The organism is Cedecea sp. P7760 (assembly GCF_013386425.1).
Lineage (GTDB): Bacteria > Pseudomonadota > Gammaproteobacteria > Enterobacterales > Enterobacteriaceae > Cedecea > Cedecea selenatireducens.
The window spans coordinates 118739-166315 of record NZ_JACARU010000024.1; the positions used below are offsets into that span (position 1 = coordinate 118739).

The window sequence follows — 47577 nt, forward strand, 5'->3', positions numbered from 1 at the left end:
AGTCCGGGTTCTTAGGGGAGCGACGGTGGCTCTCCTAAGACGTTCACCGGTGCGGTTACAGCATATGAAACTGTACTTGAGGTGAACGGAACCTTAGTCGCCCCTGCATAATCATGGGTATTTGTGTTTACGACATGGTTTTCTGTGGGAGAAGGTGAAACCCAGCACTCTAAAGCCTCACCAGGCCACTCGCCGCTGCTTTCTGCGCGGCATCGCTAATAGGCTGATAATCCTCACGCTGCGTCGCGGTAAAATCCTCAATCAGCAGCGCCTCTCGCACGGCTTGCCACTCAGGTTCGCTAACCAGCCGCTGCAACGCGCCACGCAACTGCTCCAGCTCCACGGCAGAGGTTTGCGCCGAGGTGATCATTGGCAAACCCGGAGCCAGCGCGGTTGTGCCGATAGAAACCAGGCCTGCTACGCGTTCCGGCTCATGGCGAGCAACCAGGGCCAGGGTCACTGCATCAATGGCGGCAATATCGCTGGTGCCGGCCTGAACTTCGGCCAGCGACTGGCGGTGGCTGCCGCTAAACGCGATGTCCGAGAAGAACTTACCGTCTCTCTGCAGCGGTGCGACGAGGCTGCGCAGGCCATGATAGCCGGACTGGGAATCGTCGCTGTTGCAGACGACCCGCTTGCCACGAAAATCTGCCAGCGTTTTTCCTGCGTCAGATGCCCGGACAATCAGCTGGCTGCTGTAGTTAAATCCTTCGCAGCCTGCGGCCTGATAATGAAATGTACCGACGACCTGTACATTGGGCAGCAGGGCGCGCAGCGGATAACCACAGGTTTGGCTGAGCAGCAGTTGGGGATCCTGCCAGTGGCTCAGGCGGTCTTCGGGCTCGCTATAAAGCAGGCCGTCGCCGTCCAGTCCTTCTTCACTCAGCAGCTGTCGCAGCGCGGCTAACAGCGCTTCGGTATCGGGATGGTGCACGTCGTACATCGGCAGAGAGATAAGCTTACTCATGGGCTTTCTCCTGCTGCACGCTGTCCTGCGCCAGGCGGCCGTCCGGGAAGAACGGGTTAATCTCTACCTGAATCGGCTTAATCAGGTGTTCACGCATCAGCTCGCCGTAGCCGTTCACAAAGAAGCCCTGGTTGCGCTTCAGGTACTCTTCTTTGTAGGCGCGGTAAACCGTTGGCAGCCCGTACCAGGGGATACCGGGTAAATCGTGGTGCACGGAGTGATAGTTAAGGTTTAAAAACAGCAGGCGCCAGAACATCCCCGCTTCGTTAATTACGGTACGCGCTTCAGGATCTTCCGCCGCGCGATGTTCAAAGAAAGAACGAACTTTTGTCATCGCCAGCATCGGCCAGGTCACCACCAGAAGGTAATAAACCACCGAGAAATCATGTTTTACCAGCCAGCCAAGAACCGGGATAAGCAGCAGCAGATGCACCGTCCACATGACCATCGCCGGGCGGTTGCCGCTGCGGAAAGAGTCCCAGATATTGACCACCGTCCAGCGCATCGTCAGCACCGGCGTTAGCATTAGCCTGCCGGGGAAGGTGTTACGCAGGCGCACCAGCAGGCGCTGAACGCCGCTAAAATGCTGCCAGCGGCGACGGGTAAAGTAGTAACTTTCCGGGTCCGTTTCCGGCACGGTCAGGTCTTCATCCTGGTGATGTTTAAGATGCAGGTCACGATAGGTGCCGTACGGATACCAGATAGAAAACGGCATCAGCCCGAACAGCTGATTAAGGCGAGGGAAGCGGGTCGGATGGCCGTGCAGCAGCTCATGCTGCAGCGACATGTACCAGGTGGCAAACCAGATAAGCAGCAGCGTGGCCGGGAACAGGCCAATCGTTTTCCACCAGGCAACGGTGGCAAACCATCCGCCATAAATAGTGATAATCAGCAGCCAGGTTGGCAGCTCCGTGCGCCAAAGCCAGGAACGCCGCAGTTTGCTGACAAATTCCCGCTGTTCTTCATGCAAATAGACTGAGGATTTTCCACTCATTTAACCAATCACTGCCCGCAATTAACCGTTGAATTGAGCAGAGAGTAAATCCTCGCCGCTAAACCCCATAGGAATATAAATTGCTATACTTAGAACAGAAAATGCTTTAAGACAAGGCGCTGATAAGCGGGGAAATAAGGGATGGTGAGAAGGAACAAAAAGGGCGATTTTCTACCGCCCTGAGCGCGTTACATTGATTCAAGTCCTACCCGCTGGCCGTAGGAGAGTTCAAGCGTGTTGCCGTCCGGATCGGCAAAGAAAACGAAGTATCCGACCGGGTCGCCCAGCTGTTCTGGCTCTCTGCGCAGCACTCCTTCGGCTCTTGCCATGTCCGTTTTTAAATCGATTTCTTCTTTCGTCGCGCAGGCCACGCCCAGGTGACCAAAGCTTCCCAGCGGCGTGTCGGTGTGGTTATCTGCCTGCACCAGAACCAGCGCAAAAGGTCGGGTACGATCGCTTAGCCAGGCGACCTTGCGCGCATCAGGCAGGTTGGGTTCGCGGTGGTGAATCACCTTCATGGCGGTGTAGCGGAGGTAGAAATCAACGCTTTTATCCAGGTCCTTCACCATAAATGCGACGTGGGTAAAGCCAACATCAATGTGTTCCATAGTTCGCCTAATCAGCTATTTTTGATGGCGCGACTTTACAACCTAAAGTTAACTTAAGGTCAAGGTGAGGACGCTTATGAACCGGGGCTTGAGCATTTTTGAACAAGTCTTAACGGGCAGCCCGATCGCTGAAAAGAAGGCAAAGCTCTGGAGAGGCGCACGGGCTAGCGGTTAGCGCTGTCCACCTGCTGGCTGCTTTGTTGGGGTTCCGCTTTTTTATCCTGATGGTGATACCACGCGCCAATTGAGGAATAAATAAAGCGACCAAAAAAGAACAGAAAACTGATGAGCAGAATAATGCGGGTCATGCGATTATTAAAACGGTTTCGTCTCTGCATAGTCGTAACCTGTGTCACGCAAGGGTCCTTGAGATTAGCCCGGCAGCTGCGGGCGACGGGGGTATTTAGTCACACTGAACAACGCAGGTCAATTATTCATCATGTAAAAATGGGCCAGTTGAATGATTAGTGGGCATTCACTGCGTGGGATGAATTTATTGTGAACTAAGCTATAGCGGGCAAAGTCTGAATTTCACCATTAGCGGTGATTCAATTGATTGATATTGATCTGCATCAATTATTCTTGATTTTAGCTAACTAAAATTTGCCCTTCGCTCCGAAGTGAGATGGGCAATAACGAACCGGAAAGGATATCCGGAAGAAACCCGAAGAGGAACAGGGATTTTGGCGAAGATGTATGCAATTAGCTAGCTGGTATAAAAACTCAAAAAATAAGTGGTGGGCGTTGCCCCTGATTCTCCCCAGCCTGCTGCTGCCGCTGGTGGTCACCTTCAACGCGCAAACGGTACTGGACGGTGGGCGAGTTTTCCTGCTGTATATGTCGCTCCCGCTGCTCACCGCCAGCCTCTTGCTGTTTGGACGTGCTGCCTTTCCGGGCATCATTCTGGCTCTGCTGATTCGCTACCTGCCCTCAGAAGGCGGGTGGATTTCACTGCTGGCCGTTTTACACTTCATCGTACCGATCGCGATTAGCTGGGGCTGTTACCGCTACTTTGTGCCGCGGCGCAGTGCGGTCACCTTCGGCATGATTCAACTTACCGCCCAGCGCATGTTTTGGCTGGTGCTGGTGAATGCCGCGCTATTTCTGGTGTTCTATGAGCTGGCGTTATTCTTCGGCTGGTACGACCGCAGCTTTTCTATTCTTTCCACAACGCCGTGGAGCACCCGGACATTAATTAATTTCCAGGCCGTGCTGGTTGGGGGATTAACCGGGCTGCCGTTCTTTTATTTTATATTGCGGATGATTGTGCACCCGCGCTTTATCAAAAGCTTTTGGTCCCGAATGCGTGCCCAGCGGCAAAAAGGCGTTACGCAGACTGAAATGCTGCTGTGGGGAGCGGTCGTTGGTCTGCTTATTTGGCTGCTGCTGTACCCGATCAGCCAGAGCAAAACCATTTTCAATACCGATTATACGCTGACGCTTATCCTGCCCATTATGCTGTGGGGAGCGATGCGCTTTGGCTTCCTGTTTATTACCAACGTCTGGACCGTGGTGCTGATTATTCTGTGCAGTGGATTCCACAACTATTTACCGCCGGATATGGGCTTCCAGCTGCATCTGGCGATTGCCTCATCCTGCTATGCCGTCTTTTCTATCACCATTTATTTGATGGCGGCGGTGACCACCCGGCAGCGTTTTCTGCATTACAAGGCGAGGCGCGTCGCGTTTATCGACCCGATGATGCAGATGCCGAATCTACGCGCGTTATGTCGTGACCTTGGGAACGCTCCGTGGTCGGCGCTGGGGTTTGTTTCTATTCCCGAACTGGAGCTGCTTGGGCGTAATTATGGCGTCCTGCTGCGGATCCAATATAAACAGCAGCTGGCTGAGTATCTGCGCGGTCAGCTGTCGCCCGGCGAGAGGGTGTATAACCTTTCGGGACACGATCTTGCCCTGCGCCTTAACTATGAATCACATCAGGAAAAAATTGAGTCCCTGTACGAACACGCCAGGCGGTTCCGTTTTGTGTGGGACGGGATGCCGCTGCAACCGCAAATCGGCATCAGCTACTGTTTTGTGCGCCACCCGGTTTCCCATCTCTACTTATTGCTCGGTGAGTTAAGCACCATGGCCGGGGTTTCGCTCTCCACCCAGCAGCCCGAAAGCCTGCAGCAAAAGGGCTCAAACCACATTCAAAATGCGGTAAAACGCAAAGTTGAGATGATGAACCGCCTGCAAAGTGCGCTCGACGAAGACCGTTTTGTGCTGATGGCACAGCGTATCGAAGGGCTGCGGGGCGATGCCTATCATGAGGTGCTGCTGAGAATGCGCGGTGACAACGGCGAGCTGCTGTCGCCGGATCTCTTTTTGCCCGTTGCCCATGAGTTTGGCCTTTCATCCCGTATTGACCGCTGGGTGCTGAATGCCGCCCTGCGGTTTATGGATAAGCATCGCGACAGCCTGCCGGGGTGCAGGCTTGCCATTAACCTGACGCCCGCCTCGGTATGCCAGTCCCAGCTTCCGGAAGAGGTTCAGCATCTGCTGACGAAGTACCGCATTGAACCGTGGCAACTGGTCTTTGAGGTGACGGAAAGCCACTCGTTAACCAACCTTGAACAGGCCAACGTGACGCTGAAGATGCTGCAAAGAATGGGCTGCCGGATTGCCATCGACGATTTTGGTACCGGCTATGCCAGCTATGCGCGCCTGAAAGAGCTTAGCGCCGATATCCTGAAAATTGACGGCAGCTTTATCCGTAATATTTTGACCAGCAGCCTGGACTATCAGGTGGTGAGTTCGATATGCCAACTGGCACGAATGAAGAAGATGCAGGTCGTGGCGGAGTATGTTGAAACGCAGGAGCTGAAGGATGCCGTGCGGGCGATGGGCATGGACTATGTTCAGGGGTATTTGATTGGTCGCCCTCAGCCGCTGGAGAGCCTTGTAGAAGAACAAAGCCCCTCTACGCCGGAAGACGCAAAGGGGCTGGAGTAGGGCGTCAGGCGGAGAGCGCCGCTTCGGCCTCTTCCTCGATGGTCAGCTTCCAGCCGGTCATGCTTTCCCAATACTGCTGCTCGCGTTCCAGATCAAGCTGCACCAGCGTGTTCTGGCTGAACCAGTCGTGCGGGAAGCGCAGCGTCCAGTGATTATCGTCGGTTTCCAGCACCAGCGTCGGCGGCGTGGTGGTGGCCTGCCGCTGATTATTCAGCAGCGCAGCAAGACGGATAATCTGGATAAGCGGCAGGAACTGTTTCTTTTTAAACAGCGTAAAGCGCGGCAGATCGTCCAGCTTAATGGCCTTGCGGTGGTAGCGCACCAGGGAAGCCATCAGCATCTGCTGCTCCTGATTGAAGCCGGGCAGGTTGCTGTTTTGCAGAATATAGGCCGAGTGACGATGCATCCCGCTGTGGTTGATGCTGAGCCCAACTTCGTGCAGCATCGCGGCCCACTTCAGCAGCGCGGCCATCTGCAGGTTAGCCAGTTTGTGATTCTGCTTTTCCCACTGCTGATAAAGCAGCTCTACGGTTTCCAGCACCCGGCGAGCCTGATCGCTGTCGATATGGTACTGCTCCGCCAGGCTTTGCGCGGTGCGAATACGGATATCCTGATGGCGGAAACGGCCTTCCATTTCGTACAGCACGCCTTCGCGCAGCGCACCGTCTGAAAGACGCAGTTCACGAATGGCGAGCGCGTCAAAAACGCCGCACAGAATCGCGAGCCCCGGCACAAACACCGCTTTACGTTCTTCGGACAGGCCAGGCAGGCTCAGGGCGTCGAAGTTTTTAAACTTCAGCACTTCCTGCTGCAGCATTTCCAGGCGTTCCGGGGTGATAGTCCCGTCTTTCTCGCCCATCTCAATCAGTACTTCATGCGCCGCCTTGATGGAGCCAGAGGCGCCCAGCGCTACTTTCCAGCCCTGCAGGCGATACTGCCAGGCAAGCGTTTCCAGCTTCTGAATTGCCGCCATGCGGGCGCGCTTAAAGCTTTCCGGCGTGATGACCCCGCCGGGGAAGAAGTTTTGCGCAAAGCTGACGCAGCCCATACGGCGGCTTTCGACCAGCATTGGCTCAAAATCTTCACCGATAACCAGCTCGGTGGAGCCGCCGCCGATGTCAATTACCAGCTTGCGGCCTCTTTCCGGCTGAGTGTGTTCCACGCCCATAAAAATCAGGCGCGCTTCCTCGTTCCCGGGAATAATTTCAATCGGGTAGGGGATGACTTTTTCAGCGCGTTTCAGAAACTCGGCGGCGTTGGTGGCCTCGCGAAGCGAGTGGGTGCCCACAATGCACACGTTGTCCGCTGCAAATCCCTGCAGGCGTTCGGCAAACAGCGCCAGACAGGAGAGGCCACGCTCCATGGCCTCCTCGCTTAATTTGTTATCAGGGCCAAGGCCGTCCGCAAGATGCACGCGCTGCTTCAGGCGACCAATGATTTGCATGGCGCCATCCACCACACGGGCTATGACCATGTGGAAACTGTTAGAGCCGAGGTCGACCGCAGCGAACTCCTGCGGCCGTGGAGCATGGTTTGATATCGGCATAATTTTATCTTCGCCTGAGAGCGTTAGTCAGGTTGTTCCAGAGATTTAATATAATCGTAGATCGCCAATTGCGAACGCACTTTACGGCGATTGCCGCGCGGTACATAGCGATTACTCAGTTCTTTGTCGATGATACGCGCTTTCACCGTGTCGTTAAGCTGGATATCAATGATATCGAGCATGCGTTGCTTCAGGCGCGGATCGAGGACCGGCACGGCCACTTCAATTCTGTAGTCGATGTTACGGGTCATCCAGTCGGCAGAAGAGAGGAAGACTTTCTTATCGCCGCCGTTTTCAAAGATATACACCCGATCGTGCTCGAGGTAACGGTCAACGATGCTCAGCACGCGAATATTATCGCTGATCCCTTCGAGTTCTGGAATCAAAGAACACATCCCGCGCACCAGCAGGTTAACCTTCACGCCCACGCTGGACGCAGCATAAAGCCGGTCCACCAGGCCTTTGTCCACCAGGTTATTCAGCTTCAGCGTAATGCCCGCAGGCTGCCCGTTTTGAGCGTTCTTAATTTCGCGATCGACCAAATCATACAGCAGGCGGCGCGAGTTCTGTGGCGACACCAGCAGGTAGTCGAAGGTCACCGGCCGGTACGGGTTTTCAATAAAGTTAAACACGCGACGCACTTCGTTGGTGATGCGTGCATCGGCGGTTAATAGCGAGTAGTCCGTGTAGAGCCGGGCGGTTTTCTCGTTAAAGTTACCGGTCCCGATGTGCGCATAACGCACAATCTCTTCGCCTTCCATACGCGAGATAAGGAATAGCTTGGCGTGAATTTTCAGGCCCGGCGCGGAGAAGATAACGTGGACGCCCGCCTCGGTAAGGCGCTTCGCCCAGTGAATATTCGCTTCTTCGTCAAAACGTGCCTGCAGCTCTACCACCACGGTGACTTTCTTGCCGTTGTGGGCGGCGTGGATCATGGCGTCAATAATGCGCGAGTCTTTCGCCACGCGGTAGATATTGATTTTTATCGCCAGCACGCTTGGGTCGAACGAGGCCTGACGCAGCAGCTCAAGGACGTGTTCGAAGGTGTGATACGGGTAATAAAGCAGGACGTCACGCTCGCGGATGGCGTCGAAGCCGTTCCGGAACTTATCAAATCCTATATGACGCAGGCGCGGCAGCGGCTTATTCACCAGGTTAGCTTTTCCGACGTTCGGGAAGCCGATGAAGTCTTTAAAGTTGTGGTAGCGGCCGCCGGGAATGATCGAGTCGTAGTTGGAGATGGTCAGCTTGTTGCGCAGCATCTCCACCATCGCATCCGGCATATCGCGCTGATAAACAAAGCGCACCGGCTCGGCGGTCAGGCGCTGCTTCAGGCTGGAAGACATCAGCTCCAGCAGGCTGGACTCCATTTCGGTGACCAGATCGTACTCGGCGTCACGCGTCATCTTCATCGAATAGGCGTTCAGCGCGTCATAGTCGAAGAACCCTTTGAAAATATCGTCCAGGCAGTAACGCAGGATGTTATCCAGCAGGATCATCGGCTTACGGCGGCGCGGCGCTTCCGGCGGCAGGTTCACAAAACGCGGTACTTTATCAGACGGGATTTCCAGCAGCGCGTAACGAATGCTGTCGCCGCGAATAATTTCTACCGCCAGATAGGTGTAGTCATCTTTCAGGAACTGCACCAGGTCGGTATCGCGGTTGATCAAAATCGGCGTGATGTGCGGGCGAAGCTGATGCTTAAAGTAGCTGCGTAGCCAGCTTTGCTGGTTTTCGGAAAGCTGGCGTTCGTTGATCAGGAAGATTTGATTGCGCGCCATCTCCAGCAGCAGGTCGTTGTACAGGCCGTCGAACTCCTGATCGGCCTTTAGCACCCGGGCCTGGATCTTATTCAACAGGTGACGCTGGTTGGAGGGGGAACCCTGTTCCTCACTGATTAAAATGCGGCGTTTTAGCTCCGCAAAACGCACTTTATAGAATTCATCGAGGTTATTGGAATAGATGCCGAGAAAACGCATCCTTTCAATCAACGGGTTGAGCTTGTCCGCCGCTTCCTGCAGAACGCGTTCGTTAAAAGACAACCAGCTCAGTTCTTTTTCGATATACAGCTTATCCTGACCCATTAGTCCTCACACTCCGTTTTCGTGGACGTGGCAATGCCGTCACCGTCACGTCAGTTATTATGGCGAGCTTTAGCGGAGAATGTCCAACTATGCAGATGAAACTCTCTCATCTGACCATGACAACTTTATGAGAGACAGACACAAAAAAAGGGCCGAAGCCCTTTTTATCTCATATTACTCTGCAGCGTGGCCCTGTGGGGGCAGCTGCACGTCATCAAGCCAGGCGGCGTTGTGGCGCATTTTTAAACGTTCGTCGAGGAACCAGCTCACCACCAGCGGGTAAATAGCGTGTTCCTGATGCTGAACGCGGGCGGTGATTTCGTCCTCGTCATCCCCTTCAAACACCGGCACTTTGGCCTGCAGAATAACCGGGCCACCGTCCAGCTCGTCGGTGACAAAATGCACGGAAGTGCCGTGCTCTTCGTCGCCGTTCTCCAGCACCTGGCGATGCGTATGGAGGCCGGGGTATTTCGGCAGCAGGGAAGGGTGAATATTGAGTAAACGACCGCTGTAGCGGGCCACAAAAGCCGGGCTGAGAATACGCATGTAGCCGGCCAGCACCACAACGTCCGGCGCCCAGGCATCGATCTCCTGCATCAGCTGGCGGTCGAAGGCCTCACGGCTGGCGAATTCGCTTGCCGCCAGAGCATGGGCGGGGATACCGGCTTCGCGGGCTCGCTCAAGGCCGAACGCGTCGGCCTTATTGCTGAACACCGCGCTGATGGTGCCGTTAATCTTTTTTTGCTGGCAGGCATCAATGATTGCCTGCAGATTGCTTCCGTTGCCGGAAATCAGCACCACAATGTGTTTCATTACTCGATAACCACGCGCTCTTCGGAATCAGATGCCTTGATGATACCGATTTTCCACGCCTTTTCACCTTTGGCCTGCATCAGCTCAACGGCTTTATCCGCCTCTGCTGCCGGCAGGGCAATGACCATGCCCACGCCGCAGTTAAAGGTGCGGTACATTTCGTGGCGGCTGATGTTGCCGGCCTGCTGCAGCCAGTTGAATACCGCCGGCCACTGCCAGGAAGATTCGGTGATAACGGCCTGAGTATTGTCCGGCAGAACGCGCGGAATGTTTTCCCAGAAGCCGCCGCCGGTCAGGTGGGCGATGGCGTGAACGTCCACGCTTTCAATCAGCTCAAGGATGTTTTTCACATAAATACGGGTCGGTTCGAGCAGGTGATCCGCCAGCGGTTTACCTTCCAGATCCGTGGTCAGCGGGTCGGTGCCGCTCACTTCCAGCACTTTGCGTACCAGCGAATAGCCGTTGGAGTGCGGGCCGCTGGAACCCAGCGCAATCAGCACGTCGCCGTCGGCCACTTTGGAGCCGTCGATGATTTCAGACTTCTCAACCACGCCAACGCAGAACCCGGCCACGTCGTAGTCTTCACCGTGGTACATGCCCGGCATTTCAGCGGTTTCGCCGCCAACCAGCGAGCAGCCTGACTGCAGGCAGCCTTCGGCGATGCCGGTGATAACGCTGGCGGCGGTATCCACGTCCAGCTTGCCGGTGGCGTAGTAGTCGAGGAAGAACAGCGGCTCGGCGCCCTGAACCACCAGGTCGTTCACGCACATGGCCACCAGGTCAATGCCGATAGCGTCGTGACGTTTTAAGTCCATCGCCAGACGCAGCTTGGTGCCCACACCGTCGGTGCCGGAAACCAGAACAGGTTCGCGATATTTTTGAGGCAACGCGCACAGCGCACCGAAACCGCCCAGTCCACCCATTACTTCCGGGCGGCGGGTCTTTTTCACTACGCCTTTGATTTTGTCGACCAGAGCGTTACCAGCATCAATATCAACACCGGCATCTTTATAGCTGAGAGAGGTTTTATCGGTCACTGCTCGTTCCCCACGGGTGGTAGATATAAAAAAACGCGGCAATTCTAACAGTGCAGGCAAACGTTTGCGAGCCTCTTATCATCGGCAAGAAAAGAATTCCTGAGATAGAATCAATCCAGTCTGGTTGATCTCGATCATCCCATTAGCTGTAGCGCAGCGGCAAAAAAGCGGTATAATCCGGCGATTTTTTTTGTGGTAGCCAACTATCTCGGGGGAGAAAGAGTATGAAGATCGTGGAAGTGAAACACCCACTCGTCAAACACAAGCTGGGCCTGATGCGTGAGCAAGACATCAGCACCAAGCGCTTTCGTGAACTCGCCTCTGAAGTGGGCAGCCTGCTGACTTATGAAGCCACTGCGGATCTGGAGACTGAGAAAGTCACCATCGAAGGCTGGAACGGCCCGGTGGAAGTTGACCAGATCAAAGGCAAGAAAATTACCGTTGTGCCTATTCTGCGTGCCGGCCTTGGCATGATGGAAGGCGTTCTGGAAAACGTCCCGAGCGCGCGCATCAGCGTGGTGGGCGTTTACCGTGATGAAGAAACGCTGCAGCCGGTGCCTTACTTCCAGAAGCTGGTTTCTAATATAGAAGAGCGCATGGCGCTGGTGGTTGACCCAATGCTGGCAACCGGCGGCTCCATGATTGCTACCATCGACCTGCTGAAGAAAGCGGGCTGCACCAGCATTAAGGTGCTGGTACTGGTTGCCGCGCCGGAAGGCATTGCCGCGCTTGAAAAAGTACACCCGGACGTAGAGCTGTTCACCGCCTCTATCGATCAGGGGCTCAACGAGCACGGGTACATTATTCCTGGCCTCGGTGATGCGGGCGATAAGATATTTGGTACTAAATAATAAAATTAGCCGACTTCGAAAGTCGGCTTTTTTTTGATTGCAGCAAACACCGTTCGTTAAAAATAACACGTAGAGGAAAACAACATGACCCGCCGCGCTATTGGGGTAAGTGAACGCCCGCCCTTACTGCAAACGATTCCGTTAAGCCTGCAGCATCTGTTTGCCATGTTCGGCGCGACCGTGCTGGTGCCGATTCTGTTCCACATCAACCCGGCGACGGTGCTGCTGTTCAACGGTATCGGCACGCTGCTGTACCTGTTTATCTGTAAGGGTAAAATCCCGGCTTACCTCGGGTCCAGCTTCGCGTTTATCTCCCCGGTGCTGCTGCTGTTGCCGCTAGGTTACGAAGTGGCGCTCGGCGGTTTTATTATGTGCGGCGTGCTGTTCTGCATCGTGGCGCTGATCGTGAAAAAAGCCGGAACCGGCTGGCTGGACGTGATGTTCCCTCCTGCGGCAATGGGCGCTATTGTGGCGGTTATCGGCCTTGAGCTGGCGGGCGTGGCGGCGAATATGGCCGGGCTGCTGCCGGCGGAAGGGGCTTCACCGGATTCCACCACCATTATCATTTCACTGGTAACGCTGGCGGTGACGGTGTTTGGCTCGGTGCTGTTCCGCGGTTTTATGGCGATTATCCCGATTCTTATCGGCGTGCTGGCGGGCTATGCGCTCTCCTTCGCTATGGGCGTGGTGGACGTCACGCCAATCCGCGAAGCGCACTGGTTTGCGCTGCCAACCTTCTATACGCCGCGCTTTGAGTGGTTTGCTATCTTCACCATTCTGCCGGCTGCGCTGGTGGTGATTGCCGAACACGTGGGCCACCTGGTGGTTACCGCCAATATCGTGAAAAAAGATCTGATTCGTGACCCAGGCCTGCACCGCTCGATGTTCGCCAACGGTATCTCGACTATTTTCTCCGGCTTCTTCGGCTCCACGCCAAACACCACCTACGGTGAAAACATCGGCGTGATGGCTATCACCCGCGTTTACTCGACCTGGGTTATCGGCGGCGCGGCGATTATCGCGATTCTGCTTTCCTGCGTCGGCAAGCTGGCGGCGGCGATTCAAATCATCCCAGTGCCGGTAATGGGCGGCGTATCTCTGCTGCTGTACGGCGTAATCGGCGCATCCGGTATTCGCGTGCTGATCGAGTCCAAAGTGGATTACAGCAAAGCGCAAAACCTGATCCTGACCTCCGTTATCCTGATCATCGGCGTGAGCGGTGCGAAGGTGCACATCGGTGCGGCGGAGCTGAAAGGCATGGCGCTGGCGACCATCGTCGGCGTGGGCCTGAGCCTTATTTTCAAACTAATCAGCATACTGCGCCCGGAAGAAGTGGTGCTGGATGCGAAAGAGAACGACGCTCAGCACTGATCGTTTAGCCACCGGGCGGATCCTCGCCCGGTTCTATCCTGCCCCAAAACTGTGATAGACTCATCGCGATTTTCTGCCTGTTATGGTTGAGGTACTTCTGAATACGCCGGCACAGCTCTCACTGCCACTCTATCTTCCCGACGATGAAACCTTTGCGAGTTTCTGGCCGGGTGACAACCCTTCTTTATTAGCCGCACTGCAGTCGGTACTCCGTCAGGATCACAGCGGGTATATCTATTTCTGGTCGCGTGAAGGCGGCGGGCGCAGCCATTTGCTGCATGCAGCCTGCGCGGAACTTTCCCAGCGTGGCGAAGCCGTGGGCTACGTGCCGCTGGATAAGCGCACCTGGTTTGTGCCGGAAGTGCTTGATGGAATGGAGCAGCTCTCGCTGGTTTGCATCGACAATATTGAGTGCGTGGCCGGGGATGAACCGTGGGAAATGGCGATTTTCAATCTCTATAACCGTATTCTGGAGTCAGGGAAAACGCGCCTGCTGATCACCGGTGACAGGCCACCACGCCAGCTCAATCTGCAGCTACCGGACCTGGCTTCCCGCCTGGACTGGGGGCAAATCTACAAGCTGCAGCCGCTTTCCGATGATGACAAGCTACAGGCGCTCCAGCTGCGTTCCCGGCTGCGAGGGTTTGAACTGCCGGAAGACGTGGGGCGCTTTCTGTTAAAACGCCTCGATCGTGAAATGCGCACTCTGTTCATGACGCTCGATCAGCTCGATCACGCCTCAATCACCGCCCAGCGCAAGCTCACCATTCCGTTCGTGAAAGAAATCCTCAGCCTGTAATTTTCCCCGTCCTGCGACGGGGAACGCTTTATTACACCTTACGTAATCTTTCTGCCGCTGCGTCCAGCGTCGCTTCCTGTTTGGCAAAGCACAGGCGAATCAGCTTGTGCGGGAAGGCATCCGCGCAGAACACCGACAGCGGGATTGCCGCCACGCCCACTTCTTTGGTTAGCCACTGGCAGAAGCTCACGTCATCGAGATCGGAAATGGCGCTGTAGTCCGCCAGCAGGAAATAGGTGCCTTCGCAGGGCAGGATTTCGAACCGGCTGTCCGCCAGCGCCTCAACAAAGCGGTCGCGGCGTGCGCGGTAAAACTCCGGCAGTTCGCGATAATGCTCCGGCTCGGCGCGCAGCATATCGGCAATCGCAAGCTGCGCCGGGGTATTCACCGCAAACGTCAGGTACTGGTGCACTTTACGCAGCTCCGCGCTGATGGCCGCCGGCGCCACGCAGTAGCCCACCTTCCAGCCCGTCATATGGAACGTTTTGCCGAAAGAGGACACAGAGATAGCGCGCTCGCGCAGCTGCGGGTGAGCCAGCACGCTGGCGTGGCCTTGTTCGTCGAAGCAAATATGCTCGTACACTTCGTCGCTCAGCACATAAACTTCGTGCTGCCCGATGGCCTGCCACAGCGCGGCAAAATCACTTTTTCGCCAGACGGTCGCGGACGGGTTGTGCGGTGTGTTAAGAATAACAAGGCGAGTTTTGTCGCTCAGCAGCGCAGCAAACGCCTGCCAGTCAACGCGGAAGTGAGGCGGCTGGAGCGAAATACGCTTGAGAATTCCGCCGGAAAGCGTCACGGCCGGGGCGTAGCTGTCGTAGCTTGGGTCGAAGCAAATCACCTCATCGCCCGGGCGAACCAGCGCGGTGATGGCAGCGTAGAGCGCTTCGGTCGCGCCAGCGGTGACCGTAATATCGGTATTGGCATCCGGCTTGTGGCCGTACAGGGCTTCGGTTTTCTCGGCGATGGCTTCACGTAGAGGCTGGACACCTGTCATCGGGGCATACTGGTTCGCGCCCTGGCTTACGTGAAACGCCAGGCGTTCCTGCAGGAAGCGCGGGCCGTCAAAATCAGGGAAGCCCTGGGAGAGGTTAATCGCCTTGTGCTGCTGCGCCAGGGCGCTCATTTGCGTGAAGATGGTGGTGCCGAGCGCGGGCAGTTTGCTTTCTGGAATCAAAGGGGAGTGGCTCATTATTCTTCGACCTTAACGTGATGCGTGTGTTTCCCTGTGTTGCCGGGACTATAACACGATGTTAAGATTTGGCAATCAAGACGCTTAGACGTCTAAATAATAATGACCTCAGTTGCAAACATAAAGCAGCGCTAACGGCTGGAGAGATAATGATTCGCGCCATTGTTACCGATATTGAAGGCACCACCAGCGACATTCGCTTTGTGCACAACATCCTGTTCCCGTATGCCCGCGAACGCCTCGCAGGTTTTGTTCGCGCGCAACAGAATGAAATTGCCCCAATACTCAACGACCTGCGGGCGGAAATTAATGAACCACAGGCGGATATTGATCGGCTGATTGAGACGTTGTTTAGCTTCATGGATGTAGATCGTAAATCTACCGCGCTTAAAGCGCTGCAGGGCCTCATCTGGCGCGATGGCTACGTGAATGGAGACTTCACCGGCCATCTCTATGATGATGTTCTGCCCGCGCTGAAGGCCTGGAAACAGCAGGGCATTGCCCTGTATGTCTATTCGTCTGGCTCGGTGGCGGCGCAGAAGCTGCTCTTTGGCTACAGCGACGCCGGGAATATTACCGATTTGTTCAGCGGCTATTTTGATACCCACGTTGGGGCCAAGCGAGAAGTGCAGTCCTACCGCAACATCGCGGAACAGGCCGGCGTGGCGCCAGAAGAGCTGCTGTTCTTGTCCGATATTCACCAGGAGCTGGATGCTGCGCGGGAAGCCGGTTGGCAAACCGTGCAGCTGATTCGCGGCGAGGCCGATGAAACAAGCAGCCATCGCCAGGTAAACCGTTTCGACCACATTAATCCGGAGTCGTTTTCTTCATGAGCGCATTGACCATTTTTACCGATACCGAAGCAAAGGAGCCGGTATGGCACAGCACGGACGCGCAAGAAATTCGCGAGCAGCTGAACGCAAAAGACGTGCGTTTTGAGCGCTGGGAAGCGAACCAGGATTTAGGGGCTAATCCGACGTCGGAGACGGTGATCGGGGCTTACCAGCACGCTATCGACAAGCTGGTGGCGGAAAAAGGCTATCAGAGCTGGGACGTTATCAGCCTGCGAGCGGACAACCCACAGAAAGACGTGCTGCGGACCAAGTTCCTCTCCGAGCATACCCACGGCGAAGACGAAGTCCGTTTCTTTGTAGAAGGCGCGGGGCTGTTCTGCCTGCATCTGGACGACAAGGTGTATCAGATCCTGTGCGAGAAGAACGATTTGATTTCCGTCCCGGCCGGGACGCCGCACTGGTTTGATATGGGGTCAGAGCCGCACTTTACCGCGATTCGTATTTTCGATAATCCGGAAGGCTGGGTGGCTCATTTTACCGGTGATGCGATTGCGGATGCTTATCCACGGTTGCCGTAGTTGATGAGTTGAGTTGAGTTTTTCCCTGGAAGGGCTGTAACTTAGTCACAAATCCCCGCGACGATGTAGGAGCGGCAAACATTCCGTTCACTTCCAGTCCTGTTTTATATGAAGCCCCCGTACCGGTTCACGGCTCGGGGGAATCACCGTCATTCCCCCGAGACCCCGGACTCCCGGCGAAATAAATCGACCGCTAAAGCGGCAGACCTCCGTTTTNNCCTCGCTTCAAATCCGCAGCCACGCTGAAAGTCGCAGGCGCTGCAAGTCCCACAGCCACGCCCTTGCCGGGCGCCGGGGCTGTTCGGGGGATTGCGTGATCCCCCGGACACGTTCACCGTTATCTGAACGTGCAGGGAAAACAGATCTATGGGTGAACGGAATAACGACTGATTTAAAGAGTCACCCTTGAATTTTTTGAAAGAAAGATAGGTAAAAGGCTGCCCCTGCACGGGCAACATCCCCTTTTTTATCCCTTCTCCCCTGTGGGGAGAAGGTCAGGATGAGGGGCATTATTTTTGAGGCAAAAATACCCCATCCCGGACCTGCTCCGGCGTTACTACGCCCGTATCCAGAATCCAGCCGCTAATTAACTCTGCCGGAGTCACGTCGAACGCCGGGTTGTACACCGTGGCATTTTCAGGTGCCCAGTGCACGCTACCAAAACTGCCCGTTACGCCGGTCACTTCACCTGCCGCTCGCTGCTCAATAGGAATGGCCTCGCCGTTCGGACAGTTTCTGTCCAGCGTGGTATGCGGGGCGGCAACGTAGAACGGAATATCGTGATAATGCGCCAGCACGGCCAGGCTATAGGTGCCGATTTTATTAGCCACGTCACCGTTCGCGGCGATGCGGTCAGCGCCTACCCAGATAGCATCCACCTGCTTTTTCGCCATCAGGCTGGCGGCCATTGAATCGCAAATCAGCCGGTAAGGAATGCCAAGTTCACCGAGTTCCCATGCCGTGAGCCTGCCGCCCTGCAGCAGCGGGCGCGTTTCATCTACCCAGACGCTGGCGACGTGGCCTTCATTAAACGCGCGCTGGATGACGCCCAGCGCAGTACCTACGCCTGCGGTAGCAAGGCCGCCGGTGTTGCAGTGGGTCAACAGGCGGCTGCCAGGTTTCACCAGCGCTGCGCCTGCACGGGCTATGTTGTCGCACAGCACTTTATCTTCTGCCACCAGCCGCAGAGCCTCTTCCCCCAGGGCTGCAACAAAGTTTTCCTGGGCCAGCGCCTGCTTCATGCGGTCGAGGTTATTCATCAGGTTAACCGCCGTCGGGCGGGAAGCGCGCAGGGTTTCCAGCGCCCCGGCGAGCTGGGGCTTTGTAAGTCCTTGCTCTGCCAGCAGCGGAAGCAGCAGGCTGGCGGAAAGACCGATCAGCGGCGCACCACGCACGCTAAGAGCATGAATATGGCTGACCAGTTGGCCAACGGTATGGGCCGGGAGCCAGTTTTTCTGCTGCGGCAGCGCCTGCTGGTCGAGGATCCAAAGCTGGTTATCACGCACTTCAAGGCTGGTGGTTTTTAAATTATGCATTCGTGTTAATTCCATGTTGCGTTGTTGCGGTATATTGTGCCAACATGACTTCCAGATGTATAGACGTCCAAACGTCTTAATTTACTTTATTTTCTGAGAGGATCGCCATGTCGCAATACCGCACTTTTACCGCCGCTGACGCAGTGGCTTATGCTCAACAGTTTGGCGGGCTGCAGACGCCGTCTGAGCTGGTGGAGGCGCAGGAAGTGGGCGACGGCAACCTTAATCTGGTGTTTAAAATCTTTGATACCCAGGGCGTTAGCCGGACGATCGTGAAGCAGGCGCTGCCGTATGTGCGCTGCGTGGGCGAGTCCTGGCCGCTGACGCTGGATCGTGCTCGTCTTGAGGCGCAAACCCTGGTGGAGCACTATCAGCACAGCCCTGAGCACACGGTAAACGTGGTGCATTACGACCCGGCGCTGGCGGTGATGGTGATGGAAGATCTCTCCAGCCATCGCATCTGGCGCGGCGAGCTGGTGAAGGGCGTTTATTATCCTCAGGCGGCAAGCCAGCTTGGGGAATATCTGGCAAAGACGTTGTTCCACACCTCGGATTTCTACCTGCATCCGCATGATAAGAAGGCGCTGGTTTCCCGTTTTATCAATGCTGAAATGTGTGAAATCACCGAGGATCTGTTCTTTAACGACCCGTATCAGATCCATGAGCGTAATAACTACCCGGCCGCGCTGGAGCAGCAGATTGCCGCGCTGCGTAGCGATAACGCTCTAAAGCTGGCCGTGGCTCAGCTAAAACATAAATTCTTCTCCAGCGCCGAAGCGTTGCTGCACGGTGATATCCACAGCGGCTCAATTTTCGTGGCGGAAGGCAGCCTGAAAGCCATCGACGCCGAGTTTGGCTACGTTGGCCCTATTGGGTTTGATATTGGCACCGCCATCGGCAACCTGCTGCTGAACTACTGCGCGCTGCCGGGGCATTTTGGCCCACGTGATGCGGCCAGCCAGCGCGAGCAACGGCTGAAAGATATTCAGGAGATTTGGCTGAGCTTCTCCGGGCGCTTTATAACGCTTGCACGTGCTAAAACGCGCGACGCAGCGCTGGCGACGGAAGGATATGCCGAACACTATCTGCAAAAAGTTTGGGTAGATGCGGTAGGCTTCTGTGGCACCGAGCTGATTCGCCGCACTGTCGGGCTGTCGCACGTGGCCGATCTGGAAAGTATTGAAGATGAGGCGACTCGCCTGGCCTGTGTTAGCCACGCGATTGAGCTGGGCAAATTCCTGATTCTGATTGCCGACCAGGTGAATTCAGTGGATGAGTTTATTGCGAGAGTTCGGCAGAAGGGGTGAGTTTTCTTCTGCGCTAGCTTTAACCAGGGGCTATGAGGATCTGGCGAAAAGTTCCGTTCACTTCCAGTCCATCTTTACATGTATCTACCGCACCGGTGAACGTGCCAGGTGGCATTACGCCATGCCCCCTGACAACCCCCGGCGCCCGGCAGGCTCATCGCCGCTGAAGCGGTAAACCNNGGGTCATAACCGGGGGCGATGAGAGCCGGGAACAAGGGCGTGGCTGTAGGACTTGCAGCAACGTTAACGTTCCGTGTGGCTGCGGGCTAAAAGCGAGGCTCGGTTCCGGCTTAAATTGCCTCTAAATCGTAGGGCTACCCCAAATACTCAATAATCGACAATCCGCCGTTATAATCCGTGCTGTACACAATCCCTTGCGCATCCACAAATACATCACATGACTGGATTACCTGCGGGCGGCCAGGGCGGGTATCCATCATTCTTTCCGGGGCGGCTGGCACTAGCGCACCGGTTTCTACCGGGCGGTATGGGTTCGAAATATCGTAGGCACGCACGCCCGCGTTCTGATAAGTCGCGAAAATCAACGTATCGCTGATAAAACTGCCGGGGCGGTTTTCGTGCAGGTTATGCGGGCCGAAGTGCGCGCCTTTCGCCACATAATCAATCTCATCCGGCTGCGGAAACGTGGAGATGCTGACCGGGTTTGCAGGGTCACGAATATCAAACAGCCAAATCAGCTTCTCGCCGTCCTCCTGGTTGTCCAGCACCGCTTCGTCGAGCACCACCAGCAGATCCCGGTTCGGCAGCGGCAGCGCCGTGTGAGTACCGCCGCCAAACGGCGGGCTCCAGTTGCGGTGGCTGATGAGCTGCGGCTGCGAGCGGTCAGACACGTCCAGCAGCGTCAGGCCACCGTCGCGCCAGCTGGCATACGCCGTGTCGCCGCTGATAATCGCGTGGTGTAACGCATAGCGTTTCCCTTCCGGCCAGGTCGGTTGCTCACCTGCGGCGGTGTTCATCCCCGGCAGCCACCAGTTGCCCGCCACCTGCGGGTTGAGTGGGTCGGCGAGGTCGATAGTCAGGAAAATGTAATCGCTAAAACCGTCGACCAGTGCGGAAACATAGGCCCAGCGGCCGCCCACGTACCAGCAGCGGTGAATGCCGATGCCGCTCAGCGACAGGAAGCTAATTTCTTTAGGCTTGTCCGGCGTGGAGATATCAAAAATGCGTAATCCGGCGCTCCAGCCTTTGTCCTGCACGTCGCGAACCGTTTCGCCAACCGATTTGGTGTAGTAAACCTTTTCATCGGCGAAGCGCACGTCGGCGAACAGGTCGCGGGCGTTAATCACCAGCAGCAGGTCGTCGTGTGCCTGCAGGTGAATATTCCAGGTGCCCGGCGGCGCGGGCACGAAGCCCGCCGCTTTCGGATTTTTGGGGTCGCGGACGTCAACAATCGAAAAACCCTGAGACACCATATGGCCGATGTACGCATAGCCCCGATGCACCATCAGCTGCACGCCGTCGGGTTTTCCACCCTGATCGCTATGGCCGATAAGCCGCATATTGCGGCTGTATTCGGGTTGTGGCAGTGCCATTGCGCGACTCCTTATTTATTTTTCGCTTCGAGCGTAGCAAACCACGGGGCGATAAAGTCGTCGGTCTGGCCCCAGCCCGGAATAATTTTGCTCAGCGAGGCGACGTTGACCGGGCCAGGCTGGCTCGCCAGCAGCGCCTGAGGAATAGCGGCCGCTTTAAAGTCGTAGGTTGCAGGCGTTTGCTCCCCGGCAATCTTGTACGCGACGAGGCGCACGTTGGTGGCGCCAATCAGCTTCGGGTCCACCGCCACGCTGACTTTCCATGGGCTGTTGGCTTCACGCATCAGCTGAATATCCTGGTTAGAAACGTCGATGCTGTAGAGTTTAATTTCGGTGCGGCCGTTCTCCTGCAGCGCTTTATAGGCGCCCTGGCTGAAGGCGTCCCAGGTACCCCAGATGGCGTCGATTTTACCTTTTGGGTATTTCGCCAGTATCGCGCCCACTTTGTTGGCGGTATCGCCCTGTACGTCGGAGGAAACCGCGCCGATGGACTCCAGTTCTTTAATGCCCGGGTTGGCTTTCAGCAGCTCCTGATAGGCGGCCTGGCGGCGTTCCATCGGTGGGAAACCGGCGACCCATAGCTTGATGATGTTGGCTTTGCCGTTGAAGTCTTTAACCAACTGGCCGAAGGAGAGGCCGGTCAGCGAAGCATCGTCCTGCTGGGTCACGGTCACGCCAGGAATAGTGCCGTTCACCGCGGTATCAAACACCGATACCGCAATGCCTGCAGCCACGGCTTTTTTCACCAGTTCGGTAGAGTAAGGGTCACGGCCCTGAGAAAGAATAATCCCGTCATACTTCTGGCTGATGGCCTGGTTTACAAAGTCCTGGAAGCGGGCGTCGTCGCCGTTGCTCAGGAAGGTGCTGACCTTAAAGCCCAGCTTTTTGGCCTGCTGAACCGCCCCGGCGACAAACTGCGTGGTGTTATCGTCGGAACCGAGGTTACGAATCACGGCGATGCGGACAGGACCGTCGTGCGCGGCGATTTTTTCCGGAACCGGCGTAGGCGTTGCGGCGTGGCCAGGCAGCGCGGCGAGCAGGCTAAGCGCCAGCAGTGAAGTTGTCAGTTTTTTCATGGTCGTTACCCTGTGTGAAGTGTTGTTTTAGCGTCGTTGTATGTAAGTAATCGCCAGCGCTGCAGCCAGCACCAGGCCTTTAATAATATCCATGGCGTAATAAGGTACGGAGAGCATCACCAGCCCGTTTTGCAGCACGCCCAGAATCACCGCGCCGACCAGCGTGCCGAGCGCGTTAGGTTTGCCAGAGCCTGCCAGAGAGAAACCAATCCAGGCCGCGGCTACGGCATCCATCAGGTAGCCGCCACCGGCGTTGACCTGTGAGGAGCCAATACGCGAGGCCAGCAGAATGCCGCCTAAGCCCGCCAGCAGCGAGGCCAGCACGTAGGCCGCCACGCGATAGCGAGTGGTACGTATGCCGGACAGACGAGCCGCCTCCGGGTTACCGCCGATGGCGTACATCCGGCGGCCATGTTTGGTCAGAGACAGCGCAAGCTGGGCAACCAGAGTGACCACCAGCATGATGATAACGATGGTCGGCACTTGCCCGAGCAGGCCAAAGGCGGCGGGAATAGCCCCTTCGGCCATGTCACCGCTCGGCAGCACCATATTTTCGGTAATCGAGCCGCCGTAGCTGTAGGTCATCGCCACGCCCTGAATCACAAACAGGCTGGCCAGCGTGGCGAGCATGTCGGGAATTTTCAGCACCACGATCAGGAAGGCGTTAAACAGCCCGACCAGCGTGCACAGGACCAGGGTGATAAGAATGGCCTCGGTGGTGCCGAAGCCATGCCAGACGAACAGCGAAATCACCAGCGCGTTGGCCAGCGAGGCGGTCGAGCCCACGGACAGGTCAAACCCGCCCACGGTGAGTGAGATAGACACGCCGATGGCAATCACCGTGACAATGGCGATGGAGCGCAAAATGTTGATGATGTTGTTGGGCTCGAGGAAGCTGTCGGACGCGATGCCGAATAGCGCCACCAGGGCGACCACGGTGAGCAACATCCCCCATTTGTAGAGAAAGTCAAAAAGCTGCTGGCGGCCTGAAGCGCTGGCCTTAAGGGATAATGCTTTGCTCACGCGGGGGTTCCTCCGGTGGAGTAGAGTAATAAGGTTTCTTCGCTGGCCTGATGGCCGTCCAGCTCGGCGACGATACGCCCGTCCCACAGGACGCAGATGCGGTCGCACAGTCCGACCAGCTCGGCAAATTCGCCAGAGGCGTAAATCACGCCTTTTCCACGGCGAGCCAGCTGGTCAATCAGCACGAAGAGGTCGGTTTTGGCTTTGATGTCCACGCCTTTGGTCGGCTCGTCAAAAATCAGCACGTCGGCTTCGTTGCGCAGCCATTTGCCGATGGCCACTTTTTGCTGATTGCCGCCGGAGAGGCGACGCAGCGTTTGCGTCGGGCCGCTGGTGCGAATGCCCAGCTGCTTAATCGTCTCTTCTGCCCAACGTTTTGCTTTACGGTGGTTGAACAGCCCCCAGCGGGTAAACTGGCTATCTGAGCTGACGGCAAGGTTCATGGTGACCGACTCGTCGATAAAAATGCCTTCTTTGCGGCGCTCTTCCGGCACCAGCACGATGCCGCGAGTAACCGAGTCTGCCGGGTCAGTCGGGCGCCAGTTCTTGCCTTTTAATTCGCCGCGCTCAAGCGTGCTGCGGGTGGCGCCAAACAGCGCTTTGCAAAGCTCTGTTTTCCCGGCTCCTGCCAGGCCAGCAATCCCCAGAATTTCGCCTTTGCGCAGCCGCAGCGAGATGTCGCGCAGCAGCGAATCGTCATGCAGACCTTCCACCGCCAGCAGCGTGTCGCCCTCAACCGGCGGGCGGTGAGGGGGATAAATATCTTCGAGCTGGTGGCCCAGCATTTTCTCGACAATCTCTTCGCCGCTGAGGTGCCCCATCGGGCCGCTGTCCACCAGTTTGCCGTCGCGCAGAACCGTCATCTGGTCACAAATCGCTTTCAGCTCGTGGATGCGGTGGGAGATAAACACCACGCCGATGCCGCCTTGCTGCAGCCTCTGCACGACGCGGAAAAGATGTTCGCTTTCCTGGCTGTCTAATGGGGCAGTGGGCTCATCGAGGATCAGAAAACGGCAGTGATGAGAGAGCGCCCGCGCCAGCAGGATTTGCTGTTTTTCCGCCAGGGTGCATTGCTCAATGCGTTTTTTGACGTCTATCGCCACGTCGAGCTGTGCCAGTGCGGCGCGAGCCTGTTGATAAATTTTCGACCAGCGATAGACATGCCCCGCATCCGCCAGCTTATCGAGCATGATGTTTTCCGCCACGCTGAGGCCGGGTACCAGCGCAACATCCACCTCCTGCTGAACCAGATGGATCCCCAGAAGTTTGGCATCACGCGGGCTGCGGATTGTTACCGCTTCACCGTCGATCAGGATCTCGCCCTGATAATGGTCGTGGGCACCGGAAAGCACCGCCATCAGCGTGGATTTCCCCGCACCGTTTGCGCCGGTCAAAGCATGTACCGAGCCGCCATCCAGCCGGAAGTTCACCCGACTCAACGCGTTAAAGCCCGCGAAGGCGATAGAGATTTCTCGCATCTCAAGGCGGTCAGGCGTAGTCATAGCGTCGGCGGCTTCCGGGTTTAATGAATTGATCTGTCGAATTTTTAGCGGCCTTCTGGGTTGCGGGCAATGAACGAAAAGACATAAGATAAAGCAAAATGATATTAGCCGTCCAGATGTCTGGACATATCATCGGCATAGAATATATCCCGCCAGCGAAGAAAAGGAAATGCATCATGACCAGCACCGCTATCCGCGTGGTTACCGGCCCCGCTAACTACTATTCACATCCCGGCAGCCTGGCCCGCCTGACCGAGTTTTACAGCGAAGAGCAACTGAACAACGCGGTATGGATTTATGGCCAGCGTGCCTTTGAGGCGGCTCGTCCCTTCCTGCCGGAAGCCTTTTCGCTGCCGGGTGCAAAGCATATTCAGTTTGGTGGGCACTGCAGCGAAAGCGATGTGCAGAAGCTGGTAGCCGAGTCCGGTGAGCGACAGGTGGTGATTGGTATCGGCGGCGGCGCGCTGCTGGATACGGTGAAAGTGGTGGCTCGCCGTTTGAATGCGCCGGTGGTGGCTATTCCGACCATCGCGGCAACCTGCGCGGCCTGGACGCCGCTGTCCGTGTGGTACAACGACGCCGGGCAGGCGCTGCGCTTCGAGATTTTCAACGATGCAAACCATCTGGTGCTGGTGGAGCCTGAAATTATCCTGCGCGCGCCGCAGGAGTACCTGTTGGCGGGGATCGGCGACACGCTGGCGAAATGGTATGAAGCGGTGGTGCTTAGCCCGCAGCCGGAAAATTTGCCGCTCACGGTGCGCCTCGGCATTGGGGCCGCGCTGGCTATCCGCGACGTTCTGCTCCAGAGCAGCGGGCAGGCGCTGGAAGATCAAAACCGCGGTGAGCTAAGCCAGGCGTTTCTGGATGTGGTCGAGGCGATTATTGCCGGAGGCGGTATGGTGGGGGGGCTGGGCGAGCGTTATACCCGCGTTGCCGCCGCACATGCCGTACATAACGGCCTGACGACGCTGCCGCAAACCGATCGTTTCCTGCACGGTACAAAGGTGGCCTACGGAATCCTGGTGCAGAGCGCACTGCTGGGGCAGGACGACGTTCTGGCACAGCTCACGCAGGCGTATAAGCGTTTCAATTTACCCACAAAACTGGCGCAACTGGATGTCGATATTCAAAATCGTGCCGACCTGGATAAGGTGATTGCCCGCACTTTGCAGGCGGGTGAATCTATTCACGCCCTGCCGGTGGCGCTGTCGCCAGAGATTTTGCTGGCGGCGCTGGAGAAAGTGGAGAGGTTGTAGGGGGCATTTCGAATATACAGGTGTAGTGAATATTCCGTTCACTCCCAGTCCTGGATCGGCTGAGATGCGTTCCCGACGCTCTCAGCCTCCAGCCGTTCCCGATGTCCGGACCCTGGCCAGTCGNNGCGATGAGCTCGCCGGGCGCCAGGGTTGCCAGGGAGATGGCGCTTTCTCCCTGGCACGTTCACCGTGCGCTGAACATGCAGGGGAAATTGATCTTCAGGTGAACGTAACAACGACAGAGCCCAAGAGTTCTCCCTCAATATTTTGAGCGCTAGTCCTCTGGGAGAGAGGCTTCAGCCTAAATGCAGCTCCCGCACCAAACTAAACGCCTGCTTCATATGCTCCTCGCTGACGATAAATGCCCTCAGCTGCTGCGCGGCGTCCGTCCCTTTGGCTATCAGCCCTTGCTGGCTGGCGGTAATCTGCCAGGTCAGGTCGTGACGCTGGGTTTCGCCGGCCAGGTGCAGCGGCATTTCCGGCGTTTTCACCTTGACCAGCATCGCCGGAAGGGAAAGCGAGTCTTTCGCGCCGAGCAGGTTTTTCGCCAACGTCATGGCGCAGAGCTGAATGGGCTGCAGGAATGCCAGCACTTTACCGTCGATTTCCGCGCAGTCTCCGAGGGCGTAAATATCCGGGTCAGAAGTTTGTAGCTGGCCGTTCACCTTGATGCCACGGTTAACGTCGAGCCCCGCGTGCTGCGCCAGGCCAACGTTCGGACGCAGGCCGATGGCGGAAACCACCGCATCAACATACAGTTTTCGGCCGTTATTGAGCGTGGCGCATAGCCCCGGCTCCGTCTGGTTTACCGCGTCGAGCAGCTGGTTAAACAGCAGCTCGACGCCCATCTGCGTCAGGCGAGACTGCAGGCGGCCGCTGACCTCCGGCGGGAGGAGGGAAGCCATCAGATGGCTGGCGTTATCCACCAGCACGACCTCTTTCCCTGCGCGGCAGAAGTCCATCGCCAGCTCGCTGCCGATCAGCCCACCGCCGAGGATCATCACCCGCCGGGCGCCACGCAGCCGCGTTTCACAGGCCAGGTATTCCTGCTGGCTGTTCAGCGTTAGCATTAGCTCTTTGCCTGCTATTGGGGGCAAAAGGGCGGCGGAGCCGGTCGCCAGCACCAGTTTGTCGTAGTGCCATTGCTGCTCGCCGCATTTCACCCGCTTGTTTTTCGGGTCGATGCTGCTGACCCAGCTGTTGGCGTGCAGCGTCAGGTTGAACTGCTCTGCAAACGCACCGGCCTGCTGGCGGGTCATCGCTTCGGCACGCTGATTTAAGCTCATCACGTGGCTCAGATCCGGCTTGTTGTACTCGTCGGCGCTGTCGGCGGCAATCAGCCGGATAGGCACCTCTGCGCTGTGTTTACGGATATTTTTCACCAGCTGGCGGGCGGCAAAGCCCGAGCCGATAATCACGATGCCGTTGTTCATTTGGCCTCCGTTGCCAGTTCGTCGAAGACATCTTTGCCCAACGAGCATTCAGGGCACAGGAAGCTGTCCGGCACTTCGCTCCACGGGGTGCCAGGTTCAACGGCCTGCATCGGTTCACCCAGGGCCGGGTCGTAAATCCACTGGCAAACGCTGCACTGCATGCAGGGACCGAGGTCGACGCTGTCGGATACTGGCGCAGCTTCTGAAACTACTGGTGCGGCGGTCATAGCGCTGTGGGTCACTGGCAGCGGGGAGAGCGCCCACTGGCGGGCTATTTCGCGGCCATGCTCGCGGCACAGCGCCAGCGCATTGCCGTCCGGGCGCCATTTCGCCTTCAGGCTGAGGGACATTTCAAAGCCTGCGTCCTGCAGGCGGGTAGAAAGGCGGTCTACCGCGCCGCCGCTCCAGCCGTGGGAGCCGAAGGCGCTGGCGCGTTTGTTGCGAAAGCGCAGCCCGGTTATCTCTTCCACCAGCCCGGCGATCTTCGGCATCATCACGTTGTTCATGGTGGAGGTGCCGACCAGCACGCCTTTGGAGCGGAACACGTTGGTCAGGATTTCGTTTTTATCGCTGCGGGCCACGTTGAAGATTTTCACCGCCACGCGCGGATCAACTTCGTGGATCCCCTGGGCGATAGCGTCGGCCATCATACGGGTGTTGTTCGACATGGTGTCGTAGAACAGCGTGATGCGATCTTCCTGGTAATCCGCAGCCCATTTCAGGTACAGCTCAACGATTTGGGTTGGATTCTCGCGCCACACCACGCCGTGGGAGGTCGCAATCATATCCACCGGCAGGTTGAAGCCGAGGATTTCGGTAATTTTCGGCGTCACCAGGCGGCTGAACGGCGTCAGGATGTTGGCGTAGTAGCGCTGGCACTGCTCGAACAGCTCGGTCTGGTCCACTTCGTCGTTAAACAGGTGCTCGTCGCAGTAGTGCTGGCCGAAGGCGTCGTTGCTGAACAGCACCGCGTCGCCGGTCATGTAGGTCATCATGCTGTCCGGCCAGTGCAGCATTGGCGTTTCGACGAAGATAAGCTGTTTGCCATTGCCTAGCTCCAGGCTGTCGCCGGTTTTCACCACGTTAAAGTTCCACTCCGGGTGATGGTGGTGGCCGTTAATAGAATCGATGCCGTTTGCCGTGCAGTAGATGGGCGTGTTCGGGATGCGTGACATCAGCTCGGTCAGCGCCCCGGCGTGGTCTTCTTCCGCATGGTTGATAATGATGTAGTCGAGCGTATTAAGGTCGATCTCACGCTCAAGGTTCTGCACAAACTCACGGCTGAACTTATGGTCGACGGTGTCGATCAGGACGGTTTTTTCTTCACGGATGAGATAGCTGTTATAGCTGCTGCCGCGCAGCGTTTTGTATTCTGTACCGTGAAAATCACGTACTTCCCAGTCACGTTGCCCAACCCATTGAATGTTGTTTTTAACCTGAATAGCCATTGAGAACCTCATTGATGTCATAGCGTTAAGTGCTTCAATGACTGTTCTATAGCGAGTATCGTGCCAACTTTTTAATGTATTGATTTTAATCGCTTTATTATTTTGCGTGTCGTTTCTTATTGTCATAATGACATTATTGGGTTTGGTCATTATGACTCTGTTGTTTGTCATTTTGACTACTCTGGCGTAAGCTGAACTCCCCGTTTTCCCCGGAGCCTCATCATGAGCCTGTCGATGTCTTCCCTCGCCGCCATTGCAATCGAACTGCAAAGCGGCATCAGCCATTCTGATCGCTTTTCTCGCGTCATCCGCACGCTGCGAAAGCTGCTCGGCGGCGATGCCACGGCGCTGCTGCGCTACGAGTCGCGCCATTTTTACCCGCTGGCGATAGACGGCCTGGCTGTCGACGTGCTGGGGCGGCGCTTTGCCGTTGACGCTCACCCACGCCTGGAGGCTATCGCCCGCGCAGGTGACGTGGTGCGTTTTCCGGCCGACAGCGAGCTGCCCGACCCGTACGACGGCCTTATTCCCGAACACGAAGACCTCAAGGTTCATGCCTGCCTGGGGCTGCCGCTGTTTGCAGACCAGAATCTTATCGGGGCGCTGACCGTGGACGGCATGGATCCTCACCAGTTCGACGGCTTCAGCGATGAGGAACTCAGGCTGATTGGCGTGCTGGCTTCCGGGGCGCTGAATAACGCCCTGCTGCTCGAACAGCTTGAGAAGCAAACGCCGGAAGGCACGGTGCAGCCCGCCATTGCGCGCGGCGTGGTGGGGGAGATGATTGGCCGCTCGCCGGGCATCATCCAGTTGAAAAAAGAGATCGGGATTGTTGCCGCCTCGGATCTTAACGTGCTGATCACCGGCGAAACGGGCGTCGGGAAAGAGCTGGTGGCGCGGGCGATTCATGCCGGTTCTGCAAGAACGGCGAACCCGCTGGTTTATCTTAACTGCGCCGCACTGCCGGAAAGCGTGGCGGAGAGCGAGCTGTTCGGCCATGTGAAAGGCGCTTTCACCGGCGCAATTCACCACCGTACCGGTAAGTTTGAAATGGCGGATAACGGCACGCTGTTCCTGGACGAGATAGGTGAGCTGCCGCTGGCACTGCAGGCCAAGCTGCTGCGCGTGCTGCAGTACGGCGATATCCAGCGCGTGGGCGATGACCGCAGCCAGCGGGTGGATGTCCGGGTGCTGGCCGCCACTAACCGCGATCTGCGCCAGCAGGTGGTTGCCGGGGCGTTTCGCGCAGACTTGTTCCACCGCCTGAGCGTCTTTCCTCTGCACGTTCCGCCGCTGCGTGAGCGAGGCAGCGATATTGCGCTGCTGGCCGGGTTTTTCTGCGAGCAAAGTCGCGTGAAAATGGGGCTCAAGCAGGTGGTGCTGAGCGAAGCGGCGCGCGTGCAGCTTGCACAGTACGGCTGGCCGGGGAACATCCGCGAGCTGGAGCATGCCATTTACCGCGCTATTGTGCTGGCTCGTGCAGGTCATCCGCAGGGAGAGCTTGTCCTGCTGCCCCAGCACTTCCAGCTTTCCGGCCGGGCGGATGGTGCATTCCACGAGCCGGAAACCTTAACTCAAACGCCTCCTTCTGCCAGCCTGCGCGAAGCTACCGATGAGTTTCAGCGCGTCAGAATTATTGCAGCGCTTGCGGGCAACGGTAATAACTGGGCGGCTAGCGCCCGGCAGCTGGGCGTCGACGTTGCCAACCTGCATCGGCTGGCGAAGCGGCTGGGGGTGAAGTAACCCTGTAAGCCTTTACGGCAGGGTGTCAGGTTGCTGTCGGCTTGATGTCGTGTCGCTGTCGTGTTGAAGTGGTGCGGGCCAGGCCATAGTCAGGGCGGGTTAAATCATTCGAGGATCTCAGCCATGAGTAACAACATTAAAGCGTTGCGTTTATCCCGCGCCTGTTCCTGCTGAAGGGCTGGCTGGAAAAACGCCAGCAGCAGCGCCTGCAGCAGATATTGCGCAAGTAGTTAGCCAATAGCGCGATTGCGTGCAATCCAGTCGATAAAGGCCTGTTTAGGCAGGGCTTTGCTGTAGAGCCAGCCCTGCCCCCAGGCCACGCCGTGCTCGCGCAGCCACGCGGCCTGTGAAGCGGTTTCAATCCCTTCGGCGAGGGTCGCCAGATTCAGGGTCTTCGCCATTTCAATGATGTAAGGCGTGACGTTTTTGTACTCCAGCGCGTCGACGAACGATTTGTCGATTTTGATAATATCGACGTCCAGATCTTGCAGGTAGCTCAGGCTCGAGTAGCCGGTGCCGAAATCATCCAGGTAGATAGGGTGACCCGCCTGGCGGTATTCCGCCACGATAGGGGCGCTAACTTTCGGGTTGGCAAAGCCGCGCTCGGTAATCTCCAGCGCGATTTGCTCCGCTTTGATTTGATACTTCAGCAGCAGAGGTTTGATGACCTGCAACACCTTGTCGTTAAGCACGTCGCTCGGTGAGAGGTTGATGGAGACATGGTGGTGAGGGTGAGCGTGCAGCCAGTCACCGAGATCGGCGAAGGTCTTTTTAATCACCAGTTCGGTTATCTGCGAGATAAGCCCGGCCTGCTCGGCAATGGGGATAAAGACGTCCGGGCTGATAAAGCTGCCGTCCGGCAGACGCCAACGGATTAACGCTTCCGCCCCCACGCCTTCTCCGGTGTTTAAATCAACAATAGGTTGATATTCAAGGGTGAACTCCCGGTCGCGAATGGCATCCTGAATGCGTGCCTGGGGGGACTCAAGGCGCCGCAGCAGGCGAGTGATGAACCAGCCGGCGCTCAGGCTAAACAGAATGCCAATCGGCAGCCAGATGATCATTTGTTTGTACCAGGCCGCCTGCAGCGGGGCGCTGGGTGCCCAGGCTATCATTGCCAGCCCTAACGCCGATGAGCGGCGAATGACATAGTCATTTTGCCCGTCAGAAAACTCCTCCACGCCTTTTCCAATCTGGCTTTCCCAGCTGTCATCAGGCAGCTTTGCGTTACTGGCGATAAGCCGGTTGTGCTCCATGCCAACCATCGCGACGTCAACCGGGTTGTGGCCGAAGGGGATCACGTCGATAAAGGCTATCGGGTCTATCACCACCACGTGCTGTAATTTGCCGATATACATCATCGGGCGTTCGAAGCCGAGGTCGGTCACGTCGGTGTACCAGGCGAAGAAGCCTTTGGTGCCTTTGGTATCGGGAGGGCCAAGCTTCGCGCCGTCGTGCGTGGCTTCAAGCGAAGAGCAAACGGTGCGGTTATTGGCGAGATAGACCACTTCCTGAATGTAGCGATAGTTGAAAGCGACCCGACGCATCGCATCCAGGTGGGCGCGGGAGCAGTACTGGCCGCTGAAGCTGTTGATCTGCGTGAGCGCGGCGGTGGCCTGGTTGATGACTCTTTCGCTGCGTAACAGCGCCCGGTCGGCGTAGTTTTCCAGCTCGCTATGGAAGGTTTTCTCGGCCTTGTTGTGCGCCAGATAGATGCTAAGCAAGACCGGCAGCAGCACCGCCACGATCAGTACGCCATTGACGAGACTGACCATTTTTTTGCTTGTCATAGGTGGGTTCCGGCGTAAGGGATTTAAACGTTTGAGGTAATTTACCTGCCAGCATAGTTCAGCCGGCGCAGTAATGTTATGTTTCAGCGCAAAGCTTAGGAGCGCGCGATGAAAAAGAAAGACTTTGTGACCCAGGACTTACTGAGCAAAATTTATCAGCACAGCACGCCTGGGCCGCGCAAACTGCCGCCTGAGCGCCAGCTTGCAGAAGAGTACGGGGTTTCGCGCTTCACGATTCGCCAGGCGCTGGAAAAACTGGTCAGTATCGGCGTGGTGTCCATCGTCCAGGGTTCCGGGATCTGGATTAACGAACAGGCCCGCAATAGCCCGCTGGTTTATAACTCTATCACCGAAAAGCCCTTCGATCGCATTACCTTTCGGTTGGTCAGCCTGCATAAAAAGCTTCCCGATCGCGACGATCAGCAGATCTTTGGCCTGGGCCCCGAGGAGTTTATCTGGCAGTTTTGCCGTCTGCGGCTGGTGGATAATCAGAAAGTACAGATTGAAACGTCGCGCATGCCGGCCAAAGATTTCCCCGACCTTAACCAGAAGGCGATTGAAAGCTCCCTGCAGCAGTATGTTTTAAGCAAGGGATACCGGATTTCGCATTTGCTGACCCGCTACCAGGCCATAGCGGTTAATAAAGAGCAGGCGCAGCTGCTGGAGTGCAAGAAGGGGCTGCCCGCAATGCAGATAAGCAACCGTGGGATCCTTGAAGGGGGACGGGTGTTTGAAATCAGCGATATTGTCGATATCGATTATTCCTGCACCTACGTCATCCCCTTTAACCACGATAATCTGGTTCGCCGTAAATCCTCTTAGGGCGTATGTATTGCGCCGTTGGGCAGGCGGCTTTGCGTCCATTCATGCGGGCGATATTCTACCGGGAAACGTTCCGCCTGTTCCCTGTCAAACCCCACGCCAATACCCGGTTTTTCCAGAGGGTACATGTAGCCTTGTTCCGCGATCGGTGCGCCAGGGAACACGGCGGCGGTATTCTCTTTGACGGGAATAAATTCCTGAATCGCCGCGTTATGCAGATGAATATTCAGGTGAGTATTCACCGCTACGGCGATGGGCGTCATGTCCGGCGGCCCGTGCCAGGCCAGGCGTACCCCAAAGGCCTGGCAGAGTACCGCCAGTTTGAGCGCCGGAGTAATCCCGCCGATTTGCGAGACGTGACAGCGGATAAAATCGATGCGTCGATTCACAATAAGATCGTGCCATTCCGCCGGGTTATTGAACAGCTCGCCCATCGCCAGCGGCACGGAAGAGTGGTTACGCACCTGTTCCAGCCACGCGCTTTGCTGCGGCGGCAGAATGTCCTCGATAAACCACGGCTGATACGGTTCCAGCGCCTTAGCCAACTGAATGGCCTGCTGCGGGAATAGCCGTTCGTGAACGTCGTGCAGGATATGGAACCGATGGCCGTATTTCTCACGCAGCGCGCGGAACATTTCCACCGTGTTGGCCATATATTCATCCTGGTCATAGTACGCGCCAGGCGTGGGGGTTTTAGTCTGGTGCATGCCCTGCGGCGTGCCGCCGTAGAACCCCAGCTGGCAGCGAATGTACCTGTACCCTTGCGCCAGAAGCTTGTCCACTTCCTGATAGAGCCCTTCGAGCGTTTCGCTGGCGGCGTGACTGTAAACCGCAATGGCGTCCTTCGATTTGCCGCCTAAAAGCTGGTAAAGAGGCATATGGGCCAATTGACCTTTGATGTCCCAAAGTGCCATATCCACGCCGGCGATGGCGTTGTTCATGATCGGGCCGTTTCGCCAGTAGGCGTTGACCGTCATCATCTGCCACAGGTCTTCGATGTGGTTAGCATCGCGGCCAATCAGCAGCGGCTTGAGGTATTCATCGACCAGGGTTTTTACCGCCAGCGGCCGCTGCTGGAATGTCGCGCAGCCGAGGCCGGTAACGCCTTTGTCGGTTGTGACCCGGACCGTCACCAGGTTGTGTCGGTCCGGCTTAGTAATAAAGCATTCAATATTTTCGATAATTGTGGGTAGCACGAGATAGCTCCACCATCAGGCTGATGTAAACGCGGTAAATTAAGTTCTGCTATTACTATCACCCTATTTTTCCCCGCCGGTAAACGCTTTTTTTGACTCTTTTTTATTGGTCAGCTATTTCACCTATAAATGCAATAAAACCGTACCAATTGTTTGTCTTTCTCGTTTTGTTTGCTTTGTGGTGGCTAATTGTGATGCGCGTCATGTTTCATTGGTTTGTTTTTTGTTTTTTGATTCTCTACCATCAGCGGCAGTAAAACATAACAATAAACCAACACCGGGGAGTTATTCATGGGGAGTCGTGACGTCATTGCTTCTATTATTCGTCTGGTCGGCGGGACGGATAATATTAATAAAGTCTGGCACTGCATGACGCGTCTGCGTTTCGATTTAATTGATGATAATAAAGTGAACCAGGCGGAGATCAAAAAGCTGCCCGGCGTGCTGGGGGCGCAGACGCAAAGCGATCAGTTCCAGATAATCATCGGCCCGCAGGTGAACAGTTGGTACGAACAATTGAACGCTCTGCTTGGCGGCGCGAAAGAGGCCCCGACTGCGCCCGCTGGCAAGAAAGAGCGTAAAAGCCTGGTGTCGATGTTTATGGACACGGTTTCCGGCGTTTTTGGCCCGATTGTGCCGGCGATTGCCGGGGCAGGGATGATAAAAGGCCTGCTGGCGGGGCTGGTTGCGCTTAAGATTATTTCGGCCAAAAGCGATACGGTGATAGTTATCGATCTCATCGCCAGCGGCGTGTTTTATTTTCTGCCGTTTTTCCTGGCGATTTCCGCCGCCAGAATGTTCAAAACTAACGAATATCTCGCGGCGGCGGTGGCGGCCTGTTTAATGTATCCGTCGCTGATTGAAGCGGCGAAGGCGCTGGCCGCACATCAGGCTGGGGCAGTTGATGCTTTCTATTTTCTTAACGTGATCCCGGTTTCAGTCTTCAACTATGCTTCCAGCGTCATTCCGGTGATTTTCTCGGTGCTGGCGCTGAGCTATATCCACCGCTGGGTCGATAGCATCATGCCCGAGGTGCTGAAAACGGTGTTTACCCCCACGCTGACGCTGTTCATCGCCGCGCTGGTTGCGCTGGTGGTGATTGGCCCGCTGGGCATTTATTTGGGGAAAGCGCTGGCCTGGTTTATCGAAGGGTTGTTTGGTGTTTCAGCGAGCTTTGCCGGGCTGGTGGTGGGGGCGATTCGCCCGATTGCGATTCTGACCGGGATGCACCACGCCATGACGCCGATTGCGCTGCAAAACTTCACCGACCGGGGCTATGACATGCTGATGCCGATGATGTTTATGGCCAACATGGCCATCGCCGGGGCCACCTTTGCCATCTGGCGCCAGAGCAAGTCGAAAGCGGACCGTTCAGTGGTCCTGTCGGCGGGGATTTCTGCGCTGCTGGGCATTACCGAACCGGCGCTGTTCGGCGTGTTAACTCGCTATAAGAAAGCGTTTATTGCCGCCACGATAGCCAGTTCGCTTGCCTCGGCGTTCATTGCCTTCTTCGGCGTGCGGCTGTACGGCTATATCCTGTCGAGTATCTTTAGCCTGCCGGCCTATATTGGCCCGTACTTTATCTTTGCTCTGCTGGGGGTGGCGCTTGCGCTGGGGCTGTCTTTCGTACTGACCACGGTGCTGGTGCGGGAAAAAGGCGCAGAGTCATTCTCGTCGAGAAAAAACGCTTAAAAAACGCTACTATCGGTTTTTCTTTTGCGGTGAATGGCTGGATATGGCTTCTCTGAAAGACGTAGCAACCCTGGCGGGCGTGTCGTTAATGACCGTCTCCAGGGTTATTAATCAGGCTGAACACGTTAGCCCGGTAACCCGGGAGCGGGTGCAGCGAGCCATTGACGAGCTTAATTATGTGCCGGACTATTCTGCCCGAAAGATACGCAGCAAAGGCGTTAAAGCTTCGACAATAGGCATCCTGGCGCTGGATACGGCAACCACCCCCTATTCTGTAGAAATGCTGCTGGCCATTGAGCAAACCGCACGTGAGCGGGGCTGGAACAGCTTCCTGATTAATATTCTTTCTGCCGATGACGCCGAGCGGGCAGTTAATCAGCTATTAGCCCAGCGGCCCGACGGCATTATTTTTACCACGATGGGCCTGCGGCACGTTGAGCTACCCGCAGTCTTAAAAAACCACCGCGTGGTGCTGGCTAACTGTTTGAGCGACGAGGCTGGTTTACCGAGCTATATCCCCGATGATTTTAACGGCCAATATCAGGCGACCCGCTATCTGATTGAACGAGGATACCGTCGCCCGCTGTGCCTGTGGCTGCCCGGTGAAGCCCTCGCCAGCCGCCCACGCCGGGACGGATTCGAGCAGGCCTGGCGTGAAGCCGGGTTAGAGCTTGAGGCGGTGACGCAGTATCACATGCAGTGGGGAGATGCCCACTATCCCGAACTGGCCGAGCGCGTTGCCGCGCATTGTAAAGAGGGGAAAGCGGATTTCGATGTGCTGATTTGTGGTAACGACCGTATCGCTTTTGTCGCCTACCAGACGCTGCTGGCGCGGGGAATTGCTATTCCTGAGCAGGTAGCGGTACTCGGATTTGATAATTTGGTCGGGGTCGGCGATTTATTCCTGCCACCGCTGACGACGGTCCAGTTGCCGCATGACGAAATCGGTCGCCAGGCGGCACTGCATTTGATTGACGGTGTGAACAGCGGCGGTGTGAAACGGCTGCCTTGCCCGCTGGTTAAGCGCGTCTCGTTATAGCGCGTTCAGCTGCCACAGGGTGCCGCCACGACATAAGGCTCTTCCGTGGCTGGCGAACAGCTCAAGCTGGCGTTCTCCCGACCGCGGGTAGAGACGGCTGCTGAGGCAGTATTCGCCCTGGTTAACAAAAACTTCGATAGAAGAACGATCGATAAAAATACGCAGATGAAGATCGCCGTTTTCCGATAACGGCACGCTGCGATCCCCGCAAAGCCGCTCATCCTGATAGCTGCGTGACAGCACCAGGCGCCGCGCCTGAGAGTCGACAAACAGTTCGCAGCCTTGCCCCAGACGGATGCCGTAGCGCTCAGCCGTGCTTTGCCCACACTCCCAGGCTATCTCCAGCTCAACCGCCTGCGCATCGGGCAGCAGCCTCTGGTTAAGTTTATCCAGCACGCAGGGCAGAACCAGCTGTTCATGGGTGCGCAGCGTGGCCAGTTCGTGCACCGGATTCTGATAGAGTTTTCCGTTTGGCATAATGCACACTTCCCGGGGGAGGCTGAGGCTGCCCGCCCAGCCTTCGCCTTTAGAGGGCATGGGGGATTCCCACATGTCCATCCAGCCCATCACGATGCGGCGGCCATCGGCGGCGACAAAGGACTGCGGCGCGTAAAAGTCGTGCCCGTGATCCATCTCTTCAAACGGCTGACAGAGCCTGAATGCTTCCCCCGGTTGCCATCTGCCGCGCAGATAGCCGCTCTGGAACAGATTCTGATACTTCAAGCCCTGTGCCGGGATGCCCTGAGGGGAAAACATCAGGATTTGACTGTTGCCGAGCGGGAAGAAATCCGGACATTCCCACATATAGCCCATACCCGCGTCGGCTTCCGCGAGGATACGATCCAACCGCCACTCCCGCAGTGAATTGCCGCGATAAAGCAGTACTTTGCCCCGATCGTGCTGGTCGCGTGCGCCGAGTACCATCCACCAGTTGCCGTCCTGTTGCCAGACCTTCGGATCGCGGAAATGCATGATGCCGGGCGGTGGGGTAAGAATGACGCCCTGTTTCTTAAAGTGAACACCGTCTTCGCTGGTCGCGAGGCATTGTACCTGGCGTATAGCGCTGTCATTTCCCGCACCTTCAAGCCAGATATGCCCGGTGTAAATCAGCGAGAGCACGCCGTTATCGTCAACCGCGCTGCCGGAGAAGCAGCCATCTCTGTCCCATTCGTTACCCGGAGCCAGAGCGATAGGCTGGTGCTCCCAGCGCACCATATCCCGGCTGGTGGCATGCCCCCAATGCATCGGCCCCCAGTTTTCATCAAACGGATGGTGCTGATAGAAGGCGTGGTACAGCCCGTTGTGATAAATCAGGCCGTTAGGATCGTTCATCCAGCCCGCGGGCGGCGCCAGATGATAAAGAGGATAAAAGGCGTTCCCGCGCGTTGCCTGCAGCGTTTCTAAGGCTGCTTGTGCCTTGATAAGTGGGGTAGTCATAGCGTTACCTGGTGGTCAGATTTAAAGAAGGGTGTGTGTTATCCGGGGCCGAGTCGCTGAGCAGCAAAGCGGAAACCAGCGTCAGTGCCAGCACCAGCCCGGCCAGAATCATGTAGGTGTCGGCAAAGCCGAGCTGGTCGTATCCGCGGCCGACCAGCGGAGAGAGTACGGTGGCGCAGATAGAGGTAATAAACTGGAAGCCGACAAGGTAGAGCGTGGCGGAGAGCCGCTGATCGAACTGCGTGGTGATGTACTTAAACATTGAAATCAAAAGGATAGGCAACTCGACGGCGTGCAGGAGCTTCATGAAGGAGATGGTCAGCGGGTCGCTTGCCATGCCTGAACCAAAGATACGCATAGCCATGATCAGGCCGCTGAGCAGCAGCCCGCGCCTGGCGCCGATGCGGTTTACCAGCATCGGGGCCAGGAACATCCCGCCCGCTTCGAGAAAGACCTGGAAGGAGTTGAGAAAGCCAAACATTTCGTTGCCGCGCTGCACGTCGTTAAACAGTGAGGCGAAGTAGACGGGGAATTGCTGATCGTAAACGTTGTAAACGCTGACGCCGCAAACAAAAAGTACCAGCGCCCAGAAGCGAGGGAGCTTGAGCAGACCGAAGGCATCGGCCAGCGTCAGCGCGCTGGCTTTACCGTATTCCAGCTCGCTGAGGGCGTTAGGCTGCATATCACGCATGCGCCACAGGAGGAGCAGGAACAGGCAGGCAGAGACGCTACCCATCCAGAAATTCAGCTGTGGATTGAGGTTAAACAGCAGCCCGGCAAAAAACGTGGCACCGGCCCAGCCTAAAGAGCCCCACATGCGTGATTTTCCGTATTCAAAGCCTACGATACGACTGACGCGTTCGGTATAGGACTCCAGCGCGCCGATACCGGCAAAGAAGGTGGCGCCGACGTAAAGCCCGACGCTGATTGCCCCTGCGACGATATGCACCTGAAGCAGCGGGGTGCAAACGAAGATAAACCAGGGCCCGCTGACTAGCAGCAGCCCGCCAATAACCCACAGCAGGGATTTGCGCAGCCCGAGTTTGTCCTGGATGAAGCCATACAGCGGCTGGGCGCAGAGCGCGGTGAAGGCTATTATCGAGAAGATCAGCCCGGTTTCCGCGCCTTTCAGGCCGATTTTCTGATTTAGCCAAAGTGAGATCAGCGAAAACGCCGATGACCAGGTCCAGAAAAAGGTAAACAGCAGCCCGCTCAGGATCAGATAGTGGTGTTTATTCCGTTTTGTCAGTGCCATGTGTGCAGTCTCTGAGTGCTTGAGTGGCAATATTGTTAACGTTAACTATTTGTCGCGAGAAGAGAGTAACCGCCATAAATGTGATGTTAATCGCAATAGTTAACGTTAACAATTTGATTTTGTGATCCAGCGTGGATAACGAGAAGGGGCGAGAGAGGCACGTTCAAAGCCCGGCCAGGACTCCGGGCTTTGAACAACATCAGCGGCGGTGGGCGAGGCGACGGACTAAGTGGTCGCCCAGGCTTTGTACAAGGTGCACCATCACAATCAGCACGATAACGGTCCCGACCATGACCTGGTTATTAAAGCGCTGGTAGCCGTAGCGAATGGCCAGGTCTCCCAGGCCGCCGCCGCCGATGACGCCGGCCATCGAAGAAAAGCCAATCAGCATCACTACCGTGAGCGTGATCCCCGCCAGGATGGCAGGTAAGGCTTCCGGCAGCAGCACTTTGCTCACCACGTGCCAGGCGTTGCCGCCCATCGACAAAATGGCTTCAATGCGGCCTTTGTCCACCTCATCAAGCGCGCTTTCCACGACGCGGGCGAAGAAAGGAAAGGCGCCGATGGTGATAGGCACAACCGCCGCGGTGCTGCCGAGCGTGGTGCCGACGATAATTCGGGTCAATGGGATCAGCGCTATCAGCAGGACGATAAACGGCAGCGAGCGTCCTATGTTGATGATGCTGCCGAGCACCTGATTTAGTCGTAGGGCGGGCAATACCCCGTCGCGGCGGGTGAGAAACAGCAGCACGCCGAGCGGCAGGCCAATCAGTACGGTAAACAGCGCCGCAAGCCCCACCATGTAAAGCGTATCCAGGGTGCCGTCCAGCAGCAGCGGCCACAAATCATCCCAACTCATGCTACTTCGCATAAGACTCTCCCTTCGACGCCGTGGCGGCGTAAGAACTCGCGTTCAGCTTCTTCGTCATGCAGCAGCGAGGTGCGTAATTTTGAGAACGGGTCGACTAATCTTTCGGACAGTGGGCCGCTCTCTATTAATCTGCCGTGCTCCAGCAGCGCCGCATGATCGCAAATAGCTTTGACGACCTCGAGCTGGTGGGTGATGAGCACAATGGTCAGCCCAAGCTGGCGGTTGATGTTCGCCAGCAGGGCCAGGATTGATGCAGTAGTTTCAGGATCCAGCGCGCTGGTTGCTTCATCGCATAACAGGATCTCCGGATGAGCGGCCAGCGCACGGGCGATGCCGACGCGCTGTTTTTGCCCGCCGGAAAGTTGGGACGGAAAGGCTTTGGCTTTGTCGCTCAGATCAACCAGACTGAGCAGCTCCGCGACGCGTTTTTGGCGAGCTTCGCGTGGCATACCGGATATTTCCAGCGGCACGGCAACGTTGTCTGCCACGTTTCTGGCATGAATCAGATTGAAGTGCTGGAACACCATGCCGGTGCGCTGGCGGTGCTGACGAAGCTCGCGCTGATTAAAGGTCGTGATGTCGCGATCGTTCATGATAATGCGGCCCGAGGTGGGCCGCTCCAGCAGGTTGAGACAGCGAATAAGCGTACTTTTCCCGGCGCCGCTGCGGCCCAGAATGCCGTAAATCGCGCCATCCGGGACCACAAGGTTAATATCATCCAGTGCCGGTCGGCCTTCTCCGGCGTACACTTTGCTCAGCCGCTCAAGGGAGATCATGACTTATTCTCTACCGGGATCACCGAGCCGTTGTACTGCTTGCGGATGAACTCGGCCACCTGCGGGGATTCAAGATCCTTCGTCAGCTGTTTGATGCGCGGATCGTTTTCCAGGTTCGGGTTGGTGACCAGGATATTGGCATACGGGTTATGGGTGGCGCTTTCCAGGCCGAGCGCATCTTTCGCCGGGCTAAGCCCGGCTTCCAGCGCATAGTTACCGTTGATCACCCCGAGGCCCACGTCGTCCAGAGAGCGTGGGATCTGCGGCGATTCAACTTCCAGGATCTTCAGCTTTTTCGGGTTTTCGGCGATGTCTTTCGGCGTTGCCTGGTTGACGGAGGCGTCTTTAAACTCCGGTTTGAGGGTGATCAGCCCTTTGTCCTGCAGCAGATACAGCGCGCGGCTAAGGTTGGTGACGTTGTTCGGCACTGCAATCGTCGCCCCTTCCGGCACGGACTTCAGGTCTTTGTATTTGTGCGAGTAGATGCCCAGCGGCTCGATATGTACCGTCGCGGCCACGACAAATTTTTTGCCAAGCGCTTTTTCCTGATCTCGTAAATAAGGCACGTGCTGGAAGTAGTTGGCGTCAACGTCGCCGTTGGCCAGCAGTTCGTTAGCGTTAACGCCGTTGCTCAGCTCGACGACCTTTAACTTGAGGTTAGGGTCGAGCTTCTGCACAAAGGCGAGGATTTCCGCATGTGGTACCGGGTCAGCCGCTACGCGCAGCGCGTCTGCGGCCTGCGCCGCGAAAGCCAGAGACAGTGACAGAGCGACACCAGCCAGTTTAAAAGCGGTCTTTTTCATCATCAATTCCTTTATTTTTAATAAGTTATTAAGCGATTAGTTCACTGCTGTTACGAAGGACATCCGCGTAGTAGCGTTCCGCCACGTCGGGGTGGGAGCGCAGGCGGCCTTTCAGGTAGTTCCAGCCCACATCTCTCAGCAGTGGGTTTTGTGGATCGCTTTCCGGGCCTTGCGCTTCACGGGCTAACGTTTCCGGAAGCTGATAAACCGGCACCACGGCGTTGAGCTGTGCGCCCAGGAAAAAGGCGATGGACAGGCGCTCTTCGTCCTGCGGCGGAGACACTACGCGGTGCACGGTCGCGCGCAGGTAGCCGTTGGTAGCCAGCTCCAGCAGTTCGCCAATATTGACCACAAAGCTGCCGGGCAGCGGCTGAGCATCGACCCAGTTATCCGGCGAAACTTCCACCTGCAGGCCCTTTTTATCGTCCTGAAGCAGGAAGCTCAGGAAGCCTGAGTCTTTGTGAGCGCCTACGCCCTGGCTGCTTTGCGTGGCCGACTGTCCAGGATAGCGAATCAACTTGATGTGTTCGTTTGGCAGGCTGCCATAGAGTGAGTCGAAGGCATCGGCCGGCAGGCTAAGCGCTTCGGCGAAGGTACGCAGCAGCTTTAGGGCTACGGTGGTCATTTCGCTCTGCCACTGTAAAAGCGTGGGTTTGAGTTCGGGCAACGCCGTAGGCCAGAGGTTTGGCCCCTGAAGTCGACGCCATGCGGGTGCATATTCGTCCGGCGGTAGCGCCTGGCGCTCGGCGCCGAGATCGAACTGTTCGCGCCAGTCGGGCTGGCCGCGGGTAAGTTCGCTGGCCGCGCGGTTATAGCCACGGAAATGCGGCGAGCGAATCATCGCCACCTGCTGTTTTTCATCGTCGGGGAGGGCAAAGAAGCTGCGGGCTTCGTCCTGGACCGCCTGTTGCAGTTCAGGGCTGATGCCGTGGTTTATCAGGTAGAAGAAGCCAATTTCTCGTGCGGCATAGCGCAGCTGGCTGAGGAAGGCCGAACGGTCAGTCTCGCTGCCGTTAAGCTGGGAAAGGTCAAGAATCGGCAGTGCCAGGCCTGGATTGGTGCTCATAGTTTACTCCGGTCATCATAGTCTTAGAAAAGGCGGTCGGGTTGAGTTCGGCACAACAGCGGCACAGCATCATGGCAATGTCCTTCTGAATACGGTCGGGTAGCGTTGGTTCTCACCTTGCCGGAATCAAAAAGTCTCGCCCAATATTGTTATCTTCTAAGCTATGACCCGGCGGGGTTCTAAGCATTTGCGGAAACGAGAAAAGTCTAATCATTGCAAAATGTTTCAATGATCGGGGGTAACTTATGGATTTAACTGAGAGTTAATTACATTTGGAAATAGTTAACGAATGATTAAATTATGGCGACAGTTAAGTTTATGGGTTTTATGCCGAAGAGGTTGCTAAGCGTTTCGCTTTCTACCCCCAGGTGTCTCATCATGCTAAAAACTACACAATCTCGATTTATTACCTCTTTATCTTTGTTTTTCATGCTGTTAATTGTGGTAACTTCGCTGGTGATTCACTTTTTCGTGACGCCGCAGCTCAAACAAAATGAAACCCAGCTGATTCGCTTTGAAGTGGACAACGTTGCGGTGAATATCACCGAGCAGATGAACCGGGTACAGGCGCAAATGCGCAGCATTACCCAGTCGGTCGCGGCGATGCAAAGCGATGATATTAATAAACTATTACCGACGCTGGTGGATCAGTACCAGGACGTGAACGTGTTTGGCGGCGGCATCTGGCCCCTCCCGGAAAAACGCGAGGTGGGGCGCAATAAATTCAGTACTTTCTTTGCCCGCAACGGCAGCAACAAGCTGGAAGAAAACACTTACTGGAACTCAGACGCGGCGCCTGATTACTACGAACAGGTGTGGTACAAAGCCGGACTCGCTTCTCCTGCGGGGCAGTGTGCCTGGGCGAACGCTTACCAGGATGATGCCAGCCCGCAGCCTCGTACTAACTGTGCGATGGCGATTACTAAAGACGGCCAGCCCTGGGGCGTGGCGACCATCGATGTGACCCTGGGCTTCTTTAATCAGCTCGCTAAGCAGATGAGCGAGGCGGTGAAAGGGCAGGTGCTGATTATTGAAGCCGACGGCAAGGTGGTGGGCAATGCGGATCAGATTGGCAAAACGGCGGGCTTAAAAAATCTTTCCGATCTGAGCGGCACGCTGCCAATGGCGAAAGCGGTCCAGCAAATGCTGCCTGGTTTTAACGCCCGCCAGGGGAGTGAAAATGAGTACGACAACGATGGCACTTCACATACCGTTATTTTACAGACGGTAAAAGGCAGCCCGTGGATCCTGGCGGTGGATTTACCCACCGCACTGCTGACCAAACAAACGGACGCTATTTTACTGCGCCTCGGTATGGTGCAGATCCCTATGGCTATCGTGCTGCTTGGCATACTGGTGCTGTTTATCCGCAACATGATGCGTCGCCTGAGTGACCTGAACCACAACATCAGCCGTCTTTCTGCCGGCGGCGCTGACCTGACGCAGCGTCTGGACCCGACCAGCAGCCCAGAATTTAACGCCATTATCGACAGCTTCAACGGCGTGATTAACTATCTGCAAACCATGCTGCGGCAGGTTGGAGACAGCGCGCGAGCCATCTCTTCGGCTTCCCATCAGATTGCGACAGGGAATCAGGATCTCTCTGCCCGAACGGAAGATCAGGCCAGCTCCATTGAACAGACTGCGGCGTCGATGGAAGAGCTGACCAGCACCGTTCGTCAGAACGCCGATAACGCCGCCCATGCAAATGAACTGGCGCGTGAAGCCTCAAGCGTGGCGGTGAAGGGCGGGGAAGTGGTCAAGCAGGTTGTCAGCACGATGAATGCCATTCAGACCTCTTCTGGCAAAGTGGTCGATATTATCAGCGTCATTGATAGCATCGCTTTCCAGACCAATATCCTGGCGCTTAACGCCGCCGTTGAGGCCGCTCGTGCCGGTGAGCAGGGACGTGGTTTTGCGGTGGTGGCCTCTGAAGTTCGCAGCCTGGCTCAGCGCTCCGCGCAGTCGGCGCGGGAAATTAAAGCGCTGATCGAAACGTCAGTCAGCAACGTAAACCTCGGCACGGAGCTGGTTCATCAGGCGGGCAGCACCATGGAGGAACTGACCCAGGGCGTACGCAACGTGACGACGCTGATGGCTGAAATTATGTCTTCCAGCCGCGAGCAGAGCACCGGCATTGAGCAGGTGAATCTGGCGATTAATCAGCTTGATAGCACCACGCAGCAGAACGCCGCGCTGGTTCAGGAAGTCTCTTCCGCGTCGCACTCTATGGCGGAGCAATCCACCCAGCTTGAGCGCGTGGTTGCCGGTTTTAAACTCTAATCTTGTCGGGCACCCACGCGGTGCCCGCTTCTTTTTGACTCCCTCTGCGTTTTAAACCCCGCTTGCAATTTACCCGATCATCTTTTATTTTATTGTTACGTTATAACATATCGGAATGATTTTTATGCAGCGCGATATCCATCAGTTTTACCGGACCGTGGTGTTCCACGACACCAGCGTGAATGAGTATTTTAAAGTGGGCTCGACGATTAAAACCGACCGCGAGATTGAGCTGGACGGGGTGACTTACCCTTACGTGACGATCGAAGTCTCTTCCGCTTCGCATCCTCACTACACCGGCAAACAGAAAGTCTTCGTCAATGAAGGCGGCCCGGCGCGCTTCCAGCAGCGCTTTGGTAAATTCTTTGGCGGCAAGGAGTCTTAAGAAATGCAGGTATTGAATTCACTTCGCAGTGCAAAACAGCGCCACCCTGATTGCCAGATTGTTAAGCGCAAGGGGCGGCTGTATGTGATTTGCAAATCTAACCCGCGTTTTAAAGCGGTGCAGGGACGTAAGAAACGCCGTTAGTGCTTAGCGCCCGGCAGCAGGTTGCTGGCGGGTCAGCGAGAAGACGTCGTAAAACGACAGCTCCCCTTTGCGGCTGAGCATTTTGTGCAGCAAAGATTTTTGCTCTTCATCCACGCTCGGGGAGCTGAGGATGTCATCGATGAGCGCGGTTGGCACGTGGCGGGTGTTATACCACTCGCCGTTGTAGCAAACGCGCAGGTCGAGTACGTCAATATCGCTGTAGCGATAGCGAGGATTGACGTCGAAGAAGAAAAACGCGTTCATCAGCGCGAACAGAACAACCAGCAGCCATACTGAGCCCGCCAGGGTTTCTGATTCCAGCATTACCCACATAGTGGCAAACCAGCCGATATACATCCCGATAAATAACCCGGGATGTTTACGGATAAAACTGATGCTGAAGCGCGGGCGGTTATCGCGCTTTTCAGTTTCATTCAGGTGTTCGATGGTATCGGTGAGCAGGCGCTGAATTTCTGACATGGTGTGCCTTCTAAGTTCTCTGTTTCGGTTGTACGCATGACCAGACTATTTTAAGAACTGCGGGTCCGGCAAAAAAGTAACAGATAAGCCAAAAATAACCATAACAGTTAACGGGGCTGGCCGCGTTACAGCATCTTAATGATACGAGCAGGATTACCCGCAACCACGCAGTTAGCCGGAATATCTTTAGTGACAACCGAGCCTGAACCTACCACGACATTATCGCCAATGGTGACGCCCGGGTTAATTACCGCGCGTCCGCCAATCCAGACGTTATTACCGATTGTGACCGGCTTGCCCAGCTCTACGCCGCTATTTCGCGTTTCGGCATCAAGGGGATGGGTCGCGGTATAAATATGCACTCCCGGCGCCAGCATGCAGTTGTCGCCGATGCGAATCGGGCAAACGTCCAGCATCACGCACTCAAAATTGGCGTAAAAGTTTTTACCGAGGTAAATGTTGTAGCCGTAATCGCAGCGGAAGGTGGGCTCAATGTAAGCCCCTTCGCTTTGGCCCAGCAGCTCGGCGAGGATTTCATCGCGGTAGACCTGTTCATCAGGAGAACTGTGGTTGTAGCGATGCAGCAGCTGACGCGCTTTGTGGCTTTCACGCTGCAGGGTGTCATCGCCGGGCCGGTAAAGCTCACCGGCAATCATTTTACGCTTCTCTTCGCTCATCAAATGCTCCCTCTTTTGTGGCCTGCAAGACTACCTAAGTTTAGAGAGAAAAGAGCGGGGATCGTTCCCTGAGCGTGACGAAGCTCACGTTGCCGGGCCACGGTGCTTTAAGGCAACTATTGATGAGGGCTTGCGGTATTTAGCCGGCCGGTTAACTGACGCTAATCCTGACCTGTGAGACAACGACTGAGACAAACCAGACAATAACGGGAGATAAAATATGATTTTTAATATTATTTAATGAAATTTGTTATTAACGAATGAATTTCCACACAGACGGTGGGATTTTGTCATACAGTTTATTCATCGTCAGTTCAGCAAGACGATGGTCGGCCGCTGAATAAAATACCGCCAACTCATTATCTGATAATTCATATTTGTTTTTTTCTATTACGC

General features: G+C 56.3%; 42 protein-coding genes. 15 read left to right on the forward strand and 27 right to left on the reverse strand.

The genetic code is table 11. The features are described 5' to 3' along the window. Positions 1-169 precede the first annotated feature (169 nt). The 4 genes from HX778_RS10675 to HX778_RS10690 all read right to left on the reverse strand — a co-directional run bounded on the left by HX778_RS10675 (position 170) and on the right by HX778_RS10690 (position 2907). Positions 170-967 carry a phosphate/phosphite/phosphonate ABC transporter substrate-binding protein gene (locus tag HX778_RS10675; RefSeq protein ID WP_176981960.1) on the reverse strand — a complete coding sequence of 266 codons (798 nt, stop codon included), beginning with the start codon at positions 965-967 and terminating at the stop codon, positions 170-172. Beyond that, on the reverse strand, positions 960-1961 hold the full coding sequence (locus HX778_RS10680) for a fatty acid desaturase (protein WP_176981961.1): 1002 nt from the start codon (positions 1959-1961) through the stop codon (positions 960-962). The genes HX778_RS10675 and HX778_RS10680 overlap by 8 nt, the downstream gene beginning before the upstream one ends. Before the next feature lie 188 nt (positions 1962-2149). Next, complete coding sequence (locus HX778_RS10685) at positions 2150-2569, reverse strand: VOC family protein (protein WP_176981962.1); 420 nt, start codon at positions 2567-2569, stop codon at positions 2150-2152. Between the two features lie 164 nt (positions 2570-2733). Beyond that, positions 2734-2907 (reverse strand): YfgG family protein, encoded by a 174-nt coding sequence (locus tag HX778_RS10690; protein WP_038480078.1) that lies wholly within the window; start codon positions 2905-2907, stop codon positions 2734-2736. Between the two features lie 358 nt (positions 2908-3265). On the opposite strand from HX778_RS10690, the gene HX778_RS10695 reads away from it, so the two are divergent. Further along, a complete protein-coding gene (locus HX778_RS10695; RefSeq protein WP_176981963.1) occupies positions 3266-5524 on the forward strand; it encodes an EAL domain-containing protein in 2259 nt (752 codons plus the stop codon). A gap of 4 nt (positions 5525-5528) precedes the next feature. Here HX778_RS10695 and ppx read toward each other — a convergent pair whose 3' ends face one another. From ppx to purM, 4 genes are all read right to left on the reverse strand, one after another. Further along, the gene (gene ppx / locus HX778_RS10700; protein WP_176981964.1) at positions 5529-7070 is read right to left on the reverse strand and encodes an exopolyphosphatase; all 1542 of its coding nucleotides are present in this window, start codon (positions 7068-7070) and stop codon (positions 5529-5531) included. 23 nt (positions 7071-7093) lie between these two features. Further along, on the reverse strand, positions 7094-9154 hold the full coding sequence (gene ppk1 / locus HX778_RS10705; protein WP_038480087.1) for a polyphosphate kinase 1: 2061 nt from the start codon (positions 9152-9154) through the stop codon (positions 7094-7096). A 174-nt stretch (positions 9155-9328) separates the two neighbouring features. After that, a complete protein-coding gene (gene purN / locus HX778_RS10710; RefSeq protein WP_038480090.1) occupies positions 9329-9967 on the reverse strand; it encodes a phosphoribosylglycinamide formyltransferase in 639 nt (212 codons plus the stop codon). Beyond that, positions 9967-11004: a phosphoribosylformylglycinamidine cyclo-ligase gene (gene purM, locus HX778_RS10715; protein WP_038480093.1), complete on the reverse strand. Its 1038-nt coding sequence runs from the start codon at positions 11002-11004 to the stop codon at positions 9967-9969. The genes purN and purM overlap by 1 nt, the downstream gene beginning before the upstream one ends. Positions 11005-11228: 224 nt before the next feature. On the opposite strand from purM, the gene upp reads away from it, so the two are divergent. From upp to HX778_RS10730, 3 genes are all read left to right on the forward strand, one after another. Beyond that, a complete protein-coding gene (gene upp, locus HX778_RS10720; RefSeq protein WP_038480095.1) occupies positions 11229-11855 on the forward strand; it encodes a uracil phosphoribosyltransferase in 627 nt (208 codons plus the stop codon). Positions 11856-11939: 84 nt separating this feature from the next. After that, the gene (gene uraA / locus HX778_RS10725; RefSeq protein ID WP_038480098.1) at positions 11940-13226 is read left to right on the forward strand and encodes a uracil permease; all 1287 of its coding nucleotides are present in this window, start codon (positions 11940-11942) and stop codon (positions 13224-13226) included. Positions 13227-13323: 97 nt separating this feature from the next. Beyond that, a complete protein-coding gene (locus HX778_RS10730) occupies positions 13324-14025 on the forward strand; it encodes a DnaA inactivator Hda (RefSeq protein WP_218167095.1) in 702 nt (233 codons plus the stop codon). 31 nt (positions 14026-14056) lie between these two features. On the opposite strand, the gene HX778_RS10735 is transcribed toward HX778_RS10730, so the two are convergent. Beyond that, positions 14057-15217 (reverse strand): pyridoxal phosphate-dependent aminotransferase, encoded by a 1161-nt coding sequence (locus tag HX778_RS10735; protein WP_176981965.1) that lies wholly within the window; start codon positions 15215-15217, stop codon positions 14057-14059. A gap of 149 nt (positions 15218-15366) precedes the next feature. On the opposite strand from HX778_RS10735, the gene mtnC reads away from it, so the two are divergent. Together mtnC and HX778_RS10745 are read left to right on the forward strand one after the other, a co-directional pair. After that, complete coding sequence (gene mtnC, locus HX778_RS10740) at positions 15367-16050, forward strand: acireductone synthase (RefSeq protein WP_038480107.1); 684 nt, start codon at positions 15367-15369, stop codon at positions 16048-16050. After that, positions 16047-16589, forward strand: coding sequence for an acireductone dioxygenase (locus HX778_RS10745; RefSeq protein WP_038480110.1), 543 nt, complete (start codon positions 16047-16049; stop codon positions 16587-16589). Before mtnC ends, HX778_RS10745 begins: the two co-directional genes overlap by 4 nt. A gap of 509 nt (positions 16590-17098) precedes the next feature. Here HX778_RS10745 and mtnA read toward each other — a convergent pair. Beyond that, positions 17099-18124 (reverse strand): S-methyl-5-thioribose-1-phosphate isomerase, encoded by a 1026-nt coding sequence (mtnA, locus tag HX778_RS10750; protein WP_176981966.1) that lies wholly within the window; start codon positions 18122-18124, stop codon positions 17099-17101. Positions 18125-18231: 107 nt separating this feature from the next. Here mtnA and mtnK point away from each other — a divergent pair, with 107 nt between their 5' ends. Beyond that, positions 18232-19431: an S-methyl-5-thioribose kinase gene (mtnK, locus tag HX778_RS10755; protein WP_176981967.1), complete on the forward strand. Its 1200-nt coding sequence runs from the start codon at positions 18232-18234 to the stop codon at positions 19429-19431. 314 nt (positions 19432-19745) lie between these two features. Here mtnK and HX778_RS10760 read toward each other — a convergent pair whose 3' ends face one another. The 4 genes from HX778_RS10760 to HX778_RS10775 are packed head-to-tail and all read right to left on the reverse strand — an operon-like array spanning position 19746 to position 24585. Further along, positions 19746-20984, reverse strand: coding sequence for an LVIVD repeat-containing protein (locus HX778_RS10760; protein WP_038480119.1), 1239 nt, complete (start codon positions 20982-20984; stop codon positions 19746-19748). A gap of 11 nt (positions 20985-20995) precedes the next feature. Further along, positions 20996-22060 carry a sugar ABC transporter substrate-binding protein gene (locus tag HX778_RS10765; protein WP_038480122.1) on the reverse strand — a complete coding sequence of 355 codons (1065 nt, stop codon included), beginning with the start codon at positions 22058-22060 and terminating at the stop codon, positions 20996-20998. 27 nt (positions 22061-22087) lie between these two features. Further along, a complete protein-coding gene (locus tag HX778_RS10770; protein WP_176981968.1) occupies positions 22088-23083 on the reverse strand; it encodes an ABC transporter permease in 996 nt (331 codons plus the stop codon). Next, entirely contained in the window at positions 23080-24585 is a 1506-nt protein-coding gene (locus HX778_RS10775; RefSeq protein WP_176981969.1) for a sugar ABC transporter ATP-binding protein, read from the reverse strand. Before HX778_RS10775 ends, HX778_RS10770 begins: the two co-directional genes overlap by 4 nt. A gap of 176 nt (positions 24586-24761) precedes the next feature. Between HX778_RS10775 and HX778_RS10780 the strand changes: the two genes are divergently transcribed. Then, positions 24762-25841, forward strand: a complete 1080-nt coding sequence (locus tag HX778_RS10780; protein WP_176981970.1) for an oxidoreductase — start codon at positions 24762-24764, stop codon at positions 25839-25841. A 296-nt stretch (positions 25842-26137) separates the two neighbouring features. Here HX778_RS10780 and norW read toward each other — a convergent pair whose 3' ends face one another. After that, complete coding sequence (norW, locus tag HX778_RS10785; RefSeq protein WP_176981971.1) at positions 26138-27274, reverse strand: NADH:flavorubredoxin reductase NorW; 1137 nt, start codon at positions 27272-27274, stop codon at positions 26138-26140. After that, complete coding sequence (gene norV, locus HX778_RS10790; RefSeq protein ID WP_176981972.1) at positions 27271-28722, reverse strand: anaerobic nitric oxide reductase flavorubredoxin; 1452 nt, start codon at positions 28720-28722, stop codon at positions 27271-27273. The genes norW and norV overlap by 4 nt, the downstream gene beginning before the upstream one ends. Positions 28723-28944: 222 nt before the next feature. Between norV and norR the strand changes: the two genes are divergently transcribed. Next, on the forward strand, positions 28945-30465 hold the full coding sequence (gene norR, locus HX778_RS10795) for a nitric oxide reductase transcriptional regulator NorR (protein ID WP_176981973.1): 1521 nt from the start codon (positions 28945-28947) through the stop codon (positions 30463-30465). Between the two features lie 230 nt (positions 30466-30695). Here the strand turns inward: norR and HX778_RS10800 are convergent, their stop codons facing one another. Next, on the reverse strand, positions 30696-32255 hold the full coding sequence (locus tag HX778_RS10800) for an EAL domain-containing protein (RefSeq protein WP_038480149.1): 1560 nt from the start codon (positions 32253-32255) through the stop codon (positions 30696-30698). Between the two features lie 108 nt (positions 32256-32363). On the opposite strand from HX778_RS10800, the gene HX778_RS10805 reads away from it, so the two are divergent. Continuing rightward, positions 32364-33077 carry a GntR family transcriptional regulator gene (locus tag HX778_RS10805; RefSeq protein ID WP_038480152.1) on the forward strand — a complete coding sequence of 238 codons (714 nt, stop codon included), beginning with the start codon at positions 32364-32366 and terminating at the stop codon, positions 33075-33077. Here the strand turns inward: HX778_RS10805 and HX778_RS10810 are convergent. Then, positions 33074-34273, reverse strand: coding sequence for an enolase C-terminal domain-like protein (locus HX778_RS10810; protein WP_176981974.1), 1200 nt, complete (start codon positions 34271-34273; stop codon positions 33074-33076). The two genes, HX778_RS10805 and HX778_RS10810, sit on opposite strands and share 4 nt — an antisense overlap. A gap of 291 nt (positions 34274-34564) precedes the next feature. Here HX778_RS10810 and HX778_RS10815 point away from each other — a divergent pair, with 291 nt between their 5' ends. Continuing rightward, positions 34565-35965 carry a PTS transporter subunit EIIC gene (locus tag HX778_RS10815; RefSeq protein WP_176981975.1) on the forward strand — a complete coding sequence of 467 codons (1401 nt, stop codon included), beginning with the start codon at positions 34565-34567 and terminating at the stop codon, positions 35963-35965. A gap of 43 nt (positions 35966-36008) precedes the next feature. Beyond that, complete coding sequence (locus HX778_RS10820) at positions 36009-37004, forward strand: LacI family DNA-binding transcriptional regulator (RefSeq protein ID WP_038480159.1); 996 nt, start codon at positions 36009-36011, stop codon at positions 37002-37004. On the opposite strand, the gene HX778_RS10825 is transcribed toward HX778_RS10820, so the two are convergent. The 6 genes from HX778_RS10825 to HX778_RS10850 all read right to left on the reverse strand — a co-directional run bounded on the left by HX778_RS10825 (position 36999) and on the right by HX778_RS10850 (position 43212). Continuing rightward, positions 36999-38441: a glycoside hydrolase family 32 protein gene (locus tag HX778_RS10825; RefSeq protein WP_176981976.1), complete on the reverse strand. Its 1443-nt coding sequence runs from the start codon at positions 38439-38441 to the stop codon at positions 36999-37001. The two genes, HX778_RS10820 and HX778_RS10825, sit on opposite strands and share 6 nt — an antisense overlap. Positions 38442-38445: 4 nt before the next feature. After that, positions 38446-39696 (reverse strand): oligosaccharide MFS transporter, encoded by a 1251-nt coding sequence (locus HX778_RS10830; RefSeq protein ID WP_038480165.1) that lies wholly within the window; start codon positions 39694-39696, stop codon positions 38446-38448. Between the two features lie 199 nt (positions 39697-39895). After that, positions 39896-40555, reverse strand: a complete 660-nt coding sequence (locus HX778_RS10835; RefSeq protein ID WP_162473307.1) for a methionine ABC transporter permease — start codon at positions 40553-40555, stop codon at positions 39896-39898. Beyond that, positions 40552-41343 carry a methionine ABC transporter ATP-binding protein gene (locus tag HX778_RS10840; RefSeq protein WP_081948198.1) on the reverse strand — a complete coding sequence of 264 codons (792 nt, stop codon included), beginning with the start codon at positions 41341-41343 and terminating at the stop codon, positions 40552-40554. Before HX778_RS10840 ends, HX778_RS10835 begins: the two co-directional genes overlap by 4 nt. Next, positions 41340-42146 carry a MetQ/NlpA family ABC transporter substrate-binding protein gene (locus tag HX778_RS10845; protein WP_038480171.1) on the reverse strand — a complete coding sequence of 269 codons (807 nt, stop codon included), beginning with the start codon at positions 42144-42146 and terminating at the stop codon, positions 41340-41342. The genes HX778_RS10840 and HX778_RS10845 overlap by 4 nt, the downstream gene beginning before the upstream one ends. 28 nt (positions 42147-42174) lie before the next feature. Further along, on the reverse strand, positions 42175-43212 hold the full coding sequence (locus HX778_RS10850) for an isopenicillin N synthase family oxygenase (RefSeq protein WP_038480174.1): 1038 nt from the start codon (positions 43210-43212) through the stop codon (positions 42175-42177). A gap of 378 nt (positions 43213-43590) precedes the next feature. Between HX778_RS10850 and HX778_RS10855 the strand changes: the two genes are divergently transcribed. From HX778_RS10855 to ykgO, 3 genes are all read left to right on the forward strand, one after another. Next, positions 43591-45495 carry a methyl-accepting chemotaxis protein gene (locus HX778_RS10855; protein ID WP_176981977.1) on the forward strand — a complete coding sequence of 635 codons (1905 nt, stop codon included), beginning with the start codon at positions 43591-43593 and terminating at the stop codon, positions 45493-45495. Positions 45496-45619: 124 nt separating this feature from the next. Beyond that, a complete protein-coding gene (locus HX778_RS10860) occupies positions 45620-45880 on the forward strand; it encodes a type B 50S ribosomal protein L31 (protein ID WP_176981978.1) in 261 nt (86 codons plus the stop codon). Positions 45881-45883: 3 nt separating this feature from the next. Beyond that, a complete protein-coding gene (gene ykgO, locus HX778_RS10865; protein ID WP_003859006.1) occupies positions 45884-46024 on the forward strand; it encodes a type B 50S ribosomal protein L36 in 141 nt (46 codons plus the stop codon). Between the two features lie 3 nt (positions 46025-46027). Here ykgO and HX778_RS10870 read toward each other — a convergent pair whose 3' ends face one another. The 3 genes from HX778_RS10870 to hha all read right to left on the reverse strand — a co-directional run. After that, on the reverse strand, positions 46028-46504 hold the full coding sequence (locus HX778_RS10870; RefSeq protein WP_038480183.1) for a YlaC family protein: 477 nt from the start codon (positions 46502-46504) through the stop codon (positions 46028-46030). Positions 46505-46629: 125 nt separating this feature from the next. After that, the gene (maa, locus tag HX778_RS10875; RefSeq protein WP_176981979.1) at positions 46630-47181 is read right to left on the reverse strand and encodes a maltose O-acetyltransferase; all 552 of its coding nucleotides are present in this window, start codon (positions 47179-47181) and stop codon (positions 46630-46632) included. Between the two features lie 253 nt (positions 47182-47434). Further along, on the reverse strand, positions 47435-47577 hold a 143-nt coding region (gene hha / locus HX778_RS10880; RefSeq protein WP_176981980.1), incomplete at its 5' end, for a hemolysin expression modulator Hha.

Bases quoted from the DNA above. Each gene is read 5' to 3' on its own strand.
- HX778_RS10840 (WP_081948198.1), bottom strand. From the start codon at position 41,343: ATGATCTCCCTTGAGCGGCTGAGCAAAGTGTACGCCGGAGAAGGCCGA.
- HX778_RS10870 (WP_038480183.1), bottom strand. From the start codon at position 46,504: ATGTCAGAAATTCAGCGCCTGCTCACCGATACCATCGAACACCTGAAT.
- HX778_RS10780 (WP_176981970.1), top strand. From the start codon at position 24,762: ATGACCAGCACCGCTATCCGCGTGGTTACCGGCCCCGCTAACTACTAT.
- norV (WP_176981972.1), bottom strand. From the start codon at position 28,722: ATGGCTATTCAGGTTAAAAACAACATTCAATGGGTTGGGCAACGTGAC.
- HX778_RS10805 (WP_038480152.1), top strand. From the start codon at position 32,364: ATGAAAAAGAAAGACTTTGTGACCCAGGACTTACTGAGCAAAATTTAT.
- HX778_RS10690 (WP_038480078.1), bottom strand. From the start codon at position 2,907: ATGCAGAGACGAAACCGTTTTAATAATCGCATGACCCGCATTATTCTG.
- HX778_RS10815 (WP_176981975.1), top strand. From the start codon at position 34,565: ATGGGGAGTCGTGACGTCATTGCTTCTATTATTCGTCTGGTCGGCGGG.
- ppx (WP_176981964.1), bottom strand. From the start codon at position 7,070: ATGCCGATATCAAACCATGCTCCACGGCCGCAGGAGTTCGCTGCGGTC.
- norW (WP_176981971.1), bottom strand. From the start codon at position 27,274: ATGAACAACGGCATCGTGATTATCGGCTCGGGCTTTGCCGCCCGCCAG.
- HX778_RS10830 (WP_038480165.1), bottom strand. From the start codon at position 39,696: ATGGCACTGACAAAACGGAATAAACACCACTATCTGATCCTGAGCGGG.
- mtnC (WP_038480107.1), top strand. From the start codon at position 15,367: ATGATTCGCGCCATTGTTACCGATATTGAAGGCACCACCAGCGACATT.
- HX778_RS10675 (WP_176981960.1), bottom strand. From the start codon at position 967: ATGAGTAAGCTTATCTCTCTGCCGATGTACGACGTGCACCATCCCGAT.
- HX778_RS10745 (WP_038480110.1), top strand. From the start codon at position 16,047: ATGAGCGCATTGACCATTTTTACCGATACCGAAGCAAAGGAGCCGGTA.
- HX778_RS10735 (WP_176981965.1), bottom strand. From the start codon at position 15,217: ATGAGCCACTCCCCTTTGATTCCAGAAAGCAAACTGCCCGCGCTCGGC.
- mtnA (WP_176981966.1), bottom strand. From the start codon at position 18,124: ATGCATAATTTAAAAACCACCAGCCTTGAAGTGCGTGATAACCAGCTT.
- norR (WP_176981973.1), top strand. From the start codon at position 28,945: ATGAGCCTGTCGATGTCTTCCCTCGCCGCCATTGCAATCGAACTGCAA.
- purN (WP_038480090.1), bottom strand. From the start codon at position 9,967: ATGAAACACATTGTGGTGCTGATTTCCGGCAACGGAAGCAATCTGCAG.
- HX778_RS10695 (WP_176981963.1), top strand. From the start codon at position 3,266: ATGCAATTAGCTAGCTGGTATAAAAACTCAAAAAATAAGTGGTGGGCG.
- HX778_RS10820 (WP_038480159.1), top strand. From the start codon at position 36,009: ATGGCTTCTCTGAAAGACGTAGCAACCCTGGCGGGCGTGTCGTTAATG.
- HX778_RS10680 (WP_176981961.1), bottom strand. From the start codon at position 1,961: ATGAGTGGAAAATCCTCAGTCTATTTGCATGAAGAACAGCGGGAATTT.
- mtnK (WP_176981967.1), top strand. From the start codon at position 18,232: ATGTCGCAATACCGCACTTTTACCGCCGCTGACGCAGTGGCTTATGCT.
- HX778_RS10825 (WP_176981976.1), bottom strand. From the start codon at position 38,441: ATGACTACCCCACTTATCAAGGCACAAGCAGCCTTAGAAACGCTGCAG.
- upp (WP_038480095.1), top strand. From the start codon at position 11,229: ATGAAGATCGTGGAAGTGAAACACCCACTCGTCAAACACAAGCTGGGC.
- HX778_RS10835 (WP_162473307.1), bottom strand. From the start codon at position 40,555: ATGAGTTGGGATGATTTGTGGCCGCTGCTGCTGGACGGCACCCTGGAT.
- HX778_RS10765 (WP_038480122.1), bottom strand. From the start codon at position 22,060: ATGAAAAAACTGACAACTTCACTGCTGGCGCTTAGCCTGCTCGCCGCG.
- maa (WP_176981979.1), bottom strand. From the start codon at position 47,181: ATGAGCGAAGAGAAGCGTAAAATGATTGCCGGTGAGCTTTACCGGCCC.
- HX778_RS10760 (WP_038480119.1), bottom strand. From the start codon at position 20,984: ATGGCACTGCCACAACCCGAATACAGCCGCAATATGCGGCTTATCGGC.
- uraA (WP_038480098.1), top strand. From the start codon at position 11,940: ATGACCCGCCGCGCTATTGGGGTAAGTGAACGCCCGCCCTTACTGCAA.
- HX778_RS10850 (WP_038480174.1), bottom strand. From the start codon at position 43,212: ATGAGCACCAATCCAGGCCTGGCACTGCCGATTCTTGACCTTTCCCAG.
- HX778_RS10855 (WP_176981977.1), top strand. From the start codon at position 43,591: ATGCTAAAAACTACACAATCTCGATTTATTACCTCTTTATCTTTGTTT.
- ykgO (WP_003859006.1), top strand. From the start codon at position 45,884: ATGCAGGTATTGAATTCACTTCGCAGTGCAAAACAGCGCCACCCTGAT.
- HX778_RS10845 (WP_038480171.1), bottom strand. From the start codon at position 42,146: ATGAAAAAGACCGCTTTTAAACTGGCTGGTGTCGCTCTGTCACTGTCT.
- HX778_RS10800 (WP_038480149.1), bottom strand. From the start codon at position 32,255: ATGACAAGCAAAAAAATGGTCAGTCTCGTCAATGGCGTACTGATCGTG.
- HX778_RS10775 (WP_176981969.1), bottom strand. From the start codon at position 24,585: ATGACTACGCCTGACCGCCTTGAGATGCGAGAAATCTCTATCGCCTTC.
- ppk1 (WP_038480087.1), bottom strand. From the start codon at position 9,154: ATGGGTCAGGATAAGCTGTATATCGAAAAAGAACTGAGCTGGTTGTCT.
- HX778_RS10685 (WP_176981962.1), bottom strand. From the start codon at position 2,569: ATGGAACACATTGATGTTGGCTTTACCCACGTCGCATTTATGGTGAAG.
- HX778_RS10860 (WP_176981978.1), top strand. From the start codon at position 45,620: ATGCAGCGCGATATCCATCAGTTTTACCGGACCGTGGTGTTCCACGAC.